This is a genomic window from Enterobacter sp. E20 (assembly GCF_000801755.2).
In the GTDB taxonomy this organism is placed as follows: Bacteria; Pseudomonadota; Gammaproteobacteria; order Enterobacterales; family Enterobacteriaceae; genus Enterobacter; species Enterobacter asburiae_B.
The window spans coordinates 345190-401701 of the sequence record NZ_CP012999.1; the positions used below are offsets into that span (position 1 = coordinate 345190).

Sequence of the window (56512 nt, forward strand, 5' to 3'; positions counted from 1 at the left end):
GTGCTGCGGCCATGCCCGAACATCTGGAAGAAATCACATTGGCGGTGGCCGAGTTGCGGAACCGGCGAGAGCGGAGCTGGGAAGCATGATCGGTCCCGTTCGTGTCTGGCGCAGGCGTCATCCGCAGAACGCATAGCCTATGAGCTGTCTTTTGAAGGCATTCACTGGCTGGCGCTGGATGAGGATTTGAGCGTTAAGAGGGTGCTGGTAGGCTGGAGAGGTGTGCGACTACGCGCCTGGCAGAGACTAAAAAGCCCCTTTTAAGGGGCTTCGTTCATTATGCGGCTTGCGGTGCCAGATGATAATCGCCGGAGCCTATCCAGCAAATGCGGTTACACTGGCCGCTAAGGGCTTCCAGAGCGTCAACAACGGCATCTTCAACATCTTCTGGCAGATCGTTATCAAGGACATCATTCAGGATGTTGAAAGCAAGGGAGCCACCTTCACGACCATAACCATCAACCATGCCGTTAATGAAGGCAAAGAGAGCCTGGCGGCTCGCCCCATCTGCGACCATCTGATTAATTGCTTTTTCGTAGTTAACTCTATTCTTCATCATCATTTTGAACCTCCCAAAGTGGGCGGGTTGCTTCTAAGTGTTTCTCATATTCCAGGATGTGCATATCGTACTTTGGAACAATCATAGCATGCGTTTCGGAATCCTCAATGAACATTAAGTGTTCATTTCCATCCAGGGCAGCGCCATTGAGGCTATAGCACGTAAGTGCTCTCTTCGGTTTAAACAAAAACGGAGGGATGTTCGTCTTTGGTGGAATGGTAAGCGAAATACCCTGTGCCAGATGGATAAAGTGGCCGTTGGTATCAAGAACAACATCAATGTTCTTCTCAACTTCGGTGGTTTCATCAACCATGACGAATGTGCGCACGGCCAGGCAATCACGCTCGCCGCGAATAATCAGGGGAGCTGGTCAGTTTCAGCCTTCATCATGCGCAGATATTTAATCGTCACTTAATCGCGTCCGGTTGCCAGTAAATTGGTGAACGCATTCTGCCGTAAGGACTTGCGCGCAGCAAGAGCCACCCTGTCAAAACGAGGTAATAATGGTATAGTTACAACATACTAATAGTCATTCGCAATAGGCGCGACGTAAACATGGCGGGGCCTCTACTCCGCAACAGAAACCGGCTTGCCGGGTTGACCATGTGCCTAATCAATGAGCACCATTAAATCCCAGCGCATGCTGGCAATTTTATTTGCCGCTATCTACCGTTTCATGTATCGTTGAAAACGGCCTTATTCGTATGCCCGCGAAAGCAAGTTACGGATTCACTATCTCACTTTAATCTGTGAGAGGCGAATCTGCGCTTGCTCAATTCTGCCTCTCACCAAACGGAGGCAACTATGTCTGACAAACCAAAATTTCCTGTCCCTGCGAGTCGCAAAATTAAAGGCCGCGCCCTTACACGTATCGATCAAGAACAGAAAATGATCAATTCTGGCTCTTTAGGCTCTGAACGCCTTCTCATCAACGTCGCTCTTGATTTCATGGAAAAGCATCCGGGTATGTCCTGGGAGCAGGCTTTGGTTGCCGCTATGGGTTACTGCGAACGTACTCATAGCTAAAAAAGGAGAGAGAGTATGGCTAAGTCAAGCGTTACGAAAATTTCACACAATGGGCATACTTATGGGCTTCAGTTTGGAGGATGGTTAAATCATAGGTACGGTGATGCTTCTAAGGCTTTGTTTGAGATATACACCAATGATATTCGCCTCCCGGATATGACTGTTGGCGAATACAAATCCGCCAAAAACGCAGAGTATGAAGCCTTGGAAAATAAACGTGATATGACGTTTATGAAGTATCTAAAGCAATCCTTTAAGAGTGAATATGGCTACGACTGGGATGAGTCCATCGAGGGCATAAAAAAAGCTATCAACGATAGCTGTATTCCCTACCTTCTTCGCCAGAAAAAGGATGCCTCTGTAAACGAAAGATCGATGGCTCTGTTTCGCGCTGCTGATAACGGCCATGTTGCCTCTACCTATTTCATTGCTACTGCGCTAAGTGATGGAAAAGAAGAGGAATGCTTATCGTGGTTAACCTTAGCTCATAATCGAGGGCATATTGGTGCAGCATACGATATGGCAGCCTATTTCGATCAGATAGGAAATACTGTCGACTCCTTACGTTGTTTAATCATTTCTGCTGATAGTGGCTTCGACATTGCTTATATGAATCTCTTCAGCATGGATTTGCTGAAGAAGATACTAAGTATCCAAGAAGGCTCTAAGCTTGATTCTATGCTAAACGAGTTGATTGATGGTTCCCATAATTCCTGCGCTCGATACTTCAAGGCAGTACGTCTTTTGGTAGGAGACACGCCAGCAGAAGGTGTTAGCCTTTTAAAGAGGTTCCGACAAAATCCGAAGAAAAAGCCTGCTGATAAAGATATTGACGATGTTTATTACAATCAGGTGGCTTTTACAGAAGAATTTGCAGATGCCGTTCTGAGTGATATTAGTTCAAAAAAACATCCCTTAATGTCATTAATGGAGAGATCTCTTGAGTTCGCAAACCCTGACCGTGCAAATGAGGGTAAATCAATTACTGTAGGCTTCAATGATTTCAGAGAGTTAGTTGGAGTCGTTAAAAAAGAACGATTAGATGCAGAGGTATGATATCTGTGCCGGACATCTGGGCTAGCATCGTGGGGTTTGCTTGGAATCCTACAACTTTCCAATGATCATCTTTATAGCCCAGCCATCGTGCTGGGCTGCTTTTAGTAGGACTGACTTTGAACATCTACCTTGCCGCCTGGTTTATTAAATATGGCGATCCAGACGCAGACTTTGACCGCATATCAAAGGCTGAATGGATTGCTGGCCGTTACATCCGTGAAAATGGGATGAGTGAGTTTGAGAGGATCAAATCCGAGGTTAGAACTGTAGATGGGGAGCCTTGTTTGCTGTTTCGGGCTATGCTGGACGGAGTGTTACCTACTCCCCCTACCCCACCTCGCGAGCCACCCGCCCCTGGCGCTAATCCTGGCCCAGCCTACATCCGATATGGTAAAAGCCAGCCGATTGATGAGAGCGAAAAACAGGCGGTGATCGAGTTCATCATGGCGAGACAGCTCGCATCCGGGCGCAAAAATATCGATCACAGAAAGACTATTGCTGCGCTGAATGCAAACGGAGTGCTGATTAACGGTCGCCGGTGGCAGCGTCCCGCTTTCGCAAGTTTTCTCGCCAACCATTTCCGCTAAATTCCATTTCAAAAGCATTGGTATTAATGGTCTTTCAGCCGATAAGATATACCCTTAACATTTTGCCGGGTGATTTTATGCACGTTAATACAGCTTCAGATGCTGAATTCCGTTCGGTAGAAGAAGAATTAGACCAATCCGTTTTTGTCGTGGATGCCGCAAGCTACGAGGATTTTACCGCCCAGCTCGAAGCGCCTGCGCAGAACCAGGAAGGCCGCGAACGACTAATGGCGACAAAGCCAGAATGGAGTGGCGATCATGAGTGCGGATAGCGACATCAACAAAATACGCGAAACATTGGATCTGATGAGCGAAACGAACAGGCTCAATGCGCAGGCTGGGCTGGCGCGCGCCAGACGCAAAGAAGAACGCCGCCATCGAGTAGAAAGCCTTAATCCGGTGGGGCGTTTTTTTGGCCGTGCATGGCTGGAGCTGATAGACGCGCCTGCGGGAGCCGCAATGCTCATTTTCCTGGCAGGCATGGGATGCTGCATTGCCATTGCCATTGCCATTGCCGCAGCCGTTTTGCGTTAGCCGTAATATTCTCGGAAGGCGGGGGAAAGAGTTTCAGAGAGCGGCTGTTTCCCGGCGCGGATACACACCACCAACCTTCCTTAATGATTCTGCCAATGCGGCCATAGATGGTTCATACGCCATTCGCGAGCTAGGGTGAATGATGCTGCACCATTCAGTAGGGTATTCAGGTGGTAGATTCGGAACGTTATCCCAAAGCCTGGACCCCAGAACTACGATTACATTCGGCTCCAGCTCACGCACCACTTCCAGGAATGGTGCATAAGAGGCTTTCCACATTGCGGTTGTAGGCGCGATACGTGCGCTCTCCCCTACAAATTCCTGCACGTAGTTATAGAAGGCGACGTGCTTCCATGTTTCGATCCGTTCTTCTTCTGTAGGGCAATCGACAGAACCGCGCAGCACATTGGTGAGCTTGGTAAAGAATGGGAGGCCAGGCTTAACCGCATGCTCCTGGATCACATATTGTGTGAAGTCTGGAGCGCTATCAATGCCGTCACCATAATGCGACTCTCCCAGCACCATGACGCGCGCGCCATAACGGCTGTTATAGTATTTTTCGCCAACGAATGGATGGAAGTTAACGCCGAGCATAAAGTGTCCTTATTCAGCTTTTGTCATCAAGGCTTTAATGATTTCGCCGCCGAGCTGACGAGTATTCATTGGATTGCCATTTGAGTTGTTCTGATCGATGCCCAGAGCCTCGGCCACGCGACGAAGAACCGGTTTAACGACTGGAACAGCATTCCCATCGCATTCAACAATGATTGACCCACTCTCTAACCGGCTAATGGTGTACTCGCCCCATTTTACGCTTTCCTGTGGTTCAGGCTTTGAGCTGTCTTCCACAACAGTGAATACTGCGCGCACGATACCTTTTTCTTTCCAGCCCCGGAGATAACCACTCCAGATGTTTGCACGGAGTGAAGAGGTTTCAGAGATAGCACGAACGTTCCATGTGCCCTGTTCGCAAGTGCCATCGGATTTAAACATTTCAACTTTGATTTGATTATGCTGGAGAACAGCGCGTTTGAAATCATCTTCATTTGAAGGGTTGAAAACCAATTCTGGCCTTTTATTCTGGTCTGTCTCAAAAGCATCAATAAGACGGTTAATCACAGCATCAGGCGTCTCAAAGCCTTTAACCAATGCGGCAAGGCGATTATAGGTAGACTCATAAATTTCAATTTGCATTTTAACGCACTCTTAAATTCAATATAAAATATATCATAAATGAAAAGTTTTATGATTAAAATGGATAAATTGAAAATCTGCGAATCTTTTACTCAGTGCCGCACAAAACTATGCAATCAATCGCCTGATGTGAATACTTCCCAGCGCGCCCAAAGGAATGCTGCGTTAATTGGTTTTTTGGTCATTGCTATCGACTGACCCTCCAGCCCTTTTAGATCTTCATCTTCAGCCAGGACGTCAGGTGTGAAATGAACACAAAGAGTCTCAGGGTTAATCGCACACTGATTTGCGTCGAACAGCCGGTGGATGTCTATACTTAGCCATAGACCATTACTCCAGTGGTCAACACCATCCTTACAATGTTCAACAAGGTGGGCTGCTTCGCAACGTCTACGCGAGCGGGCACCGGTAACTACACCTTGCCCATAGCAATTGTCGTAAACACTATCGCTGAAAGCTTTCTGGTCAGGGCGTGATAAGGCACCATAAGCCGCACGTCTGCCTTTACGTTTCTCAGGCACATAATCATCAAGCTCTGCGTCTACTGGCCGTAAATGTGGCAGAAGCACTTCCCAGCGACGCCCATCGAGTGCCGTTTGTGAGTTCTTGCGAGGATCATCATCCGGCCAAATAGCTACACCTTGATCTTTTACGGCCAAGCGGAACTGGCGCGCATCGGCATCATTCCCAGTGCCGGTTTCCTGCATCATGGCGTGAACGCTATTGAAGTTCTCAATGGGAATGTCAGTCCCGAATGGGCGAGCTATAACCTTATCTTTGATGTCTTTAGCGGGCTTTTCACCCTGCAAAGCAATAAACTCCTTTGCTGCTGCCATAAGGCAACTCAGGTCACCACCATATTCTTTTTTGAACCACTCACGGAAACCGCTGCGAGCGTTGTGAGGGATATTTTCCCGGACAAACTGCTGTGCTTCCTCTAATGTTATTTCTTTCTCTAAAGCTTCGAGTCGGGCATCTTTCAGCTTGTCCCTGAGCGCTCGCTCTTCAGCCTGGCGGCGGCGTCTGTATTCATCCTGAATACGGGCTGCCTCGATACTTGCTTTATCTTCATCGATATAAGCCTGGGCTTGCTTGGCGAAGCGTTCCATTTCGAGGAAATAACGCTCTTGATTCCTTAAATGTTGAGCCAGAATTGTTTTATCTTCATGTTGAACTGTTCGGGTGCGGATCACTTTCCATGCCCTAAGCCTCATATCACGCGGCATGCGAGCAACTTTCTTGCCTCTTTCAACCCGTTCTAGTCGGCGGCGTTCTTCAGCGATTACCGCTTCATGGGCAATTTTTATTTCGTCCAGGAGCTGCTGCTCCCATTGTGTTGAGGTGCGGACGTGCTCAACGATTCTATCGAGGCTTAGTCCACTCGCGGCCAGTTTTATGATTAATTCTCGGACGGATTTTATTACTGAGACGCGGTTTTTTCTTGAATCCAGGCGGCATAATTCATCAATAGAAGCATTGATCAATGAGCCATTCTTTTTGGGTGAATTAGCTGCTTCCCATTTAGCAAACTCTTCAGTTCTGTACATCCTTTGAGCGACTTGTTTATCGGATGCATCCAATGGAAAAAGTTGATCTATAAGGATTCGGCAGGACTTTGAATAGGCAGAGCCGTTTTCGATGCCCAGCATCCGCATTACATTTTTTGTCTTTCAATGGAATTCACTAAAGAGCCTCCAGAACACCCACACTGGTAAAACTGCGTGAGTGCGTAAAAGTCAGAAAGTCAAATATGTTTTTATTAAAGAAACACTTTAATAAAAACACATTAAATGATTACGTTAGGCAGAGAGCGCATTCCCTTGCGTCTTCACAATAACAATCAGCATGTTACTAATTTCAGATGGTCATATTGTGTACGACCTGGGGGCATAGTGAACACTTGTTCGGGGACATGGTAGACACTTACAACTAAGGCATAAGAACCCGTTTATGGAGTCGCTTATGCCCTGGGATGCGAGAGATACCATGTCATTACGTACCGGGTTTGTTTTGTTCGCCTCGCAGGACGGGGCGAACATCCGTTACCTCTGCCGTCACTACGGCATTTCACCTGCCACCGGCTACAAGTGGCTTCAGCGCTGGGCTAACGGCGCGAGACCGTGCAGCAGCAGCTGGTTAGCGTGTTTGAACGCTACGGCCTGCCGGACCGGATGACGATGGACAACGGCTCACCGTGGGGCGACACCACCGGTACCTGGACGGCGCTGGAGCTGTGGCTGATGCGCCAGGGTATCCGGGTGGGTCATTCCCGGCCTTATCATCCGCAGACGCAGGGCAAGCTGGAGCGTTTTCACCGCAGCCTGAAGGCCGAAGTGCTGCAGGGAAAATGGTTCGCGGACAGCGAGCTGCAGCGCGCCTTTGACCACTGGCGGACGGTCTACAACCTTGAACGCCCGCACGAGGCGCTGGATATGGCGGTACCGGCCTCGCGGTATCAGCCGTCAGCGCGGCAGTACAGCGGTAACACAACGCCACCGGAATACGATGAAGGGGTGATGGTCAGGAAAGTGGATATCAGCGGCAAGCTGAGCGTGAAAGGGCTGAGTCTGGGCGCAGGCAAGGCGTTCAGGGGAGAGCGGGTCGGGCTGAAGGAGACGGAGGAAAATGGCTGCTATGAAGTGTGGTGGTACAGCACTAAAGTGGGGGGGATCGACCTGAAGAAAAAGTCGATCACCATGGGTAAAGGGTGTTAAAAAGTGTTCACCATGTCCCCGAACACCTGTCTACCATGTCCCCGGACCGTACACCCCATAGGGGAGAGGGAACCGATCGGGCCCAGAGGTTAGGTTGAGGGCACCCAAAACCCCTCACAACACTGCAGCCACGCCTGCGCGCTCTGCGATAAATACACCCCTTCACGCCAGATCATCCCCAGCTGCCAGTGCAGGTCGCTCTCCAGCGGGATCCAGCGCAGCGTGTTTTTATCCAGACGCTCGCAAATCGGCTGCGGCAGGATGGCAATCCCCACGCCGGCCTGTACCATCGCCGCCAGGAAATCCCACTGTCCGCTGCGCACCGCTATGCGCGGCTTGACGTTATGCTGGTTAAACAGCGTCATCAGCTGGCGGCTGAGGGCGAAGTCTTCGTTATAGATCAGCAGAGGGTGCTCGCCGAGCAGTTCAGGTCTCACCGAGTCTAACTTCAGCCAGTCGCCGGAGCGGGGAACCAGCACGCACAGCGGGTGGCTAAAGAGCGGAAGCGTCGCCAGACCGCTCTCTTCCTCAACGGGGAGGGCGGTCATTGCCACGTCGAGCTCGCCGTTGGTGACGGCCTGCTGGACGGTTAACCCACCAAACTCCGAAATCTTCAGCTCAACGCCGGGATAACGCTGGCGAAACAGGCTAATCGGCCCGGCCATCATCATCCCCACCATGGGCGGAATGCCGAGGCGAAGCACACCTTTCTTCAGATGATTGATATCGCCCAGCTCTGCTTCCAGCTGGCGAAACTCCGCCAGAATCGCCAGCCCGCGTTCGAATACTACGCGTCCGGTGTCGGTCAGCAACAGCTTGCGCCCGTCGCGGATCAGCAGGGTACAGTTCAGTTCATCTTCGAGGTTTTTCAGCATCTTGCTGATGGTGGGCTGGGTAACAAACAACTTCTCCGCTGCGCGGGTAAAACTTTGCTGACGAACCACTTCGACAAAATAGCGCAGCGTTCTTATGTCCATGATTATTCCTCGAAACTATACCTTTGATGATTTTAATTCATTTCAGTCCATACCGTGCGCTCTCTATACTGGCGCCTCGTCTCATTTTTGAGGAAAACCCCCATGGCCGTGGCGTTAAGCCGTGTTACGCCTGCCGTTGTGCAACGACTCCAGGTCCCGGTGCAGGTACTGCTCTACGCGGGACTGTTTGTTTTCGCGGAATATCTTGTCGGCTGGCTGCATCTGCCGCTGCCCGCCAATCTTGTCGGGATGCTGCTGATGCTGACGCTTATTCTGTGCCGCGTGATCCCCCTTAACTGGGTGCGCGCCGGGGCGCGCTGGCTGCTGGCGGAGATGCTGCTGTTCTTTGTTCCGGCGGTGGTGGCGGTGGTGAACTATGCGCAGCTGCTGATGGTGGACGGCTGGCGAATCTTTGCGGTTATCGCGCTGAGTACGCTGATGGTGCTGGGGGCAACCGCCTGGGTGGTAGATAAAGTGTATCGCTTTGAAATCAGCAGGCACAAACATGACTAATTTTCAGATCAGCGTCTTGTGCCTGATTGCGACGCTGGCGATCTACTTCGCCAACAAGCGGCTGTATCGCCGCTTTCACGCCCTGCCGTTGATGCCGCTGGTCTTCACGCCGATCCTGCTGGTGCTGATGCTGGTCTTCGGCCATATCTCCTGGCAGAACTACATTGGCGAATCCCACTGGCTGCTGTGGCTGCTCGGCCCGGCGACCATCGCTTTTGCCGTCCCCGTTTACGACAACCTGGCGATTATCAAACGCCACTGGATGTCGCTCAGCGCGGGCGTGATCACCGCCACAGTGGTCGCGGTCTGTAGCTCCGTCTGGCTGGCGCGGCTGTTTACGCTGCCCGATGAAATTCAGCGCAGCCTGGCCGTGCGTTCGGTAACCACGCCGTTTGCGCTGGCGGCCGCTAAACCGCTCGGCGGGCAGCCGGATCTGGTGGCGCTGTTTGTTGTCGTGACGGGTGTGTTCGGTATGGCGGTCGGCGATATGTTGTTCCTGCGCTTGTCGATCCGGGAAGGGATGGCGAAAGGGGCGGGGTTTGGCGCGGCGTCGCACGGGGCGGGCACGGCACGTTCGTATGAGCTGGGGCAGCAGGAGGGCGTTGTCGCAAGCCTGGTAATGATGCTGTCAGGCGTGGTTATGGTGCTGATTGCGCCGCTGGTGGCGTGGGTGATGTTTTAAGCTCCCCGGCCAGAATGACCGGGGAGAAAGGCTTAGTGCGCGCGGCCCTGCTCAACGCCCAGGCCGGTTTGAGAACGGATGAACTGGGCGCGGAATTTCTCACGCTCCAGGTTACCCTCCGGCGAATTGTCGGTGGCCGAGAAGAACCAGATGCCGATAAACGCCACGGCGATCGAGAACAGCGCCGGGTATTCATACGGGAAGATAGCGCTTGCGTGACCGAGGATCTGCACCCAGATGGTCGGGCCCAGAATCATCAGGATCACCGCCGTCAGCAGCCCCAGCCAGCCGCCAATCATCGCGCCGCGCGTGGTCAGCTTCGACCAGTACATGGAGAGCAGGATGATCGGGAAGTTACAGCTTGCCGCAATCGAGAAGGCCAGCCCCACCATAAACGCGATGTTCTGCTTCTCAAACAGAATGCCTAACAGAATCGCCACGACGCCCAGCACCAGCACGGTGATTTTCGAGACCTTCAGCTCGTCGCGCTCGCTCGCGCCTTTGCGGATAACGTTGGCGTAGAGGTCATGCGACACCGCAGACGCGCCGGCGAGCGTCAACCCAGCAACTACCGCAAGAATGGTGGCGAAGGCCACGGCGGAGATAAAGCCGAGGAACAGGTTACCGCCCACCGCGTCCGCCAGGTGCACCGCCGCCATGTTGTTACCGCCAATCAGCGCGCCCGCCGCGTCTTTAAACGCCGGGTTCGCCCCCACCAGCATGATCGCGCCAAAGCCGATGATAAAGGTCAGGATATAGAAGTAACCCATGAAACCGGTGGCGTAGAAGACGCTCTTGCGCGCTTCACGCGCATCGCTCACGGTGAAGAAGCGCATCAGGATATGCGGCAGGCCCGCGGTACCGAACATCAGGCCGAGACCGAGCGAGAGCGCGGATATCGGGTCTTTCACCAGCCCGCCCGGGCTCATGATCGCTTCCCCTTTCGGGTGGACCGCCATCGCTTCGGTGAACAGGTTATTGAAGCTGAACCCGACGTGCTTCATCACCATAAAGGCCATAAAGCTGGCGCCGAACAGCAGCAGGACGGCTTTGATGATCTGCACCCAGGTGGTTGCCAGCATGCCGCCGAACAGCACGTACATCACCATCAGCACGCCAACGAGCACCACCGCGATGTGGTAATTCAGGCCGAACAGCAGTTCGATCAATTTACCCGCGCCGACCATCTGCGCAATCAGGTACAGCGCCACCACCACCAGCGAACCGCAGGCGGAGAGGGTGCGAATCGGCCCCTGCTTCAGGCGATAGGAGGCCACGTCAGCGAAGGTATAGCGGCCCAGGTTACGCAGGCGTTCGGCAATCAGGAACAGGATGATCGGCCAGCCGACGAGGAAGCCGAGGGAATAAATCAGGCCGTCATAGCCGGATGTATACACCAGCGCGGAGATCCCGAGGAACGAGGCGGCGGACATAAAGTCACCCGCAATCGCCAGCCCGTTCTGGAAGCCGGTAATGTTGCCGCCAGCGGTGTAGTAATCGTTACGGGAGCGCACGCGTTTCGACGCCCAGTAGGTGATGTACAGCGTCAGCAGGACGAAAATCAGGAACATCACAATGGCCTGCCAGTTGGTTGGCTGGCGCTGGACCTCGCCGGTAATGGCATCCGCCGCGTGGGCGGCAAAGGGAAGCGTGGCGGCGAGCGCCGTCAGAACTCTCTTCATGATGCTTTTACCTCTTGCAGTACCGCTTTATTAAGTCGATCGAACTCACCGTTCGCGCGCCAGACGTAGACGCCGGTCAGCAGGAATGAAATCACAATCACGCCAATGCCAATCGGAATACCTCGCGTCACGCTGGTCCCCTCGTGCAGCGGGGTGCCCAGCCAGTGCGGGGCAAAGGCGATCAGCAGAATAAAGCCGACGTAGATAACCAGCATGATGATGGAAAGGATGAAGGCAAACCGTTGCCGCTTATCGACGAGCTCCCTGTAGTGCGCACTATTCTCTATCTGCTGACAAATATCGTTATTCATCACAGAGTCTCCAAAGGTAAGGTAGGTTTGTTTTTAGTCCCCTCTCCCCTTTGGGGAGAGGGTTAGGGTGAGGGGAGGAAGGGGCGGTCTGATGCCCTCACCCCGGCCCTCTCCCACGGGGAGAGGGAGAAAACACTAGGAAGGCATCGCGATGGCCTGCTTCTCTTCGAGCAGTTTTTCCACCACGCCAGGATCCGCGAGCGTTGAGGTATCACCGAGGTTGCTGGTGTCTCCAGCCGCGATTTTGCGCAAGATGCGACGCATAATTTTGCCGGAACGGGTTTTCGGCAGCGAGTCGGTCCAGTGCAGCACGTCCGGCGTCGCCAGCGGGCCAATCTCTTTACGCACCCAGTTGCGCACCTCGGTATACAGCTCTGGCGACGGCTCTTCGCCGTGGTTCAGGGTGACATAGGCGTAAATCGCCTGGCCTTTGATGTTGTGCGGAATACCGACCACGGCGGCTTCGGCAATCTTCGGATGCGACACCAGCGCCGATTCAATCTCAGCGGTGCCCAGACGGTGGCCGGAGACGTTCAGCACGTCGTCCACGCGCCCGGTTATCCAGTAATAGCCGTCTTCGTCACGACGCGCGCCGTCGCCGCTGAAGTACATGTTTTTAAAGGTCGAGAAGTAGGTCTGCTCGAAGCGATCGTGATCGCCGAACAGGGTACGCGCCTGACCCGGCCAGGAATCTGTGATCACCAGGTTGCCTTCGGTGGCGCCTTCCAGCGGGTTGCCTTCGTTATCCACCAGCGCAGGCTGCACGCCGAAGAACGGGCGGGTTGCGGAACCGGCCTTCAGCTGCGTGGCGCCCGGCATCGGAGTGATCATAAAGCCGCCGGTTTCGGTCTGCCACCAGGTGTCCATCACCGGGCATTTCTCGTTGCCGATTTTCTTCCAGTACCACTCCCAGGCTTCCGGGTTGATTGGCTCACCCACGGAACCGAGGATGCGCAATGAAGAGCGGTCAGTGCCTTCGATGGCTTTATCGCCTTCCGCCATCAGTGCGCGGATCGCCGTTGGCGCGGTGTAGAGAATGTTGACCTGGTGTTTGTCGACCACCTGACACATACGCGCCGGGGTCGGCCAGTTTGGTACGCCCTCAAACATCAGCGTTGTTGCGCCACAGGCCAGCGGGCCGTACAGCAGATAGCTGTGTCCGGTAACCCAGCCCACGTCGGCGGTACACCAGTAGATGTCGCCCGGATGGTAGTCGAAGACGTATTTGAAGGTGGTGGCCGCATAGACCAGATAGCCGCCGGTGGTGTGCAGGACGCCTTTCGGCTTACCGGTGGAGCCGGAGGTGTAAAGAATGAACAGCGGATCTTCTGCGTTCATCTCTTCCGGTTGATGCTGATCGCTCGCGTTCTCAATCAGGTCGCTCCACCACAGGTCGCGCCCCTCGGTCCAGTCGATTTTGCCGCCGGTACGCTTAAGGACGATGACGTTACTGACCGTTTTGACGTTCGGGTTTTTCAGCGCTTCGTCGACGTTTTTCTTCAGTGGGATTCCGCGCCCGGCGCGCACGCCTTCATCGGCGGTGATCACCAGTTTTGAACTGGAATCGACAATACGGCCCGCAACCGCCTCTGGCGAGAACCCGCCGAAAATCACCGAGTGGATCGCGCCGATACGCGCGCAGGCCAGCATGGCCACCGCCGCTTCCGGCACCATCGGCATATAGATAGCAACCACATCGCCTTTTTTAATGCCCTTTTCCAGCAGGACGTTGGCGAAGCGGCACACGTCGCGGTGCAGCTCTTTGTACGTAATATGTTTGCTTTGCGAGGCGTCATCGCCTTCCCAGATGATGGCCGTCTCGTTCCCGCGCTCGGCGAGATGACGATCGAGACAGTTCGCCGCCAGGTTCAGGGTGCCATCTTCATACCATTTAATGGAGACATTGCCGGGCGCAAAGGAGGTGTTCTTCACCTTCTGATAAGGTTTGATCCAGTCAAGGATATGGCCCTGCTCACCCCAGAAGGTGTCCGGGGCGGTGATAGATTGCTGATATTTCTCGTGGTACTGCTCCGGGGTGATCAGGCAACGGTCCGCAATATTTGCGGGAATGTCGTGTTTATGTATTTGGCTCATGGCTTTTTTTCTCCTTGTAAGATGTTAATAATATGTCGCAAAAACGTTAATTGTAGGGGCTTTACAAGCTTTGTTTATTATTTGGGCTACAGATCACGCATTGTTTGAAGAGTATGAAAATTGAGCGAATGAAACTTTGAAGGAAAATAATTGATGCTGACGATTATTCACATTTATGTTTAAAAAAGCGTTTTTATAACAAAAGGTTATTTATCAGAATTAGAACAAACTCCCGTCATCGTCGCTTTTGTGAGTGAAACGCGTCGTTCTTTAAGGCTTGCGCAACAGGTCGCGCAAATGATACTCATACGCCGCGTTAAAAAATCCCATAAACCAACGCAACACAATTCATACCCTTTCAGTATGTCTCCCTGTTCATGCAGTTTGAGTGAACAAGGCGCTTCATTGAGGAAGTCAGTTTCTATGAAAAACGTTAAAGTCAGCCTTGCCTGGCAGATCTTAATCGCCCTTGTGCTGGGCATCTTGCTGGGCAGTTACCTCCACTATCATAGCGACAGCCGCGAATGGCTGATTGCGAACCTGCTCTCTCCAGCAGGGGATATCTTTATTCATCTGATCAAGATGATCGTGGTGCCGATTGTGATCTCGACGCTGGTGGTCGGTATTGCGGGCGTCGGCGATGCGAAGCAGTTAGGCCGTATTGGTGCGAAAACCATTATCTATTTCGAAGTGATCACTACGGTTGCGATTATCCTCGGTATCACGCTGGCGAACGTGTTCCAGCCGGGTTCCGGGATCGATATGTCGCAGCTGGCCACGGTGGATATTTCGAAATACCAAAGTACGACCGCTGACGTGCAGAGTCATGCGCATGGCCTGATGGGCACTATCCTGTCGCTGGTGCCGACCAACATCGTGGCGTCGATGGCGAAGGGCGAGATGCTGCCTATCATCTTCTTCTCGGTGCTGTTTGGTCTGGGGCTCTCTTCCCTGCCGGCGACGCACCGTGAGCCGCTGGTGACCGTGTTCCGCTCTATCTCCGAAACCATGTTTAAAGTGACGCACATGGTGATGCGCTACGCGCCGGTAGGGGTGTTTGCGCTTATCGCCGTCACCGTGGCGAACTTCGGTTTTGCCTCCCTGTGGCCGCTGGCGAAGCTGGTGCTCCTGGTGCACTTCGCCATTCTGTTCTTCGCGCTGGTGGTGCTGGGGATCGTGGCGCGCCTGTGCGGGCTGAGCATCTGGATCCTGATTCGCATCCTGAAAGATGAGCTGATTCTGGCGTACTCCACGGCAAGTTCTGAGAGCGTGCTGCCGCGCATCATTGAGAAGATGGAAGCCTACGGCGCGCCTGCCTCTATTACCAGCTTCGTGGTACCGACCGGCTACTCCTTTAACCTGGACGGTTCGACGCTGTACCAGAGCATCGCCGCTATCTTTATTGCGCAGCTGTACGGCATTGACCTGTCGCTGTGGCAGGAGATCGTGCTGGTGCTGACGCTGATGGTGACGTCAAAAGGTATTGCAGGCGTTCCGGGCGTCTCCTTCGTGGTGCTGCTGGCAACGCTTGGCAGCGTCGGTATTCCGCTGGAAGGTCTGGCGTTTATCGCCGGTGTGGACCGTATCCTCGACATGGCGCGTACCGCGCTGAACGTGGTGGGGAATGCCCTGGCGGTGCTGGTTATCGCCAAGTGGGAACACAAATTCGATCGTAAAAAAGCGCTGGCGTATGAACGCGAGGTGCTGGGTCGTTTTGATAAGACGGCCGACCAGTAACATCCTAAGCCCGGTGGCGCTGCGCTTACCGGGCCTACGGTTTTTGTAGGCCGGGTAAGGCGAAGCCGCCACCCGGCACTTTATTCTCCGCTCAGCGCATCAAACTCTTCGCATCCGGTATCAAAGCCTTCAGTGCAGCTCAGGTTCAACCAGTACAGCGCTTTCTGTTTATTGGGCGTGATAAAGCCTTTCTCACCCTGCCTGAACAACATCCCTGCCCAGTACTCGGCGTAGCCCGTACGTGAGAGTGCTGAACTTCGCTTGAACCACGAGGCAGCCTGCACGTCGTCCTGGGCCACTTCAACACCGTTGGCGTAAATCAGCCCCAGCAGCATTTGCGCATCTACCGCAGAGTCGTTGTCGATATCTTCGGTCGCCGTTTGCAGCAGTTTGATGGCCTGAGGATAGTCAGTTTTACCTGCCTGAGTGTTGACCAGCACGCGCGCCAGCATGATCGCGCCGCGTTTGCTGCCCGCGATGGTTGCCTGCTGCGCCAGTGCCTTAGCTTGCGCATAATTTCCCTGGGTAAAGAGGATTTGAGAGAGCAGCCCCATGGCGTCGACATCGCCACCTTTAGCGGCTTTCTCGGCCCACAGCGCGGCCTGCTTGCTGTCACCGGAGCTAAAGTATGTATCGGCCAAATAATACTGGGCACGGGCGTCACCCGCTTCAGCCTGTTCTTTGTACTGACTGCCAATCTCGTCGGCACGGACAAGCGATGTAAAAAGTAACAACAACAGAAAAATATGTTTCATGGGTTCTTATCATCGGGGTACACGCCGCGCAGTATAATCGCGGCGACAGAAGAAAAAAATGGGTGCATTAAGACCTCAGCATCCTGCAAGCCGGGCGGAACCGTGGTTCCGCCCGTAGAGGTTAGCCTGCGTTACAGGCTAATTTTGCCGCCACCTCCTGATGTTCACCCTTTATTGAAAACTCGCATAACTTACCTCGAGTAATAAAGGTAAAGATCACTATCGTCAGGCAAATAATAAAGACAATGCCTAACGCAGTTTTTAATGGCGTCATGCCTTTTACTCCTTGTCAAAAAAAGAATAAGAGGCTACTCTCAACTTGTTGGAGTTGAGGGAGAGTAGCCTCGGGTTGTACTGACCCCAAAAAGTTGGACAGTTAAACACGAGGCGCATAGGTCTGGGTTCGATATTCAATTGGACTCAGACCTTTTAATTTCAGGCTAATTCTTCTGCTGTTGTAGTATTCAATATATTCCGTAACAGCATCCTTCAGCTCGCTTATATTACTGAACTCGTCAAGATAAAAACACTCCGACTTTAAGGTTCCAAAGAAACATTCCACGACTGCATTATCCAGACAATTGCCTTTCCTGGACATGCTCTGTGTAATGCCTTGTTCTTTAAGGATGTTTTGATACCTTCTCATACGATACTGCCATCCCTGGTCAGAGTGCAGAATAGGATGCTCGTGAGGCTTAAGCTTTTTGAATGCCTGATCGAGCATATTCTCGACCATGTTCATCACAGGTCTTTCCGACAGGCTGTAAGAAATAACTTCGTTGTTGAAGAGATCTATTACTGGAGACAAATACAGCTTGCGCCCATTGACTGCAAATTCAGTAACATCGGTAACCCACTTCTCGTTTGGCCGTGTAGCCTTGAAATCCCTTTGGAGAACATTAGGGGCGGTTTGCCCTACCTCTCCTCTGTAGGAGCTGTATCGCTTGACCTTAATCGCTGCCTTAAGCGAGAGGGTTCCCATCAGGCGCTGAACAGCTTTATGGTTAATCCGTTCCCCGTCTCGATGGAGAGACAACGTTACCCTGCGGTATCCGTATCGACCTTTATTCTCGTGATAAATCTCACCAATACGCTTTTTAACATCCGCATACTTATCAGGCTTGCTGAGAGCCTTTAGATGGTAATAAAACGTACTGCGCGGTATCTCCGCTGCCCTGAGAAGCTCATCAAGAGGGTAAAACTGCCTTAGCTCATTGAGTACTTTCACTTTTTCGCGGGATGAGCTAAGGCTTTCAGCTTTTTTAGATACGTAAGCCGCATTTCAAGGAATCGAACTTGTCTTTCAAGATCCTCAATACGTCGGTCTTTCGACAGCTCCAATGCTAACGCCGCTTTTTCTGGATCAACTGACATTGTAATGTTTCTTTTGGTGCCGATCTTGAGTGCGCGTAAACCAGCTTCTCCGTGCTCCTCATAGACTTTCAGCCACTTGGCTACAGAACCACTACCAGCAAGCATAAAGTGAGCAGCAGCCTGATTGAGGGACATCTGCTGCTCGGTCACGGCTTTCACGACCTTAATGCGCAACTCTGGATCAGCACTAACGCCTTTAGGTTTGGGAATTAAACCTTTTTCTCCATGTTTTTCATAGAGGGCAACCCATGTCCTGACCTGGGTTCGGGGTACACCAAAACGGGCAGAGATGATCCTGTAACCATCATCAGTTGTGAAGTAGTGATTCACGACTTCAAGGCGCTTTTCGAAGGGGTATTTTGGCTTTGACATATCAGGGACTATTCCATTTCATCGTCCAACAAAATGGGTGCAGTACAGGTAAATGAAAATTTCCCGGGGCTTTCTACTTTCTGTCCCTCAACAATGCTCAAGACAGAAAGTCTTAAGCACCCGCCGCACATCTTATCCCTCTGAATTAAAATGCAAAGATGTAATTCTTTTTCGCGAAAATTACATTATTTCTGCGAGCCGCTTTCCAGAATAATAATTGATATATTTGATGAGTTAATCGGAAATAAAAAGGGAGTGAATATCTCACTCCCTTTATTCACTGATGAATTAACGGCTTCAACCCATTGCGCTTTCGCGCAGTCGGGCTTTCAGCTTGTTATATTCGTCGATGACATACTGTTCTGCAGCGTGCTGATCCGCAATCGGCTCCACGCGTACGGCACAGTATTTATACTCCGGCGTTTTGGTTATCGGGCTTAAGTTCTCCGTGACCAGCTCGTTACAGGCGCCAATCCACCACTGGTAGGTCATATAGACCGCCCCTTTGTTCGGACGATCGCTGACCTGCGCTCGGGTAATGATCCGGCCTTTGCGCGAGTTCACCCACACCAGCGCTTCATCCTCAATGCCGAGGCGCTCAGCGTCGGCGGTGTTGATTTGCGCGTAGCCCGGTTCGTCCGCCAGCGCCGCCAGCGCGGCGCAGTTACCCGTCATCGAACGGCAGGAGTAGTGGCCCACTTCACGCACGGTGGAGAGCACCATCGGATACTCGTCGGTGAGTTTATCGATCGGCGCGACCCAGTCGCAGGTGAAGAATTGCGCCAGCCCGTTCGGGGTGTCGAACTTCTCTTTAAAGAGGTATGACGTCCCCTGGTCGGCTTCGGACTCATCGCGACACGGCCACTGGATGTACCCCAACTCACCCATTTTTTCATAGGTTGCCCCGTAGAAGTCCGGGCACAGATTGCGCAATTCGTCCCAGATCTCCTGAGTGTTGTTGTAGTGCATCGGGTAGCCCATGCGGGTGGCGATTTCGCTGATGATCTGCCAGTCCGTTTTCAGGTCCCACTTCGGCTCGACCGCCTTAAAGAAGCGCTGGAAGCCGCGGTCCGCCGCCGTGTAGACGCCTTCATGCTCGCCCCAGGAGGTCGACGGTAGAATCACATCCGCCGCCGCCGCGGTTTTAGTCATGAAGATATCCTGGACAATCACCAGCTCCAGATCCTCAAACCCTTTGCGCACCGCAGACAGCTCGGCGTCGGTCTGAAGCGGATCTTCACCCATGATGTAGGCCGCACGCACCTCGCCGTGCGCCGCGCGGTGCGGCAGCTCGCTGATGCGATACCCGGTGTGTTCCGGCAGGCTTTCCACGCCCCAGGCCTTCGCGAACTTAGCGCGGTTTTCCGGGAACTTCACGTACTGGTAGCCCGGGTAGGTGTCCGGCAGCGCGCCCATATCGCAGGCGCCCTGGACGTTATTCTGCCCACGTACCGGGTTGACGCCGACGTGCGCTTTACCCAGATTGCCGGTCAGCATCGCGAGGCTTGTCAGAGAACGCACGGTTTCCACACCCTGATAGAACTGGGTCACGCCCATTCCCCACAGGATGGCGGCGGTTTTCGCCCCGGCATACATCCTTGCCGCCTGGCGGATCTCCTGCGCGCTGACGCCGGTGATTGTTTCCACCGACTCTGGCGTATAGCCTTCGACAATTTTCCGGTACTCTTCAAAGCCTTCCGTACGGGTCGCGACAAACGCCTGGTCGTACAGGTTCTCCTCAATAATGACGTGCCCCATTGCGTTCAACAGCGCGATGTTCGAGCCGTTTTTTAACGCGATGTGCATATCCGCAATGCGCGCGGTTTCAATTTTGCGCGGATCGCAGACGATGATTTTCGCCCCGTTCTGCTTGGCGCGAATAACGTGGTTCGCGACGATAGGGTGAGAATCCGCCGGGTTATAGCCAAAGATGAGGACGAGATCGGTGTTATCTATCTCGTTGATGGCATTACTCATTGCGCCGTTACCGACCGACTGGTGCAGACCTGCAACCGATGGGCCGTGTCAGACGCGAGCGCAGCAGTCGACGTTATTGGTTCCAATAACGGCGCGCGCGAATTTTTGCATCACATAGTTGGTTTCATTCCCCGTCCCGCGTGAGGATCCGGTGGTCTGAATCGCATCCGGGCCATACTTGGCCTTGATGGCGCTCAGACGCGTGGCGACGTAATCCAGCGCCTCGCTCCAGGAGACGGCTTCCAGCTTGCCGCCGCGCTCGCGGCGGATCATAGGGGTTTTCAGGCGCGGGGTGAGGATTTGGGTATCGTTTATAAAATCCCAGCCGTAGTAACCTTTCAGGCATAGCGTGCCCTGGTTGGTTTTCCCCTGTGCGGCCTCCGCCCGGACGATTTTGCCGTTATCGACCACCAGGTGGATCTTGCAACCTGAGGCACAATAAGGGCAAACCGTGACGACTTTTTTCATCAGTCTGCTCCAGTTAATCGAATCATTCGCACCCACTATGCAGCTTCTATGCCATGTTTTTTGTATGGGTATACCCTGACTTTACGGTCCCTTCGCGGTGAAAACCCTGACAAAAAGCAGCCAATCGTCAAAATTGACGTGTCGACAGGGCAGCGGATGTGACATGGGTTGAATTTCCGTCACTGAAAAAACCATTTGACTGGAGCCGACGGCAGAATGGTTCAGACTTAACATAATCCCCTGACGGAAGCATACGATGAAACCGGCGATCCTGGTGGTTGATGACGATACGGCAGTCTGCGAACTGCTTCAGGACGTGCTGAGCGAGCACGTCTTTAGCGTGCTTGTCTGCCATAACGGCCAGGATGCACTGCGGCAGGTACAGCAGGAGCCGAATATCGCGCTGGTGCTGCTGGATATGATGCTGCCGGATATCAACGGCTTACAGGTTTTGCTGCAGCTGCAAAAGCAGCGCCCGGCGCTGCCGGTGATCATGTTAACCGGGCTGGGCAGTGAGTCAGACGTGGTGGTGGGGCTGGAGATGGGGGCTGACGATTATATCGGCAAACCTTTCAACCCGCGCGTGGTGGTCGCCCGCGTAAAAGCGGTATTGCGCCGTACCGGCGTGCTGGCGGCGGAAGTTCCCGCAGCGCCCGTCGCGGGCATTGCTTTTAACGGATGGACGCTCGATACCACCCGCTGTGAGCTGAGCGATCCGCAGCGTAACCCTGTCCCCTTAACCCAGGGCGAGTACGGCCTGCTGCTGGCGCTCACGCAAAATGCCCGTCGGGTGCTGAGCCGTGACCGGCTGCTTGAGCTGACCCACAGCGAAAGTGCGGACGTGTTCGACCGCACGATTGACGTGCTGATCATGCGCCTGCGCCGGAAGATCGAGGCGAATCCGCATCAGCCTGCGCTCATCAAAACCATCCGTGGGCTGGGCTATGTGTTTGCCACCGATGTTTCCCATAGCGAGAAAGCGGCCTAGGTATTCTCTTTGATAAACAGCTGCAGCTCGGCCAGCGTTTTCGCGCCGTCAATCGCGTTGGCGGCCAGCAGGCTGGCCCGCGCGCAGGCGTGTGCCAGATAAATGCTCTCCGTGAGCGGGAGCGATTCATGGCAGCCGTATAAAAACCCCGCGCAAAACGCATCGCCCGCGCCAACGCTGCCGACAATCTCTTTCTGCTCCAGCAACCATGATGGGATCCAGCGACCTTGCTCACCCGGCGCTTCGCCCCATGCGCCTTCCGGACAGTGGATCACCACCCGCTGACGCACGCCTGCCGCCAGCAGCTGCGTCGCGGCATCGGCGATATGGGCGATATTCAGCGCATCGTCGGCGTCGCGCATCTCCAGTCCGCTAAACTCCCCGGCTTCCAGCTCGTTAATCACCAGATAATCAAGGTGGCGCAGGGCAGGGAGCACCAGCGGCTGATAGCGCGGGTCGCCCTTGCGGGAAACCAGATCGAGCGACGTTTCATACCCCTGGTCGCGCATCTGCGCCAGCAGGCGCGCGCTGCGGGTGCCAAACTCGTCATCGGGCATATCCAGGCTGTCGAGCAGCAGCAGGTAGCCGAGATGGAAGATCTTCATCGATCCGTCTAAGCGATCGAAGGCGGGAAGATCCAGCAGGCGGTTGGCGCCCGGCGAGTGGAAGAAGGTGCGCTGTCCGCTGGGATCGGTCATCACCTGCGACATGGAGGTCGGGGCAAAGGTGGTGCGCTGAACCCGCTGGCGGTTGACGTGGTACTGGTCGAGCATCGCCAGAATGTAGTCCCCGTCGGCATCTTCACCAATCAGCCCCACCGCCTGCAGCGGCAGGCCAACGTGCATTTTCGCCAGCGTCAGCAGCACGTTGAGCGGCGCGCCGCCGGTTGAGCGTTCGCTGTGGGTGATTTCCGCCAGCCAGCCGCGCTCCGGCCACTGCACGATCTGGTGGACGTGATCCACCAGCATGTTGCCTGCGGCGATGATGCCTTTGCGTTCCATTATGCCTGCCCCGCGCTGCCGAAGATGCGCATCTGTTCGGCGACCGTATCGGCAATCGCCTCTTCTATCCCCAGCAGCAGCTCGGCAAATTCATCGTACAGCGGCTGGCGGTTCGCCATGCGCTGCTCAACGGCGGCGAGTGCGGCCTGCGACATGCCGGTATAGAAGTTAATTTTATGAATGCCGAGCTCGATGGCGCGGCGGAAGTCGGCATCGCTAATCCCGGAGCCGCCGTGTAAAACCAGCGGCAGGCCCGTCTGCTGGCGAATGGCGTCCAGGCGTGGGAAATCGAGTTTTGGCTCGCCCTTGTATTTGCCGTGCGCGTTGCCGATGGCAACCGCCAGCGCGTCAATGCCGGTTGAATCGACAAACTCGCGCGCCAGCTGCGGGTCGGTAAAGAACGCTTCATCCGCATGCCCGTACAGCGCGCCGCCTTCATCGCCGCCGACCGCGCCCAGCTCCGCCTCCACCGACACGCCGACCGCGTGGCACATCTTCACCACCTCCCGCGTCTGGCGAATATTCTCCTCATAGCTCAGCGTAGAGCCGTCGAACATTACCGAGCTGAACCCTAAGCGCAGGGCGCGCACCACCGCCTCGAAATGCAGGCCGTGGTCGAGGTTGAGCACCACGGGAATATCGTGACGGGCGGCTTCGAACTTAACCGCTTCGACAAGCGAATCCAGGGAGACGTACTTAAAGTGCACTTCGGCGATGTTGATGATAAACGGCGAGCGTTCCTGCTGCGCGGCGGCGAACAGCGCGCGCAGGAAGTGGGAGTCGAGCACGTTAAACGCGCCCAGCGCGTAGCGATGCGCCCTGGCGTGCTCCAGACCGTCGGCAAGAGAGATCAATGGCATCATTTACTCCTTATATCCGGAACAGGTTGTACTCGTTGCACAGCACCAGCAGCGCCGGTTCGTCTTCTTCGATGTTGTTATAGCGGGCAACGGGCTGCAAAAAGTGGTTGTCGTGCTCGTCGTCGTTTATCGATGACACCTCCCCAACCAGCACGTCGCCGAAGCCGCGTTCGCCCCAGAAGCTGTGGTACAGAGTGGGTGTCAGGCAGATGCTTTCCCCTGGCGTGAGGCGCAGCTGGCTGCCGGGCGCGTGGGTCTGACGACAGCCGTCGACGGTGACCGTCACGTCGGTGTTTTCCGTCTCTTCATGCGCCCCGGCATTCCATAACTCAATAATCAGATTCCCGCCGCCCCGGTTGATGATGTCTTCCCGCTTGCGCCAGTGAAAATGCATTGGCGTCACCTGGCCGTCGCGCACGTGCATGATTTTTTCGGCATAGCACTTTTCATAAGGCACGCCGTTGGGCGAGCCGTTGCGCAGGGTAAACAGCGTCAGGCCCTCAGCGGCAAAGCTGTTGCCGCCGAACGCCGTCACGTCCCAGCCGAGCTTGAGGTCGAACACTTCCTGCCATGCGGCCTGGTCAAGCTGCTGCCATTTCGTGGGCGGGAAGCTGGCAAACGGCGGGAGGTGCACGTCGTGCATGGAAAAAAACTGTCGCGTGTGGCCGAGAATTTCATTGATGTCGGAGCGTTTCATGGGGACTCCTGGCTTTTTTTGCAAAACCCTAGCCCTCCCCCTCAAGGGAGAGGGGGAGTAAGTTCCCTCTCCCTGTGGGAGAGGGTTAGGGTGAGGGCATCAGGCCGCACCGAAGTTACTTAACCGTCCAGCCCTTATACGTGCCGACGTTCTTTTTATCGATCATCGTCACCGGGATCAGCACAGGCGCTTTCGGCGCAGGTTTGCCCTGTAGAATGTCATAGCCGATCTCCACCGCTTTTGCCGCCATCACCTGCGGATCCTGCGCCGGGGTCGCGACAAACAGCGAGTTTTCGCGCTTCAGCGCTTCCTCGCCGTCCGGGCTGCCATCCACGCCGACGATAAAGAACTCGTTGCGCTGCGCCTGCTTCGCGGCCAGATCGGCGCCGATCGCCGTCGGATCGTTAATCGCAAACACGCCGTCGATCTTCGGATTGGCCGCCAGCAGGGAGGTCATGACTTCCAGACCGCCTTCACGACTGCCCTTGGCGTTTTGGTTATCCGAGAGCACCTTGATATCCGGATGTTTTTTGAATTCCGTCTGGCAACCTTCCACGCGGTTTTGCACCGCAGAGACCGGCGGTCCGTTGATGATCACCACGTTGCCTTTGCCTTTCAGGCGATCGGTAATGTACTTACAGGCCATTTCGCCCGCCTGGGTGTTATCGGAGGTGATGGTCGCATCCGCCCCTTCCGCCGCCACGTCAACCGCAACGACCACGATCCCGGCGTCCTTCGCGCGCTTCACCGCCGGGCCGATCCCTTTGGAATCTGCGGCGTTGAGGATGATCATGTCCACCTTCGCGGCGATGAAGTTATCAATCTGCGCCACCTGCTGGCCCAGATCGTAGCCGCTGGAGACCAGCGTCACCTTGACGTTATCGCCTGCCAGCTTGCGCGCTTCCAGCTCGGCACCTTTGGTGATCTGCACGAAGAACGGGTTGGCCAGGTCGCCCACCGTAACGCCGATGGACTTCAGATCTTTTGCCTGCACAAACGGCGTTGCGGCAAGCAGCGCGCCAGCACAGAGCGCGGTCACTAACAGTTTCAAACGCATGTTGTTTTCCTCGAAGCTGTAGGGTTTTGTTGTTATGCACTTTGATGGTGTCGGGTACGGTATTTGTCGATCAGCACCGCTATGATGATCACCGCCCCTTTGATCACCAGCTGCCAGAAGTAGGAGACGCCCATCAGCGTCATGCCGTTGTTGAGGGTGGCGATGATCAGCGCGCCGACCAGCGTGCCGGTGATCGTGCCGATCCCGCCGACGAAGCTGGTGCCGCCGAGGATCACCGCCGCAATCGCATCCAGCTCGTAGCCCGTGCCGAGGTTGCCGTTGGCGCTGTAGAGGCGCGAGGCGCTCATCACGCCGCCAAGCCCGGAGAGCAGGCCGCTCATGCCGTAGACAAACAGCAGCACCAGCCAGACCTTGATGCCGGTCAGTCGCGCCGCCTGCATGTTGCCGCCCACCGCGTAGATGTGGACGCCGAGCGTGGTGCGGCGCAGGATGAACCAGCAGATAGCAATCACCGCAAGGGCAATGACTACCAGCCACGGGATCGGGCCGAGGTAGTTATTGCCGATCCACTCGAAGCTGATGTTGGAGTTAATGACCGTCGTGCCGTCCGCCAGCAGATACGCCGCGCCGCGCAGCGCCGTATAGGTGCCGAGCGTCACGATGAAGGGCGGCAGCCCGGCAAAGGCCACCAGCGCGCCGTTGAACAGACCTAGCACCATGCCGAGCATCAGCGCGGCCGGAATGGAGAGCATCGCAAATTCAGGGATAAGCGAGACCACCATCGCCGCTACCGCCGTGGTACCCAGAATCGAGCCCACGGAGAGGTCAATCCCGCCGGTTAAAATGATGAAGGTCATTCCCGCCGCCAGCACGATGTTGATCGACGCCTGACGGGTAATGTTGAGCAGATTGCTCTCGGTGAAGAAGTTCGGGGCGATAAAGCCAAATACCGCCACAATCAGGATAAGAATCGGCAGGATGCCGACCGTTTGCATCAGATCGCTCATCAGCATTTTTTTGGCGGAGGCGGATTTCGCCACCTGCTGCGGATGGGTTGGAGTTGTCATGATTGCACCGCCTGATGATGAGTGTCGTTCACGCCGGTTGCCAGCGTCATAATGTTTTCCTGAGAGATGTCGCGCCCGTGGAGTTCACCCGCAATGCTGCCTTCCCGCATCACGTACACCCGGTCGCTCATGCCCACCACTTCCGGCAGCTCGCTGGAGATCATTAAAATCGCCACCCCTTTGCGCGCCATCTGGTTCATGATGCGGTAGATCTCGCTTTTCGCGCCGACGTCCACGCCGCGCGTGGGTTCGTCCAGAATCAGAATGCGCGGACCGATGGCCACCCAGCGGGAGATCAGCAGCTTTTGCTGATTGCCGCCGGACAGCCCGCCCGCGCGAACCTGCGAATGGGGCACGCGGATGTTAAGCAGGGCAATGGCGTCATCGGAAATGGCCTGCGCTTTTTTGCGGTTTAACATACCGAAGGTCGCGTCGCGCTCCAGCGTCGCCATGGTGATGTTCTCCTGCGCCGCCAGCTCCAGAAACAGCCCCTGCTCCTTGCGGTTCTCGGTGAGAAAACCGATGCCGTTCTCGATGGCCGCGCGCGGGGAGTGGATCACCACCGGCTCGCCGTCGACCTCAATCATGCCGCCGGTGGCTTTACGCACGCCGAAAATCAGCTGCGCCAGCTCGGAGCGCCCGGCCCCCACCAGGCCCGCCAGCCCAACGATTTCGCCGGAACGGACCTGCAGGCTGCACGGCTGTACCTTTTTACCGTCGGTGAGGTGGTGGACGTTGAGGCGCGGGCTGCCGAGGGGAATATCACGTTCTTTGTTGAACAGGTCGCTTAACGGGCGGCCCACCATCATGCGCACCAGCTCGGAGGCGTTTAGCTTGTCGCGCGTCAGGCTGCCGACGTACTGCCCGTCGCGCAGAACGCTGACGCGATCAGAGAGTTCATACACTTCCGCCATGCGGTGGCTGATATAGATGATCGCCATCCCTTCATCGCGCAGGCGCAAAATCAGTTCAAACAGGCGATGCGTTTCCCGCGAGGAGAGGGCGGCGGTGGGCTCATCCATCACCAGAATGCGGCTGTTGCGGTGCAACGCGCGGGCGATTTCCACCTGCTGCTGCTCGGCGATGGTCAGCTTCATCACCAGGTCGGTGGCATTGAACTGTGCCCCGAGGCGCTCAATCACCGCCTGCGCCTGGGCGGCCATCTCTTTGCGCTGCACCATCCCGCCGCGCGACAGCTCGCTGCCAAGAAAGATATTTTCGGCAACGGTCAGGTTGGGCGCGAGCTGCATCTCCTGATAAATCAGGGTAATGCCTGCGGCCAGCGCATCTTTCGGCCCTTTAATGTGAAACGGCTGACCGTCGATCAGGATCTCACCGCTGGTGGCGGTATAGGCTCCCGCGAGGATTTTCATCAGCGTGCTTTTTCCCGCGCCGTTTTCGCCCATCAGCGCGTGGATCTCTCCGGGAAAGACCGTCAAATCCACACCCTTGAGCGCGTGGAAACTGCCAAACGTTTTGGCAATGCTGCGCATCTCTAATACCGGGGTTCTGCTCATGGCGGATCTCCTGCGAATGCCGATATCTGCACTTCATCACAGGTGCGTAAATGCAAAATGTCAGAAGCTGTTCATATTTGTCATAGTTATGAATAGCTAATGTAGATCACAGTTATTGAACTACCCTCACCCCAGCCCTCTCCCTGAAAGGGAGAGGGAGCAAATCATTCCCTCGCCCCTTTGGGGAGAGGGCCAGGGTGAGGGCACCAAACCGCACAGGAGCCCAAGCCCATGCCATCACGCCGTCCGCCCTTTTTCGCCAGCGCCCGAGGCCGCCTGCTGATTTTTAATCTGCTGGTGGTCGCCGTGACGCTAATGGTGAGCGGCGTGGCGGTGCTCGGCTTTCGTCACGCCAGTCAAATCCAGGAGCAGGTTCAGCAGCAAACGCTGGACGATATGACCGGCAGCATGAACCTGGCCCGCGATACCGCCAACGTGGCGACGGCGGCGGTGCGGCTTTCGCAGGTCGTCGGGGCACTGGAGTACAAAGGCGAAGCCGAGCGCCTGAAGCAGACGCAAATGGCGCTGCGCCGCTCGCTGGAACAGCTTGCGGAAGCGCCGCTGGCGCAGCAGGAGCCGGCGCTGGTGGCGCGTATTATTCAACGAAGCAATGAGCTACAGCAGAGCGTGACGGAGATGCTTGAGCGCGGCCAGCGGCGCCATCTGGAGCGTAACGCGCTGCTGAGCTCGCTGTATCAAAGCCAGAGCTACCTGCGTCATCTGCAGGACATCAACCGCCGTTACGACAGCAACGTGCCGGATGCGCAGCAGCTGATGGAGATGGACCGGCTGATCGCCGCCGCCATCGACACCCCTTCGCCGCGCGCGACCGTTCAGCAACTGGACGCCGTGGCCGCTGCGCTGCCCCGGAGTGCCGTACAGCCGGTCGTGAAGGGGGTTCTGCCAGATTTTAATGCCGAGCTAGGCAAGCTCGCCCCGCTGTCGAAGCAGCTGGAAGAGAGCGACCTGGCGATAAGCTGGTATATGTTCCACATCAAGGCGCTGGTGGCGATCCTCAACAGCGACATTAATCAGTACGTCGGGCAGGTGGCGCAGGCCTCTCGGCTTCGCACGGCCCAGAGCCATCACGAGCTGCAGTCCATCAGCGTGTTTATCAGCTTCTTCGCCGTGCTGGCGCTGATCATCACCGGGTGCGCCTGCTGGTATATCTATCGCAATCTGGCCTCTAACCTGACGGCGATTTCCCGGGCGATGTCGCGCCTTGCTCACGGCGAACAGGATGTCTCCGTTCCCGCCCTCCAGCGGCGCGATGAGCTGGGCGAGCTGGCGCGCGCGTTTAACGTTTTTGCCCGCAATACCGCCTCGCTTGAGCACACCACGCGCCTGCTGAAAGAGAAAACCACGCAGATGGAGATCGACCGCGTTGAGCGTCAGGGGCTGGAAGAGGCGCTGCTGCACAGCCAGAAGATGAAGGCGGTCGGACAGCTGACCGGCGGGCTGGCGCATGATTTTAACAACCTGCTGGCGGTAATCATCGGCAGCCTTGAGCTCACCGACCCCGAATCAAAAGACGCGCCGCGCATTACCCGGGCGCTGAAGGCGGCCGAGCGGGGTGCCTTACTGACGCAGCGCCTGCTGGCGTTTTCCCGCAAGCAGTCCCTGACGCCGCATGCGGTAGAGATGCTGCCGCTGCTGGAGAACCTCCGGGAACTGATGCGCCACTCCCTGCCTGCCACCCTGACCCTGGAGATTGAAGCGCAAACCCCGGCGTGGCCCGCGTGGATTGACGTTAGCCAGCTGGAAAACGCCATCATCAACCTGGTGATGAACGCGCGCGATGCGATGGAAGGGCAAAGCGGGGTGATTAAAATTCGGACCTGGAATCAGCGCGTCACCCGCAGCGACGGGCGCAGGCAGGATATGGTGGCGCTGGAGGTCATTGACCGCGGCAGCGGCATGTCGCAGGACGTAAAATCCCGGGTCTTTGAACCGTTCTTCACCACCAAGCAGACCGGAAGCGGAAGCGGGTTAGGCCTGTCGATGGTCTACGGCTTTGTGCGCCAGTCCGGTGGCCGCGTGGAGATTGAAAGCGCGCCGGGGCAGGGAACGACCGTTCGGCTTCACCTCCCGCGCTCGGTGCTGCCTGCTGCGGCAGACGATGAAGCGCTGTCAGCCACCGCCTCCGTCGATAGCGAGCGGCTGGTGCTGGTGCTGGAAGATGAGGCCGATGTTCGGCAAACCCTGTGCGAGCAGCTGCATCAGCTCGGCTACCTGACGCTGGAAGCGGACAACGGCGAACAGGCGCTGAATATGCTGGCGGCGTCGCCGGATATTGGCATGTTTATCAGCGACCTGATGCTGCCCGGCAGCCTCAGCGGCGCCGAGGTGATTAACCATGTGCGCAGCCATTACCCGCAGCTTCCTGTGCTGCTGATCAGCGGCCAGGATCTACGGCCCGCGCATAACCCTCAGCTGCCGGACGTCCAGCTACTGCGTAAGCCGTTTACGCGGATGCAGCTGGCGCAGGCGCTGCGCAAGGTTATGGTAATTTGAGATTCCTCCGCTACCCCGGCTTCCCGCCGTTCATTATCGTAAGGCCAGTTCACCTGCGAGTCTGGCCTTATGAAACGTTACTCAACTGCTCTGTTATTCGGTCTGCTGTCACTCACCAGCCAACTGGCTCATGCCGATATTGTTGATGATGCTATTGGCAACATTCAGCAGGCGATCAACGATGCCTATAACCCCGGCAGCAGCCGCAGCAATGACGACGACGATCGTTATGACCGCAGCCGTCAAATCGACAGCCGACAGTACGACGATCGTCGTCGGCAGCTTGAAGACAGACGCCGTCGTTTAGATGAACGTCAGCGTCAGCTGGATGACGACAGACGTCGTCTGGAAGAGGATGAGCGCAGGTTAGAAGACGATTACGATCGAGGCTAAGTGCGGCCTGTTGCCCTCTCCCACGGGAGAGGGAGAAAACCTAATCCAGCACCAGCACCATCCCGTCATAGCCCGCTTCTATGCCCTGCGGCAGCGGGTTATCCATCATCCACACGTCAAACTGATGGCTGATGTGCGTCAGGATCACCTGCGGGCAGCCAATCGCTTCGTTTAATGCAATCACGGTATTTAAGTCGCAATGGTTTCGCGGCGTTTCCTCGCGCGGCTCATGGCTGCAGTCGATAATTATTGCCTGCGGCTGGTTGTTGAGCAGGAACTTCACCGTTTTTTCCGGCAGTCCGGCGGTATCTGAAAGCCAGGCCACGCGGCTGTGGGCCGATTCCAGCAAATACCCGAAGGTCAGTTTCGAATGGTTGAGCGGCAGCGGCGTGACCCGCAAACCCTGAAGCTCAAACATCACAAACGGTTCGACCGTGTGGCTGAAATCCAGAATGCCGGGGTGCTTAAACAGGTCGTCGCATCCGGCGTCGTCCGGCGGACCGTAAACCGGGATCGTCGCCCCCACGCCCCAGCGCAGGGGGAACAGCCCCTGAACGTGATCCATATGGTAATGGGTGAGCAAGAACTGCTGGAAGCTGCCCGCCGGCCAGTCGTCCATCAGATGCGGAATACCGGCATCCAGCAGGGTGACGGCATCGTTGAATTTCACCACCGCGCTGCACGGGCGACGGCGATAGTTATCCTGCAGGCGCGCCCGGCGACACGCCGCGCAGTCGCAGCCAAAGACCGGCACCAGCTGGGCGTCACCCGTTCCCGTCAACGTGATGGTCAGACTCATAGCGCACCTCTACAGCGGTTTGGTGAATCGGAAATGGCTCTGCGTGTATCCTTCACGAACGTAAAAACGGTGCGCGTCGGTGCGCTTCACGCTGGTGGAAAGTTCGGTCAGCTCCGCGCCGGCCTGTCGCGCTACCTCTTCCGCCCAGGCCAGCAGTTGACTGCCCACTTTTAACCCACGCGCCTGCGGCATTACGACCAGCTCCTGGATCTCGCCGATCCAGCGCGCGTGATGCAGGTGAAACTGCATGTGCAGGCCGATCATGCCGATGACCTGTCCCTCTCTCTCCGCAAGCTGGTAGCGCATGTTGCGATCCTGCAGGTTGGCAAGAAACCCGGCGTGGAACGCCTGATGGTCGAACTCTGCCTGCTTGAGCTCGCAGATCAGGGCGTAAACACTCTGCGCATCGTCGGCGGTGGCGGGGCGAAGCTGGCAGTCAGGCATGCTGTTTCTCCTTCTGACGGATAAGCGATAAAAAGGTATCGACTGACTGTAGCAAACTTCCGTCGTTATTGAGGATGTAGCAGTCCGACGGGGCATAGCGGGCCGCACGCTCAAGCCGCTGATCGATCTCACGGGCTGATTCACGCCCCCGACTCTGCAACCGGCTGCGCAGAACGTCCGGCGAAACCTGCAGGCAGACCGGCAGCAGGGCCGCCTCATAGCGGGCGCGCGCTTGCGGCAGATGCGCACGCGAGCCGTTAACAAGCACGTCGAACCCCGCATGCAGCCAGAGGTCGATTTCGATGCCCACGCCATAGTAATAACCGTTGGCGTGCCAGCTCAGCGCCAGCAGGTTTTGCCCGGCGCGGATGAAAAACTCCTGCTCGCTCAGGGCGATATGATTTTCGCTCCCGGCATGGGCCGCGCGGGTAATATAGCGATGCGCGACCAGCAGCTGCGGATGTTCCCGCTGCCGTAAGGCGGACAGCAGGCTGTCTTTACCGGAACCCGAGGGCCCCATTAACCAGATGAGCCTTCCCATCAGAACACCCTTTTTCCCTGACGCCAGACGTGGTCGATATGAACGTGCTCGCCCTTGCGGTGGGCCAGCACCAGATCCGCGCGTTTACCCTCGGCGATTTCTCCGCGATCCTGAAGATTAAGCGCCGAGGCCGGGTTTTTCGTCACCAGGCGAATCGCCTGCGGCAGCGTAAAGCTGTTGCTCTCGTCGTCGGCGACCCGGAACGCCGCATCCAGCAGGCTGGCGGGGTAGTAGTCGGACGAGAGAATATCCAGCAGGCCGAGGGAGGCAAGCTTGCTTGCCGCGACGTTACCGGAGTGCGATCCGCCGCGCACGATGTTTGGTGCGCCCATCAGCACGTTCATGCCGTGCCTGCGGGAGGCTTCAGCCGCTTCAAACGTGGTGGGAAATTCGGCGATCACGCTGCCAAGCTGGTGGGATTCGCGCACGTGATCGTGCGTGGCGTCGTCATGGCTGGCCAGCGCGATATTGCGGTCACGACACATCGCGGCAATCCTGAGACGGTTTGGCTGCGACCACTGGGCCGCAAGCGTCAGCTGCTCCTCCTCGTAGCGCGCCATCTCCGCATCGCTGAGAGAATATTTGCCCTGATAGTATTCGCGATACTTTTCAATGTTGGCGAACTGGCGCTGCCCCGGCGAGTGGTCCATCAGGGAGACCAGCGACACCGGCTCGCGCCCGACCAGTTTTTCAAACAGCGGCAGGGTGGTGTGGTGCGGCAGCTCGCAGCGCAGGTGCAGACGGTGCTCGGCGCGGTTGAGGCCGCGTTTTTGCGTCTCCTCCACGGCGTTGATCATCTTCTCCAGATTCTCCAGGCGATCGCCGCCGTCGCGCACGTCGCCAATCGCCACCGCGTCCAGCACGGTGGTAATGCCGCTGGCGACCATCAGCGCGTCGTGGCTGCTCATCGCCGAATGGGCGGGCCAGTCGACCTTCGGGCGCGGGGTGAAAAATTTGTCCAGATTATCGGTATGCAGCTCAATCAGCCCCGGCAGCAGCCAGCCGCCTTCACCGTCCATCGCTTCAGGGGTACGGCTTTGGGTTTCGGCAAAGGCGCGAATAACGCCTTCATGAACTTCAACCGAGCCATTAACGACTTCATTTTCCAGCACCAGCCTGACGTTATTGATAATCATGCGTGGACCCCCATCGGGTGCAATCTGTCCGCCACGCGGCTGCGTACGGCGTCGTCGTGGAAGATCCCGACGATCGCCGCGCCGCGCGCTTTGGCCTGTTCGATCAGTTCCACCACGGCGGCGCTGTTTTTGCCGTCGAGCGAGGCGGTGGGTTCATCCAGAAGTAAAATCGGGTAGTCGACGATAAAGCCGCGGGCGATATTGACGCGCTGCTGCTCGCCGCCGGAAAAGGTCGACGGGGCAAGGTGCCACAGGCGTTCAGGCACGTTGAGGCGCGTCAGCAGGCTGGCGGCTTTGGCGGCGCAGGTTTCGCGCGGCACGCCGAGATCCAGCAGCGGCTGCATCACCACGTCCAGGGCGGAGATCCGCGGGATCACCCGCAGAAACTGGCTGACCCAGCCGATCGTCGTGCGGCGCACTTCCAGCACTTTGCGCGCGGGGGCCTGCACCAGATCGACCCATTCATCGTTGTGGCGAATGTGAATGTGGCCTTCATCCGGCAGATAGTTGGCGTACAGGGAGCGTAGCAGGGTGGATTTTCCGCTGCCGGAATGGCCGTGCAGCACCACGCATTCGCCGCTGCTGACCTCTAACGAGGCATTTTGCAGCACCGGCAGGCGCACGCCGTTTTGCTGGTGGAGCACAAAGGTCTTACTTACGTTTTGTACGTGGATCATGTTGGCCTCTTAATTCTGCAATACGGACGACACCAGCAGCTGGGTGTACGGATGGTGCGGATCGTCGAGAACCCGATCGGTTAACCCACTTTCCACCACCTGGCCCTGCTTCATTACCAGCAGACGGTCCGCAAGCAGGCGCGCAACGCCTAAATCGTGGGTGACAATCACCACCGCGAGGTTCAGCTCCACCACCAGACCGCGCAGCAGGTCGAGCAGGCGCGCCTGCACGGAGACGTCCAGCCCGCCGGTGGGTTCATCCATAAACACCAGCTTCGGATGGGTGACCAGGTTGCGGGCAATCTGCAGGCGCTGCTGCATCCCGCCGGAGAAGGTCGTCGGCAGGTCGTCGATGCGCGAGGCGGGGATTTCCACTTCCTCCAGCCAGTGCTGGGCGGTAGCGCGGATGTTGCCGTAGTGGCGCGCGCCGGTAGCCATCAGGCGTTCGCCGATGTTGCCCCCGGCAGAGACCTGACGGCGCAGGCCGTCCATCGGGTGCTGATGTACCACGCCCCACTCGGTGCGCAGCAGGCGGCGGCGCCCGGCCTCGCTCATGCCGTACAGCGAGGCGCCCTCATACAAAATGACGCCTTTCTGCGGCGTCAGGCGCGCGGAGATGGACTTCAGCAGGGTGGTTTTGCCGGAGCCGGACTCGCCGACGATCCCCAGCACTTCGCCCGGCCACAGCTCGAACGACACGTCGCTAAAGCCTTTGCCCGGCGCATACAGGTGAGTCAGGTTATTAACCGAAAGCAGCGGTTTCATTGGCTATTCGCCTCGCTCTGTTGGCGGCAGTAATCGGTGTCGGAGCAGACAAACATCCGTTTGCCCGTGTCGTCCAGCACCACCTCGTCCAGATAGCTGTGTTTGGATCCGCAGATGGCGCACGGCTCGTCCCACTCCTGCACCGTAAACGGGTGATCGTCGAAATCCAGGCTTTCCACGCGGGTGTAAGGCGGGACGGCGTAGATGCGCTTTTCGCGCCCGGCGCCGAACAGCTGCAGGGCGGGCATCATGTCCATCTTCGGGTTATCGAATTTTGGGATTGGCGACGGGTCCATCACGTAGCGCCCGTTCACCTTCACCGGGTAGGCGTAGGTGGTGGCGATATGGCCGAAGCGGGCGATATCCTCATACAGCTTCACCTGCATGACGCCGTACTCTTCCAGCGCGTGCATGGTGCGGGTTTCCGTTTCGCGCGGCTCGATAAAGCGCAGCGGCTCCGGGATCGGCACCTGGAAAATCAAAATCTGATCTTCAGTGAGCGGGGTTTCCGGGATGCGGTGACGGGTCTGGATCAGCGTTGCGTCTTCGGTTTTTTCGGTGGTATTGACGCCGGTTACGCGCTGGAAGAAGCTGCGGATCGACACGGCGTTGGTGGTGTCGTCGGCGCCCTGGTCGATGACCTTCAGCACGTCCGCCTCGCCGATCACGCTGGCGGTGATCTGAATACCGCCCGTGCCCCAGCCGTAGGGCATCGGCATTTCGCGGCCGCCGAACGGCACCTGATAGCCCGGAATGGCCACCGCTTTTAAGATGGCGCGGCGGATCATGCGTTTGGTTTGCTCATCCAGATAGGCAAAGTTGTAGCCGCTTAAGTTAGCCATTTTTGCGCTCCCGTTGCAGGCGTTTCAGCAGTTCCAGTTCGGCCTGGAAATCGACGTAGTGCGGCAGCTTGAGGTGCGAGACGAAGCCAGCGGCCTCAACGTTATCCGCGTGGGCCAGCACGAACTCTTCGTCCTGCGCCGGGCCTGCAACGTGCTCGCCGTAGTCCGGTGCCTGCAGGGCGCGGTCGACCAGCGCCATTGCCATGGCCTTGCGCTCGCCGAGGCCGAATACCAGCCCGTAGCCGCGGGTAAAGTGCGGGTCTTCGTCTTCCGGGGCGACGAAACCGTTAACCATTTCACACTCGGTCATCAGCAGTTCGCCGACGTTCACCGCAAAACCCAGCTCTTCCGGTACGATTTCAACGTCGATATAGCCGCTGCGAATTTCGGCCGCAAACGGGTGGTTGCGCCCGTAGCCGCGCTGGGTGGAGTAGGCCAGCGCCAGCAGATAGCCTTCATCGCCGCGCATCAGCTGCTGCAGGCGGGACGAGCGCGAGCACGGGTAAACCGGCGGCGTGCGGGTGATGTCATCCGGCTGCGCGCCTGAATCTTCTTCCGTCTTCGCCAGACCCTGTTTTGCCAGCAGGCTGAAGACGTGCGGAGACGGTTCCTGTTCGGCGTCGGAGGTGCTCAGCTGCGGCGATTCGCCGTTCGCCAGCAGGGTGAAATCCAGCAGGCGGTGGGTGTAGTCGTAGGTGGGGCCAAGCAGCTGGCCGCCGGGAACGTCTTTATAAACGGCAGAAATGCGGCGTTCCAGGCGCATCTCCGCCGTATTCACCGGCTCGCTGACCGCCAGTTTCGCGAGCGTGGTGCGGTAGGCGCGCAGCAGGAAGATGGCTTCCACGTTGTCGCCGCTGGCCTGCTTCAGGGCCAGCGCCGCCAGCTCGCGGTCGGCGATGCCGCCCTCGGTCATCACGCGGTCGACGGCGAGGTTTAGCTGCTGTTCAATCTGGGCGACGCTCAGCTCGGGAAGCCGTTCATCGCCCCGTCGTCTGTGCGCCTGTAGCGCATGGGCGGCGGCGATGGCCTTCTCGCCCCCTTTGACGGCAACGTACATCAGCACACCTCCACGTGGGTGGTCCGCGGAATTGCCAGCAGGCGCTCGCCGCAGGTCAGGATCAGGTCAATGCCCAGCGGGAACGGGTGCGGGCGCTCGGTCAGCTCGTGAATGATGCACTCCGGCAGCTGCGGCGCGACCATGCGTTCGTTGGCGATGCCTGCCCCCGTGAGGCGCAGCATGCGGCCGCCGCTCAGGCTGGAGACCTGCAGGATCAGCGTGGCGCTGGTCTCCGGGGCGACGGCGCTGCCTTCGCTCAGGGCGTTCAATTGCTCATGGCTGATTTGCTCGTCGGCCACGGCAAAAACCGCCTGCTGGGGCTGATCGACCAGCGGGGCACCGGTGTGAAAACGCAGGTTCTGGCTGGCGATATCGTTCGACAGCGCGCCCGAAAGCCACACCGGGGTGTCGTTGTCGGCAAGCGTCAGCAGCACGCTGGTGGTCGCCAGGTTCAGCGGCAGCCAGCCCTGGGAGAGCTGGTGCAGCGAGACGATCACGCCCGGCTCGCTCATCGCCTTCAGCAGGCGACGAAAACTGTGTTGGGCATCCTGGACGGCCAGGGTAAAAGCAGGTTGAAGCGTCATGCGTTGTCTCCGCGAACGAGCGTAAAGAAGTCGACCCGGCTGGTATTCACTTCGGCCTGACGTGCGGCAATGCGCGCGGCGCGGTCGGCTTCCAGCGGGGCAATAAGGGTTTCCATTAACGTATGGAAATAGGGTTGTTCTTGTAAAAGCGCGTCGATCACCGCGCAGCGCTCGGCGTGCGCTTTGTCGCGCCCCAGTACGTAGCTGTAGCCCAGCGTGCCGCTATTCAGGCGGATTGCCGCGCGGGTGAGGGTGGCATCTCCGGCGAAAAAGCGCTCGCCGGTGCCGCCCATGCGCGCCTGGATCTGAACGAGGCCGATCTCCGGGGCGCGAAGGGTGTCGTAGTCTGGCGTCAGGCTGAGCGCGTTCATGCGGGCAGCCAGCGCAGCAGGCTGGCTGTGGGCCAGCACGCGCATCCAGCGCTGTCGGGTGGCGGTGTCGAAGTGCATTCAGTGCTCCATGGTAAATTCGATCATGTCGGCGCGGGTCAGGCTGACGGAGTATTCCGTCGCGTTGATCTCGCCGTCACGGTGGTTGAGGGTGCGCACGCAGAGCAGCGGGGCCATATTGGGGATTTCGAGCACCTTGCTCTCTTTTGCCTGCGCGCGACGAGCGCTGATGCGCGTCTGGGTGCGCTTGAGCGCAATGCCGGTCGCATCCTGAAGAAAATCATGCAGCGAGCCGCTGGAGAAATGCTGGAGCACGGGCCAGAGGGCGAGGTCCGCAAAGTAATGGTCTATCTGGCATACCGCCACGCCGTTAACGCGACGCAGGGTACGCAGGTGAATGACATCGTCGCCCTCCTGAATGCCCAGCGCGTCCGCCACGTGGCTGGAGGCCGGACGCAGCACCGAGAGCAGCTTTTCGCTGGTCGGGTGGCTGCCCTGATCCAGCAGGTTCTGGCTAAAGCGCGCCTGGGCGTTCAGCGGGTAGTCGAACGGGCGCATCAGCACCAGCACGCCCACGCCCTGACGGCGCTGGACCCAGCCGCGCTCGACCAGCTGGTCAATGGCGCGACGCAGGGTGTGGCGGTTCACCTCATAGCGGTCGGCAAGCTGCTGCTCGGCGGGCAGGTAGTCCCCGCAGCGGTAGTGCGTGCGCAGCTCCACTTCGAGCTTTGCCGCAATCTCTTGCCAGCGGGTGGGATAACTGGTCGGATGTCTGGATAAGTGCATAGAAAACAAAGCCTCGCTTCTCAGATGAAGTGCTTACGCAAACGTTGAGAGAGGAAATCCAGCAGGCTGACGGTGACGATGATGAGCACCATCAGGGCGCAGGTTTGCTGGAACTGGAAACCGCGAATCGCTTCCCACAGGGTGACGCCAATCCCGCCTGCGCCCACCATGCCGACCACCGTCGCGGAGCGGACGTTGGACTCAAAGCGGTACAGGGAGTAGGAGATCAGGAGCGGCATAACCTGCGGCAGGACGCCGTACAGGATCTCTTCGATTTTGTTGGCGCCCGTTGCGCGGATGCCTTCCACCGGGCCGGGCTCGATGGCTTCGACCGCTTCGGAGAGCAGCTTGGAAAGCACGCCGGTAGTGTGGATGAACAGCGCCATCACGCCGGCGAACGGACCCAGGCCAACGGCGACCACGAACAGCATCGCAAAGACCATTTCATTGATGGCGCGACAGGCGTCCATCAGGCGACGCATCGGCTGGTATACCCACCACGGCACGATGTTTTCGGCGCTCATCAGGCCAAACGGAATGGAGAGAACGACGGCAAGGGCGGTGCCCCAGACGGCGATTTGCAGGGTGACCGCCATTTCGCTGAGGTAATCCTGCCACTGGCTGAAGTCCGGCGGGAAGAAGTCGGCGGCGAAGGTCGCCATGTTGCCCGCGTCTTTGAAGAGCAGTAGCGGATCCATTTCCGCGCCCTTCCAGGAGATAACCAGCACCGCCAGCAGGATGGCCCAGCTTATGAGCGAGAACCAGCTGCGCTTCGGCGGCGGGAGGGTGATGGTTTGCATGTTGGCTCCTTTGGGTTTAGTCCCCTCTCCCTTGAGGGAGAGGGTTAGGGTGAGGGGGAAATGTGCGCGCTGATGCCCTCACCCCGCCCCTCTCCCACGGGGAGAGGGAGAAAGGCACTACTGCACCGCTTTATTCACGCTCGTCATCGCACCGAGCGCGGCGGTCAGGCGGTCGAGGTCTTCCAGCTGGGCCTCAATTGCGGCCACTTTGCTGGTCTTCTCCTCGTCCTTCAGCCCTTTGTTGTCCTTCACGCCCTGCATCTCTTTAAACAGCGCCAGCTGGCGAATCGGGACCAGCTGCAGGTCGCTTGACGGGCGGAACGGTGCCCAGCCCAGACGCGCCAGGACCGCTTTCTCTTCCGGCGTTTTGCCATAGGTCATGAAGAAGTCGTAAACCTTGTCCTTGGTGCTCTCGGAGAGATTTTTACGCCACACGATCGGGTCGCCGGGGATCAGCGGTGATTTCCAGATAACCTTGATCTCTTTCAGCTTGTCCGGCGCTGAGGTTTTCAGCTTGTCGAGGTTCTCGGTGTTGTTGGTGGCGACATCCACCTGCTTGTTGGCCACGGCCAGGGCGTTGGTTTCGTGGCTGGCGTTCACCGTGCGTTTGAAGTCGCTGGCGGAGGCGTTGTTTTTGGCGAAGACGTAGTAGCCAGGGACAAGGTAGCCGGAGGTCGAGTTCGGGTCGCCGTTGCCGAAGGTCAGCTCTTTGCGTTTGGCGAGCATGTCGTTGAGGTTGTTGATCGGGCTGTCTTTGTTCACGATCAGCACGCTCCAGTAGCCCGGGGAGCCATCTGCCGCGACGGTCTGGGCAAAGACCTGGCCGTTCGCGCGGTCCACCGCTTCCATGGCGGAGAGGTTGCCGTACCAGGCGATGTCCACTTTATTAAAACGCATCCCCTGGATGATGCCCGCGTAGTCCGGGGCGAAGAAGGCGTTCACTTTGATCCCCAGCTTATTTTCCATATCTTTCAGGAACGGTTCCCACTGAGGCTTCAGGTTCTGCTGTGATTCCGTCGAAATAATGCCGAAGTTCAGCGCTTTTTCCTGCTCTTGTGCATACGCCGGGCTTAACAGGGTGCTGAGGCTGAACATGCTGGTAAAGGCCAGCGCGGCAACGGCTTTGTAGCTCATGTACTTTCCTCGGATCGGGTTTAATTAAGCAGCCTGCGCGTTCTCTTCGACGCGGTTAATGCTGCGGTAGAGATGGTCAAAACGTTCGTTATCAAACTGATGGCTCGCGCCATCAAAGAACACATGTCCCTGACGCAGGGCGACAATGCGTTCGCAGTAGCGCAGGGCGTAATCCACCTGATGCAGCGTGACCACTACGGTGATGCCGTCGTTCTGGTTAATGTCGCGCAGGGTTTCCATCACGATGCGGGCGGACTCCGGGTCCAGCGAGGCAATGGGTTCGTCTGCAAGAATGATTTGCGCTTTCTGCATCAGCGCGCGCGCAATCGCCACGCGCTGCTGTTGCCCACCGGACAGGGTGGAGACGCGCTGGTGGGCAAAATGCGCCATGCCGACGCGGGTCAGCGCCTGCAAGGCTTCCTGCTTCTGCGAAGGGGAGAACCAGCGCAGACAGGTGCGCCAGAACGGGGTGCTGCCGAGCGCGCCAATCAGCACGTTCTCCAGCACCGTCAGGCGGTTCACCAGGTTGAACTGCTGGAAGATGTAGCCCGTCTGGGCGCGGCTCTTGCGGATATCGCTGGCGAGACGCCCCGCGCGCTGCACGGTATTGCCCAGCAGCTCGACGTGGCTTTCCGGCGTTTTATCGCAGGTGATAAGGCCGCTTAAATGACGCAGAAGGGTGGATTTACCTGAACCGGATGGCCCCAGCAGCGCCACCATTTCGCCCTGCTGGACGGTCAGATCAACGGCATGCAGAGCCTTATTGTGATGGAAGGTCTTGCTCAGTTTCTCGACGCGGATGACGGTTTGCATGTGCTGGGCCTCACGATAAATGTGGCCTCATGCTGGCGCATCAATGTGACATTTGGGTTAAGTCTGGGTTGCGGGAGTTTGAAGAGTTGAAGTGAAAGCGATGACAGTCACCGTAGGCCCGGTCAGCGCAGCGCCACCGGGCGCTGTTGCTGGCTGCGCTGCGCTTATCCGGCCTAAGACGTTTGCTGCTTAACGACGTTAATCATCCACGGCACGCCGTATTTATCGGTGACTTTACCGAAACCGTGTGCCCAGAAGGTTTCCTGCCAGGCCATGTCGATATTCCCGCCCGCGGCGAGGTTGTCAAACCAGCGCTTGCCTTCATTAACGTCCTGGGTATCGAGTACCAGCGTGAAACCCGCGTACTGCGCGTTGCTGCCCGGCGGCATCCCGTCGCTCATCATGATATCGCTGCCCGCAATGCGAACGTTGGAGTGAGCGATAGCCGAATCCGGAAATTCCATACCGGACGGACAGCCTTCATCGCTGTTATCGCTTTTTGGCATTTCGCCGAAGGTGATTTTATAGAGAAGCTCTGCGCCGACGGCTTGCTGGTAGAAAGAAGTGGCTTCTGCACAGTTGCCGGCAAAAGAGATGTAGGGACTTAACGGCATAATCTTTACCTCACGTAAGAAAAGCCCGTTAAGTGTAGTTCCCGAAAACCCGGTAAGCGAAGCGCCACCGGGCGGGTAAATCAGTTCTTTTTCACGAACTCTGATTTCAGCTTCATCGGACCGAAGCCGTCAATTTTGCAGTCGATATTATGATCGCCTTCAACCAGACGGATATTCTTCACTTTGGTGCCGATCTTCAGCATGGAAGAACTGCCTTTCACTTTCAGATCTTTAATCACGGTTACGCTGTCGCCGTCCGCCAGCAAATTGCCGTTTGCATCTTTTACGACAAGTGCATCAGCATCGTGTGATGGTTCGGCATCATTCCATTCGTGAGCGCATTCCGGGCAGATGAACATGCCATTATCTTCATAGGTGTATTCAGAATTGCATTTTGGGCAGTGTGGGAGTGACATATCGGTATCCTCAAAAAGTGTAAACGCGCTGGAAAGTGCCAGCTAAATGACGGCAGCGTGCCGAAAAAGGCGGCAAGTATAGCGCAAATCCACACGTTTGTCGGTGACATTGTGAATTAAAAAAATGCAAAAAGCGTATCGGGAGTGACACTTCCTGTCAGTCAGTTAAGCGATGCTTACCTCATTAACACGTTGGGAAGAAATGACGCTAAATATATCGAATATTTTATTGCAGCAAATTGCTACGCTCCTTCATTTCGGATAAGGTGAAGCGACACATTGTTATTTATCTCCTGACTTCGCTGCCATCCATATCTTTTGGCAGGGGCGTATTACCTCTCTTTTTAGGTGGGTAAATAATGATGATATATCCTGAAGTTTCTTAAAATTGGGCTACGCTTTTTTCCTTTGGCCGTCAGGCCAGGAGGGGAGCTATACACGCCATGCAAGGATAGCGAATTATTTCTGATTATCATCAATCAGTTATATTTCGGCGGACATGTTTTCCACACGTGATCATATAAGCCTGAACAACATAATTAATACCAGTGGCTTAATAAAAGTAATAAATTTGCGTTAAGGAAAGGCTTTTATCATGCACACACAGACCATTTTTGAATTAAGCCAGGAAGCTGAGCGTTTGCTACAGCTCGCCCGGCAAAACCTTGATACGTTGAAATCAATGCCGACTGCGATGCTGGAGAGCACCGCGGCTGCTATTACGGGTGAAAAGAACAACGTTTTACCTTTGCATTTTAGCGCGCGTGGTGTCGAAGCGCAGCAGGCGATGCTGAATAATGAATTACGAAAAATAACCCGGCTGGAAATGGTTCTGGCTATTGTGGGCACTATGAAAGCGGGGAAATCGACCACCATTAATGCGATTGTGGGGACCGAAGTGTTGCCGAACCGCAATCGTCCGATGACGGCGCTTCCTACTCTGATTCGCCACACGCCGGGTCAGAAGGAGCCGGTGCTGCATTTCTCACATGCCTCGCCCATTGATGATTTGATCCAACTGCTTCAGAAAAAGCTATGCGATTACGATCGCGGAAAGCTCGCTCAGCATCTGGAAATTGATAAAGACATGAATATGCTGCTGGAGCGCATTGAAAAAGGAGAGGCTTTTGAGAAGCATCACCTGGGCGCGCAGCCGATATTTCATTGTCTGAAAAGCCTCAACGACCTGGTGAGGCTTTCCCAGGCGTTAGGGGTGGAGTTTCCGTTCTCTGAGTATGCGGCTATCGAACATATTCCGGTGATTGAAGTGGAGTTCGTGCATCTTGCGGGTCTGGATGCTCACCTCGGACAGCTGACGCTGCTCGATACGCCCGGGCCGAATGAGGCCGGACAGCCGCACCTGCAAAAAATGCTCAGCGAGCAGTTGTCCCGCGCGTCGGCGGTGCTGGCCGTGATGGATTATACCCAGCTTAAATCCATCTCTGATGAAGAAGTCCGCCAGGCTATTTCCGCGGCGGGAAAATCCGTGCCGCTGTATGCGCTGGTCAATAAATTCGATCAGAAAGATCGCAATAGCGACGATGAAGAGCAGATCCGGGCGATGATCTCCGGCACCTTAATGAAAGGCAATATTTCGCCTGGCCAGATCTACCCCGTTTCGTCCATGTGGGCCTATCTGGCGAACCGCGCTCGCTACGAGATGAGTACCCACGGACAACTGCCGGATCATCAGGAGCAACCCTGGGTGCAGGATTTTGCCGAAGCGGCGCTTGGGCGACGCTGGCGTACGGCGGACCTGGACGATATCGACCATATTCGTCATGCTGCCGATTTGCTCTGGGAAGATTCGCTTTTCGAACAACCGATACGCAAACTGATTTACGCCGCCTATGCCAATGCCTCGCTTTACGCGCTGCGTTCGGCCTCGCATAAGCTGCTCAACTACGCACAAAATGCCCGGGAGTACCTCGATTTCCGCTATCAGGGGCTGACGGTTGCCTTTGAGGCTCTGGAACTGAATATCGCACGTCTGGAAGAGGACATGGCGCTTCTCCAGACGCGTCAGAGCGCGGTGAGCGATGAGGTGAAACATGAAGTTGAGGAGGCGCTGAACGCTACAGCGGACTTTATGGGAGCGCAAAAAACCGCGCTTAACCAGGCGATTGGCGAGGTGTTCAGCGCTCAGCATATTCTTGACTTGGCAGGTATCGATCGGCAGAACCCTCACGGTGACGAGCTGAAGCAGCTGGTTCTGGACGATGAAGGGCAGGCGCAGATCGCGCTGAGTAAAATCCGCTCCTCCTGCGAATTGGTGATGCTGGATGCACAGACGAAAATCTGCCGGGAGCTGGCGTTACGCTTCGACCAGCTTGAATCTACGCTGGCGCGTTCCCTGAACGAAGCCATGCGCCCCATCGAAACGCGTATTAAAGAGCATCTGAGCCATGCGGGCTTTCGGGCGCGAATCAGTTTCCCGGCGTTTCAGGCTCACCAGCTCAACTTCAATACGCGGGCGCTTTTTAATGATGCAATAGCGCAGGATGACAGCCAGGCAGGCCCGTCATCAGGCGGGAGCAGTATGCGAGAAACGGTCTCTCGCTGGCTCAATAATCCGGGCTGGGGCTGGGATGAGTATGTGGAAACGCGCACGCGATATGTTATCGATATTGCGCAGCTACATGACAAATTTAAGCAACATATTGAGCTGTTTTGTGAACAAATACGTAAAGCTTTGTCCGCGCAGGTCGATGTCTCTGTTACGGCAGGAATGGCGACGTTCTTTGCAGAATTCTCGCTGTGCCTGACCGGGTTACAGGAAAGCTTGCGTGATAGCCTCGCAGTGCGTCAACAGAATGAGCATTCAACCCGAGCGCTCTGCCAGCTGTTGAAGCAAAGTATTACGACTGCGGCGTGGATACAGGAAGATACCCGACTGTTACGCGATGATATTCAAACTCTATTCGCGGCAGAGCAACCATGACAACACCACTACTGGACGGTCCCGGGCGAACGCTGGAGTGTATTAATCCAAAATTTATGGTCGATCTGGTTCAGGGAGTGGACGCGGCGCGTCATCCTCACCTGGGACCACAACAGCTTCAGTTTCGTGAGCGTTTGACTCAGGAAATCATGACGCATACCCGGCTGCGCCCCTGGGCGATGGCGGGTATGCTCAATGAAAATGCGGCGCTGCGCCTGGGGCTGGCGGAAAAACTGGCCGGCATGCTTGACCCGGGTCATCTCGCGCTGACGCTGATGGCAGAGAAACTGATTGCTTTGCGCCAGCAGACGCACCCGCGCGCCCAGCAGTCCCCCGGTCTGATGCAGCAGTACGCTGAACTCGCTTCTCATTTTACCCAACGCGCCGCCTGGAAAGAGAAGGCGCTAACCCAGCGCGGGCTGACGGTGCAGGCGGGTGAGCATAGCGAGCAGATTTTTACCCGCTGGCGGGCCGGGCATTATGATGGCTGGTCGCTGGCCGGGCGCTGTTTTATCGTCCTGGAAGAGCTGCGCTGGGGGGCATTTGGTGACGCATGCCGCCTCGCGAATGAAGATGTGGCGGCAATGCTTAAGGATAACCTGCGCAGCATGGCGGCTAACTATCTGGCACAGGGCATCAATGCGTCACCCACGACCCGCCATTTCTATCACCAGTGGCTGACAACGCCGGCCTCTCCGGGGTTAATCGATCATAAAGACATGCTGGGCTGGCTGGGGGACTGGTGTCAGGCGGATCAACATCCGGTGAGCTGGTCAGTGACGCAAAACTGGCAGACCGTCGCGCTGGGCATGCCGAGACTCTGTTCGGCAAAACGGCTGGTGGACGGGATGGTGGAAGAGATTTTTGGCTAAATCTCTCCCCCTCTCCCCATTGGGAGAGGGAACGGTGCGGTGTGTTAATGATTCATTTCTATCGGCTTCGGTTCAGGCAGGGTCTCTTGCATATTCCCGTAGCGTTTCGCATACAGCGCCGTGATGATGGGGACCAGAATCGCGGTGACGATCACGCTCGCGGCAACCAGCGCCGTCGCTGAAGCGGCGACCGGTTCGAAGGCCGGGTTAATTTGGGCGATAATCACCGGGTTTGCGACTGCAGCACCGGCGGCTGAAGAGGCGGCGACGCCGGCCGTGCCGTTTCCTCCTCCGATGACGCGGTCGGCAATAATCAGCGGAATACCGGTGATGACGATCACGGCGACACCCAGCACAATGCCCAGCAGGCCGGTATCGAGAATGACCTTCAGGTTGATGGTGTTCCCCAGTGCGAAACCGAAGAACGGGATCAGCACCGGGGTGGCTTTGCTGAAGAAATCACGCAGATCGCGGTCGAGATTGCCAAGGGCGAAACCGACCAGGAAGGGCAGGATCGCGCCGACAAAGTGGTGGGGTTCAAACGAGGCCAGGCCAGCAGACCCCAGGATCAGCATCGTCATCAATGGGCCGGACTCCAGAGACATCAACACAAATGCGCCGGACTCTTCTTTCGTTCCGTACTGGTTCATCAGGCTGGCGTACAATCCGCCGTTGGTCATATCCATCGCCGAGACGATCGCCAGGACCGATAAACCCGCAAAGAACCCAGTCTGAATTCCATTCTCCGGAATGAACATCGCGCATATCATTGCCACCGCCCAGGCTACCGCTATTTTGGTGATCACCAGCGTGCCGGATTTCCGTAATACTGTCCCCGTTGCCCGTAAATTAATGGATGCGCCGATACAAAAAAACCAGACGGCAAGAATGGGAACCGTGCCTGTTATCATGCCTTTTGTGAAACCGCCAAAATAAGCTCCGGTATTGGGAGCAAGGGTATTCAGGATCGCGCCCAGTACCAGCGGAACCAGCATCATGCCGCCGGGTATACGTTCTATCGTGGCTTTAATCTTCATAGACAAACCTCACATCGGATCCCGCAGTACGGGGGATAGGTGTTAAAAATTAGTCAATAAATTCAATTGATTGCTCGTATTGCTTGTGGTGTTTTTTCGAAAGCCCTGCAACAAAATTAAATGCGTGCTCTCAATTAACCTTTTCCTTAAACACGTAAAACGCTGAATTCGGATTTATGATGCGATCATTGGAATATTGATTCAATGAAAATAAAACATCGTTTTAGTTATCTTTATCACATATTCAATGTAAAACTTGAGGCCGGTTCCTGCTGATGAAAATTTATGTAAACCTGATGTGAATTAACGTGGTTTGTTTTTCTGTTACGAAAGAAATAATGACGTGCGGGAGGATGTTCTTTAGGTGGGCTAAGGAAGTACTTATTGGCACTCCTTGACAAAAATTTGCCTGAGTTGACCAGACACGAAAATATGTGTGAAGTTGATCACAAATATAAACGCTGGTAGGGTAAAAAGGTCATTAACTGCCCAGGCAGGCGTCAACAGGTTCGGTTGTATCGACGTAAAACGTCAATGTAAGTAAACCTGCTACGCTTGAATAAGGCGATTCGCATGGAGCGGATCCCATGGTTCACAGAACGCTAACTGAACTGTGAAACAGACAGGGCCGAGTCAACGAGGATAGCTATGCTAAGAAGGAAAAAGATTAAACCCATCACGCTTCGCGACGTCACCATTATTGATGACGCAAAGCTGCGTAAAGCCATTACCGCAGCCTCGCTCGGTAATGCGATGGAATGGTTCGATTTTGGTGTCTACGGCTTTGTGGCCTATGCGTTAGGTAAAGTGTTTTTCCCCGGGGCCGATCCCAGCCTGCAGATGATTGCCGCGCTGGGTACGTTCTCCGTTCCCTTCCTGATTCGCCCGCTGGGTGGTCTGTTCTTCGGTATGCTCGGCGATAAATATGGTCGTCAGAAGATCCTGGCCATCACCATCGTCATTATGTCGATCAGTACATTCTGTATCGGCCTTATACCGTCTTACGCCACCATCGGCATTTGGGCACCGATTCTCCTGCTGATATGTAAGATGGCGCAGGGCTTCTCCGTGGGCGGTGAATATACCGGTGCCTCGATCTTTGTTGCCGAGTATTCCCCGGACCGTAAGCGCGGATTTATGGGGAGCTGGCTGGACTTCGGCTCGATTGCCGGGTTTGTCATGGGTGCAGGCGTAGTCGTGCTGATTTCAACCGTGGTGGGTGAAGATAACTTCCTCGACTGGGGCTGGCGTATCCCGTTCTTCCTGGCATTGCCGCTGGGGATTATTGGTCTTTACCTGCGTCATGCGCTGGAAGAGACGCCTGCTTTCCAGCAGCACGTCGAAAAACTGGAACAGGGTGACCGCGAAGGGCTGCAGGATGGTCCGAAGGTGTCGTTCAAAGAGATTGCCACTAAGCACTGGCGCAGCCTGCTGACCTGTATTGGTCTGGTGATTTCGACCAACGTGACCTACTACATGCTGTTGACCTACATGCCGAGCTATCTGTCGCATAACCTGCACTACTCGGAAGATCACGGTGTGCTGATTATTATCGCCATCATGGTGGGTATGCTGTTTGTCCAGCCGATTATGGGCCTGTTGAGTGACCGTTTTGGTCGTCGACCGTTCATTATCCTGGGAAGCGTTGCGCTGTTTGCTCTGGCAATTCCGGCATTCATTCTGATTAACAGTGATGTGCTGGGGCTGATTTTTGCCGGTCTGCTGATGCTGGCGGTGATCCTTAACTGCTTTATCGGGGTGATGGCCTCCACGTTGCCCGCGATGTTCCCGACGCACATTCGCTACAGCGCGCTGGCCGCGGCCTTTAACATCTCAGTGCTGATTGCTGGTCTGACCCCGACGCTTGCCGCCTCGCTGGTCGAGAGCACGCAGAACCTGATGATGCCGGCTTATTACCTGATGGTGATTGCGGTGATTGGTTTGATTACAGGTCTTACCATGAAGGAGACGGCGAATCGCCCTCTGAAAGGCGCAACGCCTGCGGCGTCTGACATCCAGGAAGCGAAAGAGATCCTGCGCGAGCACTACGATAACGTAGAGCAGAAGATTGAGGATATTGACGCAGAGATTGAAGAGCTGCAGAAAAAACGCTCCCGACTGGTGGACCAGCATCCACGCATCAACGAGTAATAAAGAAAACCCGCCAACGGCGGGTTTTCTTTTATTAACATCCGGCAGCGATGTAGTCGCCATTGGCGCTGACGGGGATCACCGTCAGGAACAGCACCGTCGCAAACAGGATCAGGACTATCCCTCCGGCTATTTTGACTGCCGGTACCAGCCATCTCAATGAGGCGCTTTCTCCGAACCAGTTCACCGTGCGCTCGCGGGCGTAACGTACAGCCAGGGAAAGCCCCACAATAGAAAGTGCGGTGCCCAAAGACATGGTCATGACCGCGGCCACCCCCCAGGTGACAATGCCCAGCGCGTTCGAAAACATCAGAATCATGATCGCCCCGCTGCACGGGCGTGCGCCAATCGCCAGAATCACGCCCAGACGGGTTTTCCAGTCGCCCTGCGTCAGGTCTGTACCTACGCCGTGATGGCCGCAGCCACAGTGTTCATCATGCTGATGAAGCGGCTTGATGGCGGAGATAGTCATTCTGCGCGGGCGCAGGCTCTTCAGCGCCTGGTAAATGGCAAAAGCACCGAATGCGCCAATAAGCACTGCGCTTATCTTTTCCACGTACCAGCGGCTGGTACTGATATCCCCGGAGGCGAGGTTAAACCCTACCGCCAGAATAAAGACAAACAGAATGGCGCTGACGCCCTGCATCAGGCTACCCAGGAAGGGGACGACCCGGGCGGCCAGCTCGCTTTCCTTATTGGTGGTCAGATAGGTCGTCACGATGAACTTTCCGTGTCCGGGGCCAATGGCGTGGAGAACACCATAAAGGAAAGCCCCCGTTAACAGCCATAATCCGCCGCTGTACTGGTGGTTATTAAGCTGCAGCAGATACATCACCAGATAGCGGTGCAGCGTAATTTGCGTGGCGAGACACCACTGGATAAAGGCGTTCCAGTGCGCATGCAGGGTAAAACCCGCAAAGAGGATTGCCAGCAGCAGCAAACCTGCGGTAGGGAGACGCCAGTCGCGGGCGAGGCGTTGTGTGGTCATGAGGGGGGCCTGCACAGAGGAGATTATTTGCCGCTAGTATAGTTGATCTTCCCGCTCAATTCGTAGGATCGCATCGCGATCCGCTCATGATTGTGGATAACTTTGTGCATAAAAGGGTATAAGGCGGGGTTTTGCTGTGGAATGCAGCAGTCAGTCATTTTTCTGACATTTAGCGGTTGCGGCCTGCTGAGAACTCCCTATAATGCGCCTCCATCGACACGGCGGATGTGAATCACTTCACAAACAACCCGGTCGGTTGAAGAGAAAAATTCTGAAATAACGGGTTGACTCTGAAAGAGGAAAGCGTAATATACGCCACCTCGCAACGGTGAGCTTAACGCCGCGTTGCAACTGCTCTTTAACAATTTATCAGACAATCTGTGTGGGCACTCAAAGTGACATGGATTCTTAATGTCTTCGGACAATAAATGAATACCAAGTCTCTGAGTGAACATACGTAATTCATTACGAAGTTTAATTCACGAGCATCAAACTTAAATTGAAGAGTTTGATCATGGCTCAGATTGAACGCTGGCGGCAGGCCTAACACATGCAAGTCGAGCGGCAGCGGAAAGTAGCTTGCTACTTTGCCGGCGAGCGGCGGACGGGTGAGTAATGTCTGGGAAACTGCCTGATGGAGGGGGATAACTACTGGAAACGGTAGCTAATACCGCATAACGTCGCAAGACCAAAGAGGGGGACCTTCGGGCCTCTTGCCATCAGATGTGCCCAGATGGGATTAGCTAGTAGGTGGGGTAACGGCTCACCTAGGCGACGATCCCTAGCTGGTCTGAGAGGATGACCAGCCACACTGGAACTGAGACACGGTCCAGACTCCTACGGGAGGCAGCAGTGGGGAATATTGCACAATGGGCGCAAGCCTGATGCAGCCATGCCGCGTGTATGAAGAAGGCCTTCGGGTTGTAAAGTACTTTCAGCGGGGAGGAAGGTGTTGAGGTTAATAACCTCAGCAATTGACGTTACCCGCAGAAGAAGCACCGGCTAACTCCGTGCCAGCAGCCGCGGTAATACGGAGGGTGCAAGCGTTAATCGGAATTACTGGGCGTAAAGCGCACGCAGGCGGTCTGTCAAGTCGGATGTGAAATCCCCGGGCTCAACCTGGGAACTGCATTCGAAACTGGCAGGCTAGAGTCTTGTAGAGGGGGGTAGAATTCCAGGTGTAGCGGTGAAATGCGTAGAGATCTGGAGGAATACCGGTGGCGAAGGCGGCCCCCTGGACAAAGACTGACGCTCAGGTGCGAAAGCGTGGGGAGCAAACAGGATTAGATACCCTGGTAGTCCACGCCGTAAACGATGTCGACTTGGAGGTTGTGCCCTTGAGGCGTGGCTTCCGGAGCTAACGCGTTAAGTCGACCGCCTGGGGAGTACGGCCGCAAGGTTAAAACTCAAATGAATTGACGGGGGCCCGCACAAGCGGTGGAGCATGTGGTTTAATTCGATGCAACGCGAAGAACCTTACCTACTCTTGACATCCAGAGAACTTTCCAGAGATGGATTGGTGCCTTCGGGAACTCTGAGACAGGTGCTGCATGGCTGTCGTCAGCTCGTGTTGTGAAATGTTGGGTTAAGTCCCGCAACGAGCGCAACCCTTATCCTTTGTTGCCAGCGGTTAGGCCGGGAACTCAAAGGAGACTGCCAGTGATAAACTGGAGGAAGGTGGGGATGACGTCAAGTCATCATGGCCCTTACGAGTAGGGCTACACACGTGCTACAATGGCGCATACAAAGAGAAGCGACCTCGCGAGAGCAAGCGGACCTCATAAAGTGCGTCGTAGTCCGGATTGGAGTCTGCAACTCGACTCCATGAAGTCGGAATCGCTAGTAATCGTAGATCAGAATGCTACGGTGAATACGTTCCCGGGCCTTGTACACACCGCCCGTCACACCATGGGAGTGGGTTGCAAAAGAAGTAGGTAGCTTAACCTTCGGGAGGGCGCTTACCACTTTGTGATTCATGACTGGGGTGAAGTCGTAACAAGGTAACCGTAGGGGAACCTGCGGTTGGATCACCTCCTTACCTTAAAGAACCTGCCTTTGTAGTGCTCACACAGATTGTCTGATGAAAAGTAAATAGCAAGGCGTCTTGCGATTGAGACTTACACGTCCCCTTCGTCTAGAGGCCCAGGACACCGCCCTTTCACGGCGGTAACAGGGGTTCGAATCCCCTAGGGGACGCCACTTGCTGGTTCGTGAGTGAAAGTCACCTGCCGTCATATCTCAAAACTCATCTTCGGGTGACGTTTGAGATATTTGCTCTTTAAAAATCTGGATCAAGCTGAAAATTGAAACGACACATCTTTAATGGTGTGTTCGAGTCTCTCAAATTTTCGCAATCAGAAGTGAAACATCTTCGGGTTGTGAGGTTAAGCGACTAAGCGTACACGGTGGATGCCCTGGCAGTCAGAGGCGATGAAGGACGTGCTAATCTGCGAAAAGCGCCGGCGAGGTGATATGAACCTTTGACCCGGCGATGTCCGAATGGGGAAACCCAGTGCAATTCGTTGCACTATCGTTAACTGAATACATAGGTTAACGAGGCGAACCGGGGGAACTGAAACATCTAAGTACCCCGAGGAAAAGAAATCAACCGAGATTCCCCCAGTAGCGGCGAGCGAACGGGGAGCAGCCCAGAGTCTGAATCAGCTTGTGTGTTAGTGGAAGCGTCTGGAAAGTCGCACGGTACAGGGTGACAGTCCCGTACACGAAAGCACACAGGTTGTGAACTCGAAGAGTAGGGCGGGACACGTGGTATCCTGTCTGAATATGGGGGGACCATCCTCCAAGGCTAAATACTCCTGACTGACCGATAGTGAACCAGTACCGTGAGGGAAAGGCGAAAAGAACCCCGGCGAGGGGAGTGAAAAAGAACCTGAAACCGTGTACGTACAAGCAGTGGGAGCACCCTAGTGGTGTGACTGCGTACCTTTTGTATAATGGGTCAGCGACTTATATTCTGTAGCAAGGTTAACCGTATAGGGGAGCCGAAGGGAAACCGAGTCTTAACTGGGCGTTAAGTTGCAGGGTATAGACCCGAAACCCGGTGATCTAGCCATGGGCAGGTTGAAGGTTGGGTAACACTAACTGGAGGACCGAACCGACTAATGTTGAAAAATTAGCGGATGACTTGTGGCTGGGGGTGAAAGGCCAATCAAACCGGGAGATAGCTGGTTCTCCCCGAAAGCTATTTAGGTAGCGCCTCGTGAACTCATCTTCGGGGGTAGAGCACTGTTTCGGCTAGGGGGCCATCCCGGCTTACCAACCCGATGCAAACTACGAATACCGAAGAATGTTATCACGGGAGACACACGGCGGGTGCTAACGTCCGTCGTGAAGAGGGAAACAACCCAGACCGCCAGCTAAGGTCCCAAAGTCATGGTTAAGTGGGAAACGATGTGGGAAGGCACAGACAGCCAGGATGTTGGCTTAGAAGCAGCCATCATTTAAAGAAAGCGTAATAGCTCACTGGTCGAGTCGGCCTGCGCGGAAGATGTAACGGGGCTAAACCATGCACCGAAGCTGCGGCAGCGACACTTAGGTGTTGTTGGGTAGGGGAGCGTTCTGTAAGCCGTTGAAGGTGTGCTGTGAGGCATGCTGGAGGTATCAGAAGTGCGAATGCTGACATAAGTAACGATAAAGCGGGTGAAAAGCCCGCTCGCCGGAAGACCAAGGGTTCCTGTCCAACGTTAATCGGGGCAGGGTGAGTCGACCCCTAAGGCGAGGCCGAAAGGCGTAGTCGATGGGAAACAGGTTAATATTCCTGTACTTGGTGTTACTGCGAAGGGGGGACGGAGAAGGCTATGTTAGCCGGGCGACGGTTGTCCCGGTTTAAGCATGTAGGCGGAGGTTCCAGGTAAATCCGGTACCTTTTAACGCTGAGGTGTGATGACGAGGCACTACGGTGCTGAAGTAACAAATGCCCTGCTTCCAGGAAAAGCCTCTAAGCATCAGGTAACATCAAATCGTACCCCAAACCGACACAGGTGGTCAGGTAGAGAATACCAAGGCGCTTGAGAGAACTCGGGTGAAGGAACTAGGCAAAATGGTGCCGTAACTTCGGGAGAAGGCACGCTGATATGTAGGTGAAGCCCCTGCGGGTGGAGCTGAAATCAGTCGAAGATACCAGCTGGCTGCAACTGTTTATTAAAAACACAGCACTGTGCAAACACGAAAGTGGACGTATACGGTGTGACGCCTGCCCGGTGCCGGAAGGTTAATTGATGGGGTTAGCGGCAACGCGAAGCTCTTGATCGAAGCCCCGGTAAACGGCGGCCGTAACTATAACGGTCCTAAGGTAGCGAAATTCCTTGTCGGGTAAGTTCCGACCTGCACGAATGGCGTAATGATGGCCAGGCTGTCTCCACCCGAGACTCAGTGAAATTGAACTCGCTGTGAAGATGCAGTGTACCCGCGGCAAGACGGAAAGACCCCGTGAACCTTTACTATAGCTTGACACTGAACACTGGTCCTTGATGTGTAGGATAGGTGGGAGGCTTTGAAGCGTGGACGCCAGTCTGCGTGGAGCCAACCTTGAAATACCACCCTTTAATGGCTGGTGTTCTAACGTAGACCCGTGATCCGGGTTGCGGACAGTGTCTGGTGGGTAGTTTGACTGGGGCGGTCTCCTCCCAAAGAGTAACGGAGGAGCACGAAGGTTAGCTAATCCTGGTCGGACATCAGGAGGTTAGTGCAATGGCATAAGCTAGCTTGACTGCGAGAGTGACGGCTCGAGCAGGTGCGAAAGCAGGTCATAGTGATCCGGTGGTTCTGAATGGAAGGGCCATCGCTCAACGGATAAAAGGTACTCCGGGGATAACAGGCTGATACCGCCCAAGAGTTCATATCGACGGCGGTGTTTGGCACCTCGATGTCGGCTCATCACATCCTGGGGCTGAAGTAGGTCCCAAGGGTATGGCTGTTCGCCATTTAAAGTGGTACGCGAGCTGGGTTTAGAACGTCGTGAGACAGTTCGGTCCCTATCTGCCGTGGGCGCTGGAGAATTGAGGGGGGCTGCTCCTAGTACGAGAGGACCGGAGTGGACGCATCACTGGTGTTCGGGTTGTCATGCCAATGGCACTGCCCGGTAGCTAAATGCGGAAAAGATAAGTGCTGAAAGCATCTAAGCACGAAACTTGCCCCGAGATGAGTTCTCCCTGACCCTTTAAGGGTCCTGAAGGAACGTTGAAGACTACGACGTTGATAGGTCGGGTGTGTAAGCGCAGCGATGCGTTGAGCTAACCGATACTAATGAACCGTGAGGCTTAACCTTACAACGCCGAAGCTGTTTCGGCGGATGAGACAGACACGATTTTCAGCCTGATACAGATTAAACAGAATTTGCCTGGCGGCTTTAGCGCGGTGGTCCCACCTGACCCCATGCCGAACTCAGAAGTGAAACGCCGTAGCGCCGATGGTAGTGTGGGGTCTCCCCATGTGAGAGTAGGGAACTGCCAGGCATCAATTAGAAGAACCCCGTACCGTAAGGTGCGGGGTTTTTTGCTTTGTGCCCGGGAAAACATGCCGGATGGCGGCTTCGCCTTATCCGGCCTACAAAATTCACAGGCCCGACAAGCGGATCCCACGGCAAAGAGAAATAAGAATACAAAGAAGGGATGTATAAACGCAGAAAAGCAAAAACCCAGCCATAGGCTGGGTTCTTTAAATAGTGGTGCCCGGACTCGGAATCGAACCAAGGACACGGGGATTTTCAATCCCTTTAAAAGAGCCCAAACGATCCATCAGCACTAACAGTTTTTTACTGGTTTACCTTGAGAAAAATGTTTAAGTTTGGTTCTTCATGACTTAAGTATTGCTTAAATACGGCGTTTCGAAGCTACCAGAATCCTACCATTATGAGCCTATACCCATAGAAGAGAAATTATCTCCCGTTCTCGCGATTCAATGACTAAAAATCAGACGGTGCAGGCTTTTAGATACTGATATTATATCTTTTGGGTAAAGTATTAATCTCTGTTGAGATAGGCTCTTAGCCCTAAAATAGCCGAGCAGCAAACGCCAAAACAACAATACTGACATTACCA

The 56512-nt window shown here is 56.0% G+C and carries 53 protein-coding genes, 1 tRNA gene, 3 rRNA genes and 1 pseudogene (2 of these 58 running past the window's edge); 20 read left to right on the top strand and 38 right to left on the bottom strand.

Annotation, left to right across the window (positions count from 1 at the left end; genetic code table 11):
• A protein-coding gene (locus NI40_RS01590; RefSeq protein ID WP_039262776.1) for a hypothetical protein crosses the window boundary here: on the top strand, positions 1-89 show its 3' portion. It extends 241 nt beyond the left edge of the window; the window shows 89 of its 330 coding nt (coding positions 242-330); its start codon lies off the left edge, out of view; it ends in the stop codon at positions 87-89.
• 188 nt (positions 90-277) lie between these two features.
• Here the strand turns inward: NI40_RS01590 and NI40_RS01595 are convergent, their stop codons facing one another.
• Positions 278-562, bottom strand: coding sequence for a hypothetical protein (locus NI40_RS01595; RefSeq protein ID WP_127353309.1), 285 nt, complete (start codon positions 560-562; stop codon positions 278-280).
• Positions 546-872 (bottom strand): hypothetical protein, encoded by a 327-nt coding sequence (locus NI40_RS24060; RefSeq protein WP_039262778.1) that lies wholly within the window; start codon positions 870-872, stop codon positions 546-548. Before NI40_RS24060 ends, NI40_RS01595 begins: the two co-directional genes overlap by 17 nt.
• A 491-nt stretch (positions 873-1363) precedes the next feature.
• On the opposite strand from NI40_RS24060, the gene NI40_RS01605 reads away from it, so the two are divergent.
• From NI40_RS01605 to NI40_RS01625, 5 genes are all read left to right on the top strand, one after another.
• Positions 1364-1585 carry a hypothetical protein gene (locus tag NI40_RS01605; RefSeq protein WP_039262780.1) on the top strand — a complete coding sequence of 74 codons (222 nt, stop codon included), beginning with the start codon at positions 1364-1366 and terminating at the stop codon, positions 1583-1585.
• Between the two features lie 15 nt (positions 1586-1600).
• On the top strand, positions 1601-2641 hold the full coding sequence (locus NI40_RS01610; protein WP_039262781.1) for a hypothetical protein: 1041 nt from the start codon (positions 1601-1603) through the stop codon (positions 2639-2641).
• Positions 2642-2757: 116 nt separating this feature from the next.
• A complete protein-coding gene (locus tag NI40_RS01615) occupies positions 2758-3228 on the top strand; it encodes a hypothetical protein (protein WP_039262782.1) in 471 nt (156 codons plus the stop codon).
• 77 nt (positions 3229-3305) lie between these two features.
• The gene (locus NI40_RS01620; RefSeq protein ID WP_080338174.1) at positions 3306-3500 is read left to right on the top strand and encodes a hypothetical protein; all 195 of its coding nucleotides are present in this window, start codon (positions 3306-3308) and stop codon (positions 3498-3500) included.
• Positions 3487-3762: a hypothetical protein gene (locus NI40_RS01625; RefSeq protein WP_039262784.1), complete on the top strand. Its 276-nt coding sequence runs from the start codon at positions 3487-3489 to the stop codon at positions 3760-3762. Before NI40_RS01620 ends, NI40_RS01625 begins: the two co-directional genes overlap by 14 nt.
• A 33-nt stretch (positions 3763-3795) precedes the next feature.
• Here the strand turns inward: NI40_RS01625 and NI40_RS01630 are convergent, their stop codons facing one another.
• The 3 genes from NI40_RS01630 to NI40_RS24245 form a co-directional block, all read right to left on the bottom strand.
• Complete coding sequence (locus NI40_RS01630; RefSeq protein WP_039262786.1) at positions 3796-4356, bottom strand: hypothetical protein; 561 nt, start codon at positions 4354-4356, stop codon at positions 3796-3798.
• 9 nt (positions 4357-4365) lie between these two features.
• On the bottom strand, positions 4366-4956 hold the full coding sequence (locus tag NI40_RS01635) for a hypothetical protein (protein WP_052206745.1): 591 nt from the start codon (positions 4954-4956) through the stop codon (positions 4366-4368).
• A gap of 116 nt (positions 4957-5072) precedes the next feature.
• Positions 5073-6605 carry an HNH endonuclease signature motif containing protein gene (locus NI40_RS24245; RefSeq protein ID WP_236918791.1) on the bottom strand — a complete coding sequence of 511 codons (1533 nt, stop codon included), beginning with the start codon at positions 6603-6605 and terminating at the stop codon, positions 5073-5075.
• 313 nt (positions 6606-6918) lie between these two features.
• On the opposite strand from NI40_RS24245, the pseudogene NI40_RS01645 reads away from it, so the two are divergent.
• Positions 6919-7670, top strand: a pseudogene (locus tag NI40_RS01645) (integrase core domain-containing protein).
• 89 nt (positions 7671-7759) lie between these two features.
• Here NI40_RS01645 and NI40_RS01650 read toward each other — a convergent pair.
• Entirely contained in the window at positions 7760-8647 is an 888-nt protein-coding gene (locus NI40_RS01650) for a LysR family transcriptional regulator (protein WP_039262399.1), read from the bottom strand.
• A gap of 102 nt (positions 8648-8749) precedes the next feature.
• Between NI40_RS01650 and NI40_RS01655 the strand changes: the two genes are divergently transcribed.
• Together NI40_RS01655 and NI40_RS01660 are read left to right on the top strand one after the other, a co-directional pair.
• Positions 8750-9160, top strand: a complete 411-nt coding sequence (locus NI40_RS01655) for a CidA/LrgA family protein (RefSeq protein WP_021242769.1) — start codon at positions 8750-8752, stop codon at positions 9158-9160.
• On the top strand, positions 9153-9842 hold the full coding sequence (locus tag NI40_RS01660) for an LrgB family protein (protein ID WP_023310063.1): 690 nt from the start codon (positions 9153-9155) through the stop codon (positions 9840-9842). The genes NI40_RS01655 and NI40_RS01660 overlap by 8 nt, the downstream gene beginning before the upstream one ends.
• A 32-nt stretch (positions 9843-9874) precedes the next feature.
• On the opposite strand, the gene actP is transcribed toward NI40_RS01660, so the two are convergent.
• The 3 genes from actP to acs form a co-directional block, all read right to left on the bottom strand.
• Positions 9875-11524: a cation/acetate symporter ActP gene (gene actP, locus NI40_RS01665; protein WP_023334186.1), complete on the bottom strand. Its 1650-nt coding sequence runs from the start codon at positions 11522-11524 to the stop codon at positions 9875-9877.
• Positions 11521-11835, bottom strand: a complete 315-nt coding sequence (locus tag NI40_RS01670) for a DUF485 domain-containing protein (RefSeq protein WP_023310065.1) — start codon at positions 11833-11835, stop codon at positions 11521-11523. Before NI40_RS01670 ends, actP begins: the two co-directional genes overlap by 4 nt.
• 135 nt (positions 11836-11970) lie before the next feature.
• Positions 11971-13929 carry an acetate--CoA ligase gene (acs, locus tag NI40_RS01675; protein WP_045143062.1) on the bottom strand — a complete coding sequence of 653 codons (1959 nt, stop codon included), beginning with the start codon at positions 13927-13929 and terminating at the stop codon, positions 11971-11973.
• A 423-nt stretch (positions 13930-14352) separates the two neighbouring features.
• On the opposite strand from acs, the gene gltP reads away from it, so the two are divergent.
• Positions 14353-15666 (top strand): glutamate/aspartate:proton symporter GltP, encoded by a 1314-nt coding sequence (gene gltP, locus NI40_RS01680; RefSeq protein WP_023310067.1) that lies wholly within the window; start codon positions 14353-14355, stop codon positions 15664-15666.
• Positions 15667-15746: 80 nt separating this feature from the next.
• Here gltP and NI40_RS01685 read toward each other — a convergent pair whose 3' ends face one another.
• The 4 genes from NI40_RS01685 to fdhF all read right to left on the bottom strand — a co-directional run bounded on the left by NI40_RS01685 (position 15747) and on the right by fdhF (position 20612).
• Positions 15747-16421, bottom strand: a complete 675-nt coding sequence (locus NI40_RS01685) for a tetratricopeptide repeat protein (RefSeq protein ID WP_039262397.1) — start codon at positions 16419-16421, stop codon at positions 15747-15749.
• A gap of 121 nt (positions 16422-16542) precedes the next feature.
• Positions 16543-16695, bottom strand: coding sequence for a Hok/Gef family protein (locus NI40_RS01690; RefSeq protein ID WP_032644722.1), 153 nt, complete (start codon positions 16693-16695; stop codon positions 16543-16545).
• 102 nt (positions 16696-16797) lie between these two features.
• Positions 16798-18167 (bottom strand): IS3-like element ISKpn8 family transposase gene (locus NI40_RS23560; protein WP_139152900.1). Its coding sequence is split into 2 segments (ribosomal slippage): positions 16798-17687 and positions 17687-18167, totalling 1371 coding nucleotides; the frame shifts between segments, so codons are not numbered across the junction.
• 297 nt (positions 18168-18464) lie between these two features.
• Positions 18465-20612: a formate dehydrogenase subunit alpha gene (gene fdhF, locus NI40_RS01705; RefSeq protein ID WP_080338159.1), complete on the bottom strand. Its 2148-nt coding sequence runs from the start codon at positions 20610-20612 to the stop codon at positions 18465-18467.
• A gap of 256 nt (positions 20613-20868) precedes the next feature.
• Here fdhF and NI40_RS01715 point away from each other — a divergent pair, with 256 nt between their 5' ends.
• Positions 20869-21600: a response regulator gene (locus NI40_RS01715; RefSeq protein ID WP_029740750.1), complete on the top strand. Its 732-nt coding sequence runs from the start codon at positions 20869-20871 to the stop codon at positions 21598-21600.
• Here the strand turns inward: NI40_RS01715 and NI40_RS01720 are convergent.
• From NI40_RS01720 to NI40_RS01745, 6 genes are all read right to left on the bottom strand, one after another.
• A complete protein-coding gene (locus NI40_RS01720) occupies positions 21597-22601 on the bottom strand; it encodes a carbohydrate kinase family protein (protein WP_039262394.1) in 1005 nt (334 codons plus the stop codon). The genes NI40_RS01715 and NI40_RS01720 overlap by 4 nt on opposite strands.
• Positions 22601-23461 carry a ketose 1,6-bisphosphate aldolase gene (locus tag NI40_RS01725; RefSeq protein WP_039262393.1) on the bottom strand — a complete coding sequence of 287 codons (861 nt, stop codon included), beginning with the start codon at positions 23459-23461 and terminating at the stop codon, positions 22601-22603. Before NI40_RS01725 ends, NI40_RS01720 begins: the two co-directional genes overlap by 1 nt.
• Before the next feature lie 10 nt (positions 23462-23471).
• Positions 23472-24158: a D-lyxose/D-mannose isomerase gene (locus NI40_RS01730; RefSeq protein ID WP_039262392.1), complete on the bottom strand. Its 687-nt coding sequence runs from the start codon at positions 24156-24158 to the stop codon at positions 23472-23474.
• 115 nt (positions 24159-24273) lie between these two features.
• Complete coding sequence (locus NI40_RS01735; protein WP_039262391.1) at positions 24274-25215, bottom strand: ABC transporter substrate-binding protein; 942 nt, start codon at positions 25213-25215, stop codon at positions 24274-24276.
• Between the two features lie 32 nt (positions 25216-25247).
• The gene (locus NI40_RS01740; protein WP_032662554.1) at positions 25248-26243 is read right to left on the bottom strand and encodes an ABC transporter permease subunit; all 996 of its coding nucleotides are present in this window, start codon (positions 26241-26243) and stop codon (positions 25248-25250) included.
• Positions 26240-27760, bottom strand: coding sequence for a sugar ABC transporter ATP-binding protein (locus tag NI40_RS01745; RefSeq protein ID WP_039262390.1), 1521 nt, complete (start codon positions 27758-27760; stop codon positions 26240-26242). The genes NI40_RS01740 and NI40_RS01745 overlap by 4 nt, the downstream gene beginning before the upstream one ends.
• 231 nt (positions 27761-27991) lie before the next feature.
• Between NI40_RS01745 and NI40_RS01750 the strand changes: the two genes are divergently transcribed.
• Both NI40_RS01750 and yjdP read left to right on the top strand, forming a co-directional pair.
• Complete coding sequence (locus NI40_RS01750; protein WP_039262388.1) at positions 27992-30274, top strand: ATP-binding protein; 2283 nt, start codon at positions 27992-27994, stop codon at positions 30272-30274.
• A gap of 69 nt (positions 30275-30343) precedes the next feature.
• Positions 30344-30667, top strand: coding sequence for a DDRRRQL repeat protein YjdP (gene yjdP, locus NI40_RS01755; RefSeq protein ID WP_039262386.1), 324 nt, complete (start codon positions 30344-30346; stop codon positions 30665-30667).
• Positions 30668-30707: 40 nt separating this feature from the next.
• Here the strand turns inward: yjdP and phnP are convergent, their stop codons facing one another.
• The 16 genes from phnP to NI40_RS01835 all read right to left on the bottom strand — a co-directional run bounded on the left by phnP (position 30708) and on the right by NI40_RS01835 (position 42464).
• On the bottom strand, positions 30708-31466 hold the full coding sequence (gene phnP, locus NI40_RS01760) for a phosphonate metabolism protein PhnP (RefSeq protein ID WP_039262385.1): 759 nt from the start codon (positions 31464-31466) through the stop codon (positions 30708-30710).
• 9 nt (positions 31467-31475) lie between these two features.
• On the bottom strand, positions 31476-31910 hold the full coding sequence (gene phnO / locus NI40_RS01765; protein WP_033144430.1) for an aminoalkylphosphonate N-acetyltransferase: 435 nt from the start codon (positions 31908-31910) through the stop codon (positions 31476-31478).
• On the bottom strand, positions 31903-32454 hold the full coding sequence (phnN, locus tag NI40_RS01770) for a ribose 1,5-bisphosphokinase (protein ID WP_058842081.1): 552 nt from the start codon (positions 32452-32454) through the stop codon (positions 31903-31905). The genes phnO and phnN overlap by 8 nt, the downstream gene beginning before the upstream one ends.
• Complete coding sequence (gene phnM, locus NI40_RS01775) at positions 32451-33587, bottom strand: alpha-D-ribose 1-methylphosphonate 5-triphosphate diphosphatase (protein WP_039262383.1); 1137 nt, start codon at positions 33585-33587, stop codon at positions 32451-32453. The genes phnN and phnM overlap by 4 nt, the downstream gene beginning before the upstream one ends.
• Positions 33584-34264 (bottom strand): phosphonate C-P lyase system protein PhnL, encoded by a 681-nt coding sequence (gene phnL / locus NI40_RS01780; RefSeq protein WP_039262381.1) that lies wholly within the window; start codon positions 34262-34264, stop codon positions 33584-33586. Before phnL ends, phnM begins: the two co-directional genes overlap by 4 nt.
• 9 nt (positions 34265-34273) lie before the next feature.
• Complete coding sequence (gene phnK, locus NI40_RS01785; RefSeq protein WP_039262380.1) at positions 34274-35029, bottom strand: phosphonate C-P lyase system protein PhnK; 756 nt, start codon at positions 35027-35029, stop codon at positions 34274-34276.
• Positions 35026-35871: an alpha-D-ribose 1-methylphosphonate 5-phosphate C-P-lyase PhnJ gene (gene phnJ, locus NI40_RS01790; protein WP_033144435.1), complete on the bottom strand. Its 846-nt coding sequence runs from the start codon at positions 35869-35871 to the stop codon at positions 35026-35028. The genes phnK and phnJ overlap by 4 nt, the downstream gene beginning before the upstream one ends.
• The gene (locus tag NI40_RS01795; RefSeq protein WP_039262378.1) at positions 35864-36928 is read right to left on the bottom strand and encodes a carbon-phosphorus lyase complex subunit PhnI; all 1065 of its coding nucleotides are present in this window, start codon (positions 36926-36928) and stop codon (positions 35864-35866) included. The genes phnJ and NI40_RS01795 overlap by 8 nt, the downstream gene beginning before the upstream one ends.
• On the bottom strand, positions 36928-37512 hold the full coding sequence (gene phnH / locus NI40_RS01800; protein ID WP_039262377.1) for a phosphonate C-P lyase system protein PhnH: 585 nt from the start codon (positions 37510-37512) through the stop codon (positions 36928-36930). The genes NI40_RS01795 and phnH overlap by 1 nt, the downstream gene beginning before the upstream one ends.
• Entirely contained in the window at positions 37509-37961 is a 453-nt protein-coding gene (phnG, locus tag NI40_RS01805) for a phosphonate C-P lyase system protein PhnG (protein WP_039262376.1), read from the bottom strand. The genes phnH and phnG overlap by 4 nt, the downstream gene beginning before the upstream one ends.
• Positions 37962-38687: a phosphonate metabolism transcriptional regulator PhnF gene (gene phnF, locus NI40_RS01810; RefSeq protein WP_023310091.1), complete on the bottom strand. Its 726-nt coding sequence runs from the start codon at positions 38685-38687 to the stop codon at positions 37962-37964. It abuts the gene before it with no gap.
• Between the two features lie 20 nt (positions 38688-38707).
• A complete protein-coding gene (gene phnE / locus NI40_RS01815) occupies positions 38708-39487 on the bottom strand; it encodes a phosphonate ABC transporter, permease protein PhnE (RefSeq protein WP_023334213.1) in 780 nt (259 codons plus the stop codon).
• A 117-nt stretch (positions 39488-39604) separates the two neighbouring features.
• Entirely contained in the window at positions 39605-40621 is a 1017-nt protein-coding gene (phnD, locus tag NI40_RS01820; RefSeq protein WP_039262375.1) for a phosphonate ABC transporter substrate-binding protein, read from the bottom strand.
• Between the two features lie 24 nt (positions 40622-40645).
• On the bottom strand, positions 40646-41434 hold the full coding sequence (gene phnC / locus NI40_RS01825) for a phosphonate ABC transporter ATP-binding protein (RefSeq protein WP_033144439.1): 789 nt from the start codon (positions 41432-41434) through the stop codon (positions 40646-40648).
• Between the two features lie 173 nt (positions 41435-41607).
• Positions 41608-42048, bottom strand: coding sequence for a VOC family metalloprotein YjdN (gene yjdN, locus NI40_RS01830; RefSeq protein WP_039262374.1), 441 nt, complete (start codon positions 42046-42048; stop codon positions 41608-41610).
• A gap of 80 nt (positions 42049-42128) precedes the next feature.
• The gene (locus NI40_RS01835; RefSeq protein WP_023310096.1) at positions 42129-42464 is read right to left on the bottom strand and encodes a zinc ribbon domain-containing protein YjdM; all 336 of its coding nucleotides are present in this window, start codon (positions 42462-42464) and stop codon (positions 42129-42131) included.
• A gap of 595 nt (positions 42465-43059) precedes the next feature.
• Between NI40_RS01835 and crfC the strand changes: the two genes are divergently transcribed.
• Positions 43060-45405 carry a clamp-binding protein CrfC gene (gene crfC / locus NI40_RS01840; protein WP_039262373.1) on the top strand — a complete coding sequence of 782 codons (2346 nt, stop codon included), beginning with the start codon at positions 43060-43062 and terminating at the stop codon, positions 45403-45405.
• Positions 45402-46277 (top strand): diguanylate cyclase regulator RdcB family protein, encoded by an 876-nt coding sequence (locus NI40_RS01845; protein ID WP_039262372.1) that lies wholly within the window; start codon positions 45402-45404, stop codon positions 46275-46277. The genes crfC and NI40_RS01845 overlap by 4 nt, the downstream gene beginning before the upstream one ends.
• Before the next feature lie 44 nt (positions 46278-46321).
• On the opposite strand, the gene kdgT is transcribed toward NI40_RS01845, so the two are convergent.
• Positions 46322-47314: a 2-keto-3-deoxygluconate transporter gene (gene kdgT / locus NI40_RS01850; protein WP_033144443.1), complete on the bottom strand. Its 993-nt coding sequence runs from the start codon at positions 47312-47314 to the stop codon at positions 46322-46324.
• Between the two features lie 648 nt (positions 47315-47962).
• Between kdgT and proP the strand changes: the two genes are divergently transcribed.
• The gene (proP, locus tag NI40_RS01855; protein WP_029740241.1) at positions 47963-49465 is read left to right on the top strand and encodes a glycine betaine/L-proline transporter ProP; all 1503 of its coding nucleotides are present in this window, start codon (positions 47963-47965) and stop codon (positions 49463-49465) included.
• A 34-nt stretch (positions 49466-49499) separates the two neighbouring features.
• Here proP and NI40_RS01860 read toward each other — a convergent pair whose 3' ends face one another.
• Positions 49500-50453 carry a nickel/cobalt transporter gene (locus NI40_RS01860; RefSeq protein WP_039262371.1) on the bottom strand — a complete coding sequence of 318 codons (954 nt, stop codon included), beginning with the start codon at positions 50451-50453 and terminating at the stop codon, positions 49500-49502.
• A 496-nt stretch (positions 50454-50949) separates the two neighbouring features.
• On the opposite strand from NI40_RS01860, the gene NI40_RS01865 reads away from it, so the two are divergent.
• The 4 genes from NI40_RS01865 (at position 50950) to rrf (ending at position 55927) form a co-directional block, all read left to right on the top strand.
• Positions 50950-52491 (top strand): 16S ribosomal RNA (locus NI40_RS01865).
• Between the two features lie 85 nt (positions 52492-52576).
• Positions 52577-52652, top strand: a tRNA-Glu gene (locus NI40_RS01870).
• A 183-nt stretch (positions 52653-52835) separates the two neighbouring features.
• Positions 52836-55740, top strand: a 23S ribosomal RNA gene (locus tag NI40_RS01875).
• A 71-nt stretch (positions 55741-55811) separates the two neighbouring features.
• Positions 55812-55927 (top strand): 5S ribosomal RNA (rrf, locus tag NI40_RS01880).
• Together the 16S, 23S and 5S rRNA genes with 1 tRNA gene alongside form the textbook arrangement of a ribosomal RNA operon.
• A gap of 536 nt (positions 55928-56463) precedes the next feature.
• On the opposite strand, the gene NI40_RS01885 is transcribed toward rrf, so the two are convergent.
• Positions 56464-56512, bottom strand: partial view of a 5-fold beta-flower protein gene (locus tag NI40_RS01885; protein WP_020838577.1) — the final stretch only. It continues 290 nt past the right edge of the window; 49 of the gene's 339 nt are visible here — the last part of the coding sequence; its start codon lies beyond the right edge, outside the window; its stop codon occupies positions 56464-56466.

What these genes read in the sequence shown, in the direction of transcription:
- NI40_RS01745 (WP_039262390.1), bottom strand. Translation starts at nt 27,760, where the DNA reads ATGAGCAGAACCCCGGTATTAGAGATGCGCAGCATTGCCAAAACGTTT.
- NI40_RS01660 (WP_023310063.1), top strand. Translation starts at nt 9,153, where the DNA reads ATGACTAATTTTCAGATCAGCGTCTTGTGCCTGATTGCGACGCTGGCG.
- phnP (WP_039262385.1), bottom strand. Translation starts at nt 31,466, where the DNA reads ATGAGTCTGACCATCACGTTGACGGGAACGGGTGACGCCCAGCTGGTG.
- phnO (WP_033144430.1), bottom strand. Translation starts at nt 31,910, where the DNA reads ATGCCTGACTGCCAGCTTCGCCCCGCCACCGCCGACGATGCGCAGAGT.
- NI40_RS01670 (WP_023310065.1), bottom strand. Translation starts at nt 11,835, where the DNA reads ATGAATAACGATATTTGTCAGCAGATAGAGAATAGTGCGCACTACAGG.
- NI40_RS24245 (WP_236918791.1), bottom strand. Translation starts at nt 6,605, where the DNA reads ATGCTGGGCATCGAAAACGGCTCTGCCTATTCAAAGTCCTGCCGAATC.
- phnD (WP_039262375.1), bottom strand. Translation starts at nt 40,621, where the DNA reads ATGAGCTACAAAGCCGTTGCCGCGCTGGCCTTTACCAGCATGTTCAGC.
- crfC (WP_039262373.1), top strand. Translation starts at nt 43,060, where the DNA reads ATGCACACACAGACCATTTTTGAATTAAGCCAGGAAGCTGAGCGTTTG.
- kdgT (WP_033144443.1), bottom strand. Translation starts at nt 47,314, where the DNA reads ATGAAGATTAAAGCCACGATAGAACGTATACCCGGCGGCATGATGCTG.
- NI40_RS01735 (WP_039262391.1), bottom strand. Translation starts at nt 25,215, where the DNA reads ATGCGTTTGAAACTGTTAGTGACCGCGCTCTGTGCTGGCGCGCTGCTT.
- phnH (WP_039262377.1), bottom strand. Translation starts at nt 37,512, where the DNA reads ATGACGCTTCAACCTGCTTTTACCCTGGCCGTCCAGGATGCCCAACAC.
- NI40_RS01740 (WP_032662554.1), bottom strand. Translation starts at nt 26,243, where the DNA reads ATGACAACTCCAACCCATCCGCAGCAGGTGGCGAAATCCGCCTCCGCC.
- phnE (WP_023334213.1), bottom strand. Translation starts at nt 39,487, where the DNA reads ATGCAAACCATCACCCTCCCGCCGCCGAAGCGCAGCTGGTTCTCGCTC.
- NI40_RS01655 (WP_021242769.1), top strand. Translation starts at nt 8,750, where the DNA reads ATGGCCGTGGCGTTAAGCCGTGTTACGCCTGCCGTTGTGCAACGACTC.
- yjdP (WP_039262386.1), top strand. Translation starts at nt 30,344, where the DNA reads ATGAAACGTTACTCAACTGCTCTGTTATTCGGTCTGCTGTCACTCACC.
- phnM (WP_039262383.1), bottom strand. Translation starts at nt 33,587, where the DNA reads ATGATTATCAATAACGTCAGGCTGGTGCTGGAAAATGAAGTCGTTAAT.
- NI40_RS01795 (WP_039262378.1), bottom strand. Translation starts at nt 36,928, where the DNA reads ATGTACGTTGCCGTCAAAGGGGGCGAGAAGGCCATCGCCGCCGCCCAT.
- phnC (WP_033144439.1), bottom strand. Translation starts at nt 41,434, where the DNA reads ATGCAAACCGTCATCCGCGTCGAGAAACTGAGCAAGACCTTCCATCAC.
- yjdN (WP_039262374.1), bottom strand. Translation starts at nt 42,048, where the DNA reads ATGCCGTTAAGTCCCTACATCTCTTTTGCCGGCAACTGTGCAGAAGCC.
- phnF (WP_023310091.1), bottom strand. Translation starts at nt 38,687, where the DNA reads ATGCACTTATCCAGACATCCGACCAGTTATCCCACCCGCTGGCAAGAG.
- NI40_RS01610 (WP_039262781.1), top strand. Translation starts at nt 1,601, where the DNA reads ATGGCTAAGTCAAGCGTTACGAAAATTTCACACAATGGGCATACTTAT.
- acs (WP_045143062.1), bottom strand. Translation starts at nt 13,929, where the DNA reads ATGAGCCAAATACATAAACACGACATTCCCGCAAATATTGCGGACCGT.
- NI40_RS01685 (WP_039262397.1), bottom strand. Translation starts at nt 16,421, where the DNA reads ATGAAACATATTTTTCTGTTGTTGTTACTTTTTACATCGCTTGTCCGT.
- NI40_RS24060 (WP_039262778.1), bottom strand. Translation starts at nt 872, where the DNA reads ATGGTTGATGAAACCACCGAAGTTGAGAAGAACATTGATGTTGTTCTT.
- actP (WP_023334186.1), bottom strand. Translation starts at nt 11,524, where the DNA reads ATGAAGAGAGTTCTGACGGCGCTCGCCGCCACGCTTCCCTTTGCCGCC.
- NI40_RS01620 (WP_080338174.1), top strand. Translation starts at nt 3,306, where the DNA reads ATGCACGTTAATACAGCTTCAGATGCTGAATTCCGTTCGGTAGAAGAA.
- NI40_RS01860 (WP_039262371.1), bottom strand. Translation starts at nt 50,453, where the DNA reads ATGACCACACAACGCCTCGCCCGCGACTGGCGTCTCCCTACCGCAGGT.
- phnL (WP_039262381.1), bottom strand. Translation starts at nt 34,264, where the DNA reads ATGATCCACGTACAAAACGTAAGTAAGACCTTTGTGCTCCACCAGCAA.
- phnJ (WP_033144435.1), bottom strand. Translation starts at nt 35,871, where the DNA reads ATGGCTAACTTAAGCGGCTACAACTTTGCCTATCTGGATGAGCAAACC.
- NI40_RS01690 (WP_032644722.1), bottom strand. Translation starts at nt 16,695, where the DNA reads ATGACGCCATTAAAAACTGCGTTAGGCATTGTCTTTATTATTTGCCTG.
- NI40_RS01595 (WP_127353309.1), bottom strand. Translation starts at nt 562, where the DNA reads ATGATGATGAAGAATAGAGTTAACTACGAAAAAGCAATTAATCAGATG.
- NI40_RS01630 (WP_039262786.1), bottom strand. Translation starts at nt 4,356, where the DNA reads ATGCTCGGCGTTAACTTCCATCCATTCGTTGGCGAAAAATACTATAAC.
- NI40_RS01730 (WP_039262392.1), bottom strand. Translation starts at nt 24,158, where the DNA reads ATGAAACGCTCCGACATCAATGAAATTCTCGGCCACACGCGACAGTTT.
- NI40_RS01715 (WP_029740750.1), top strand. Translation starts at nt 20,869, where the DNA reads ATGAAACCGGCGATCCTGGTGGTTGATGACGATACGGCAGTCTGCGAA.
- NI40_RS01725 (WP_039262393.1), bottom strand. Translation starts at nt 23,461, where the DNA reads ATGCCATTGATCTCTCTTGCCGACGGTCTGGAGCACGCCAGGGCGCAT.
- proP (WP_029740241.1), top strand. Translation starts at nt 47,963, where the DNA reads ATGCTAAGAAGGAAAAAGATTAAACCCATCACGCTTCGCGACGTCACC.
- gltP (WP_023310067.1), top strand. Translation starts at nt 14,353, where the DNA reads ATGAAAAACGTTAAAGTCAGCCTTGCCTGGCAGATCTTAATCGCCCTT.
- NI40_RS01845 (WP_039262372.1), top strand. Translation starts at nt 45,402, where the DNA reads ATGACAACACCACTACTGGACGGTCCCGGGCGAACGCTGGAGTGTATT.
- NI40_RS01650 (WP_039262399.1), bottom strand. Translation starts at nt 8,647, where the DNA reads ATGGACATAAGAACGCTGCGCTATTTTGTCGAAGTGGTTCGTCAGCAA.
- NI40_RS01720 (WP_039262394.1), bottom strand. Translation starts at nt 22,601, where the DNA reads ATGGAACGCAAAGGCATCATCGCCGCAGGCAACATGCTGGTGGATCAC.
- phnK (WP_039262380.1), bottom strand. Translation starts at nt 35,029, where the DNA reads ATGAAACCGCTGCTTTCGGTTAATAACCTGACTCACCTGTATGCGCCG.
- NI40_RS01835 (WP_023310096.1), bottom strand. Translation starts at nt 42,464, where the DNA reads ATGTCACTCCCACACTGCCCAAAATGCAATTCTGAATACACCTATGAA.
- NI40_RS01625 (WP_039262784.1), top strand. Translation starts at nt 3,487, where the DNA reads ATGAGTGCGGATAGCGACATCAACAAAATACGCGAAACATTGGATCTG.
- phnG (WP_039262376.1), bottom strand. Translation starts at nt 37,961, where the DNA reads ATGCACTTCGACACCGCCACCCGACAGCGCTGGATGCGCGTGCTGGCC.
- NI40_RS01750 (WP_039262388.1), top strand. Translation starts at nt 27,992, where the DNA reads ATGCCATCACGCCGTCCGCCCTTTTTCGCCAGCGCCCGAGGCCGCCTG.
- NI40_RS01605 (WP_039262780.1), top strand. Translation starts at nt 1,364, where the DNA reads ATGTCTGACAAACCAAAATTTCCTGTCCCTGCGAGTCGCAAAATTAAA.
- NI40_RS01635 (WP_052206745.1), bottom strand. Translation starts at nt 4,956, where the DNA reads ATGCAAATTGAAATTTATGAGTCTACCTATAATCGCCTTGCCGCATTG.